This is a genomic window from Cellulomonas iranensis NBRC 101100 = JCM 18110 (genome assembly GCF_001552375.1).
GTDB lineage: Bacteria > Actinomycetota > Actinomycetes > Actinomycetales > Cellulomonadaceae > Cellulomonas > Cellulomonas iranensis.
In genome coordinates, this window is record NZ_BCRB01000007.1 from 1 (window position 1) to 57,671 (window position 57,671).

Below are 57,671 nucleotides of genomic sequence, written 5' to 3' on the forward strand. Positions count from 1 at the left end.
CCGCCGCCGCGCGCGCCCGCGAGGCCGCGCAGCGCGCCCGGCTCACGCGCGCCGCCGAGCGCGCCCGCGTCGCGCGCGAGATGCACGACGTCGTCGCGCACTCCCTCACCGTCATGGTCGCTCTCGGCGGGGGCGCCGCCGCGGCACTCGACCGCTCGCCCGACCGCGCGCGCGCCGCGCTCGACGAGCTCGTCGAGACCGGGCGCACCGCGCTCGACGACGTCCGGCGCATCCTCGACGTGCTGCACGCCGAGGAGGACCCCGTGCCCGGGCAGGTCGTGGGGGCGACGCCGGGCGGCGGTGGCGCCCGGGACGACCGCGGCCGGGCGGCGGACGACGGCGACGGGAGGCGCGACGCGGCCGGCGGTGGCGACGTCGGGCGCGACGCGGCCGGCGGCGACGGGCGTCCAGGCGGGGAGGCCGGACCCGGCGGGGGTCGCGCCCCGATGGCGCCGCAGCCCGGCGCGGGCGACCTCGCGCGGCTCGTCGAGCGGTTCCGCACCGCAGGGCTGCCCGTGCGCACCAGCGGGCTCGCCGTCACGGGCCTCGACGCGCTCGGCGCGACCCGGCAGCTCGCCGTGTACCGCGTCGTGCAGGAGGCGCTCACCAACACGCTGCGGCACGCACCGGGCAGCCCGCGCGTCGACGTCGACGTGCGGCGCGACGGCGGCGCGCTCGCCGTCGTCGTCACCGACGCCGGGCCGGGCGACGGCGCCGCGCCCGCCGCACCGGGCACGCGCCGGGGCGTCGTCGGCATGACGGAACGGGTCGCCGCGTTCGGCGGCACGGTCGAGGCCGGGCCGCACGGCCCGGGGTGGCGGGTGCGCGCGCGCCTGCCGTGGCACGAGGGAGACGCATGATCCGGGTCCTGCTGGTCGACGACCAGCCGCTCATCCGCATGGGCTTCCGCCTGCTCGTCGAGAGCGCGGACGACCTCGAGGTGGTCGGCGAGGCGCAGGACGGGCAGGCGGCCATCGACCAGACGGCCGCGCTGCGCCCCGACGTCGTGCTCATGGACGTCCGCATGCCCGGCGTCAACGGCATCGACGCGACGCGCGCCGTCGTCGCCGCGCACCCCGACGTGCGCGTGCTGGTGCTCACGACGTTCGACCTCGACGAGTACGCGTTCGGCGCGCTGCGCGCCGGGGCCAGCGGGTTCCTGCTGAAGGACGCCGCACCCGCCGAGCTCGTCACGGCCGTGCGCACCGTCGCGTCGGGCGACGCGGTGGTCTCGCCGCGCGTCACACGCCGCATGCTCGAGCTGTTCGCACCGCACCTGCCCGAGGACGACGGCGCCGCGGCGCCGGGCGACGGCCCGCACCCACGCCTCGCCGCGCTCACCGCACGCGAGCTCGAGGTCGTGCGGCTCGTCGCCGAGGGGCTGTCGAACGCGGAGATCGGCGACCGGCTGTTCGTCACCGAGGCCACCGTCAAGACGCACATGGGCCGGCTGCTCGCCAAGCTCGGGCTGCGCGACCGCGTGCAGGTCGTGGTGCTCGCGTACGAGACCGGGCTCGTGCGGGCCGGAGGTGGGGGGTAGCACCCAGGCGGCGCTCGTCGCCGCGCGGGTCCCCTCAAGTCGTCGGCCCGCGACGTCGATGCTCCGGCACCGACGACGCCAGGGGGCGACATGACGCAGCGCTTCAACCCACCGCCCGGGTGGCCCATCCCGCCGAAGGGCTGGCAGCCGCCGGCCGACTGGTCGCCCGACCCGGCGTGGCCCGCCGCGCCCGACGACTGGGAGCTGTGGGTCGACGTCGAGCCGCGCACCGGGAGTCGGAGGTGGCTGACGCCCGCCGTCGGGGCCGGGGCGCTGGTGCTCGGGCTGATCCTCGGCGGCGTGGGCGCGGCGTCGTCCGCCAGCTCGCAGGCGCAGGAGGACCGCGCGGCCATCGCCGCGCTCACCGGCGAGAAGTCCGACCTCACGAAGGACCGCGACGAGCTCGACGCCGACCTCGCCGAGGCCCGCGACGACCTGACGGCCGCCAAGAAGCAGGTCGCCGACGCCGCCGCCCAGGTCGCCGCCCTCGACCAGCGTGCCGCCGACCTCGACGCGCGCGAGGCCGCGCTCAACGGCCGGCAGGGCGAGCTCGACACCCGCCAGGCCGACCTCGACGGGCGGCAGAGCCAGCTCGACGCGCGGTCCGCGGACCTCGACGCGCGCGAGGCGCGCGTGTCGTCGGCGCGGCCGTCGGGGACGTCGGGCTCGTCGGGCTCGTCCGGTGGGACGTCGGCCGCGGCGTCGGGAGGTGGGTCGGTGTACTACAAGAACTGCACCGAGGCCCGCGCCGCGGGCGCCGCACCCGTGCGGCGTGGCGAGCCCGGGTACGCGTCGCACCTGGACCGCGACAACGACGGCGTGGGCTGCGAGTAGGGCGGCCGGGTCGTGCAGGGGGCTGCAGGGGACGACGCCGGGCGCGGCGCCGAGGAGCAGGTGAGCCGGCGCGCGCGACGCGTCGCGGAGCTGCGGGCGGCCGCGGAGCGCGGCGAGGCGGTCGACACCGCCGCGCTCGAGCGGCTGCGCCGCGACCAGCGCGCGTGGGCCGCGGGCGCCGAGGGCGAGCGCCGCGTCGCCGACGTGCTCGCGCATCTCACGCGGTACGGCTGGACCGTGCTGCACGACGTGCGCTGGCCCGGCCGGCAGCGCGCCAACCTCGACCACGTGGCGATCGGGCCCGGCGGCGTGTTCGTCGTCGACGCGAAGAACTGGTCCGGCGACGTGCGGGTCTCGCCGGACGGCCTGCGGCAGAACGGGTACGGGCGGGACGCCGCCGTCGAGGGTGTGAGTCAGGCCGCGGCGGCCGTCACCACGCTGCTCGCACCGCAGCACCGGTCCGCCGTGCGCGGCGTCCTGTGCCTCACCGGGCAGGAGGACCAGCCGGTCGTCACGGTGCAGGGCGTGACCGTGTGCGGGCGGTGGCACCTGCCCGAGCACCTGCTCGCCCAGCCCGTCCGGCTGTCGGTGTACGACGTCGTCGACATCGCACGCCACCTGGACGCCGAGCTGGGGGCGGCCGCGCCTGCGACCGTCCCCGCGCCGCGGCGGGGTGGCGGGCGGACGGGCGGGCGAACGCCACGGGGGTCGGCGGGGCGGACGTCCGCGCGGGCTGCCGGGCGGTCGGCAGGACGGTCCTCCGGCGGGCGGCCCGGCGCCGTGGACAGGCGGCGACGACGGCGGGCCGCGCTCGGTGGGGCACTGACGCGGCTCGTCCTCTGGCTCGGGGCGGTCTTGTTCCTCGTCAACGTGGTGCTGCCGCGGATGGTAGGTGGCTGACGCGGGCGCGCCAGTCCGCTCCGTCCGCCGGCGCGGCGCGGGGAGAAGAAGCTCATCGCCGCGCGACCGACGCGAGGTCGGCGACCAGGGTCACCGGGTCCGCACGTCGCCCTCCTACCGATTCAGCTGCGGCTAGATCAAGCGCCAGGGCTCACCCCGCTTGTTCTGAGCCAGGCGCCCTTCCTTGCGGAGGTTCGTCGCTGCCCATCGAAGGTCGTACTGCCAGGTGTAGACGAGGTCCCCGGAGGCTTCGATGTCACGCTGGTGCGCCCGCCACACTTCTCGACTGACGTCGATAACCGTCGCCGATCCACCGAGCGCCCGCAGGGCCTCGACCAACCAGTCACGGAGGACGTCACGCGCAGCCATGCAGGGGAGCTTTGCGCAGGGGGTGCTGGGAAGCTACTCAGCCCCGCCCTGTTCACCCGCCTGCCCGCGCGATCAGCCGATATGCCACGTTCTCGACCGGCGCACGGCGGTCACTCCACCTGCCTCAGATGCGCCGATGCCACCAGGTCTGCCACGCGCCTCGAGACCCGGCTTGCGACAGCGGGATCATCAAGGAGCACGCCGGCCTCCAGATGGCGCTCGACAGCCGCGACAGAGAGATTGGCGCTCGTCACAAGCGTGAAACGTCCGTCGATGACGAGGATCTTCGAGTGCTGAAGGCCGACCTGACCTCGCACCTCGTGGTGATACCCGTAGACGGTCGCCCTCGGCACAGCGTGCGCGAGTGCACGCGCGGTCTCCGCACGCTCGACGACATCCACGACAAGAGTGATTGCCACCTTGCGCTGTGCCGCCCGCCGCAGAGCCTGGACGAAGGGCGCGCCCGATGATCCGGAGTACGTCGACGCTAGGACGCTCTCCTCAGCGTCGTCGATGAGGCGGACGATGGCCTCGGTCGTCCGGACCGAGTCTCCCTGCAGCTGCGGCCCGCTCCAGACGACGACCGGCGGCTCCGGTCGGTCCTCGGCGGCGTCAGCGATCACCCGCAACGCGGCAGCGAGCGCGGTCGCGTTCCCGAAGGAGCTCACCACCGCCGCGAGCGCGACACCGACCGCTGGCGCCCGGTCGGGCGCCACCTCGCGGGCAGCCCGCCGCGCGCGGCCGGTCGCCTCGAGACTCGCTGCGACACGACGGAGCTCGCTGGGTGTCAGCAGACCGACGAGCGCGGCGAGGTCCGCTCTCATCCCAGCACCACGGCGTCGAGGAGCCCGTCGACCCCCTGCCCCGCGTAGAGCGTTCGCAGGAGGCGCCGGTCGAGGAACCTGTTGGCGTTCTCGCACGACGTCTCCGAGTTGAAGACGCAGAAGTGGCACGCGGCCCCGTGGAGGAAGTCCTCGTCCGGGCCGGGCGTGCGGTGGGAGCAGACGGGGTCGGACGAGCAGCGGGACGCCTTGTGCAAGGCCCGCGTGACGAGGTCTCCGAGCCGGCGGGGGTCGGAGAGCTCGACGAGTCCGCCGAGCGTGCCCTCGCTGTCCGGGGACGTCGTGGAGATGAGGAAGCCGGCTGCGGCCTCGCGGTCCTCGTCCGACCGCCACGCGTAGATGCGCTCGGTCAGGGAGGCAGACCCGTACCCGGAGTCCATCGCCATCTGACGGATGAGGAGATGGGCGAGGGTGTGCACGGCCCAGAACCGCGGCGGCTCGAACCGCTCCGCCGCGTTCACCGGTGCGGACGCGCTCGTGCGTCGGGCGACGTTGAGTTCGTGCGCTCGGCGGTGCGCCTCCCAGAGCGACGTCGGGAGGACGCTCTCCTCCCAGAGCCCGACGACGTCCTCGCGGAGGCGGATGAACACCCCTTCGCCGTGGTCCTCGGTGGCCGGGACCCAGCGCGGGCGGCGACGCGAGATCGGAGCGAGCCGCGCGACGTCGTCGATGCGGTCGAACGAGTCGACTCGCGTGAAGCCCACGAAGGCGTTCACCTTCTTCAGCCGGTCGACCGCAGCCACGGTACCCACGACCGGCTCGAGGTTCGCGGGCAGAGCCACGTCCCGGATGCGGAAGTCGCTCTGCCGGGCGTGCTTGGCGAAGTCCTTGGGACGGACGAGGGTCCGCCATTCCGGGAGCCGGAGCTCGACGGCCGTGTAGGGGGTCGTCCTGCCGGTGTCCGGCGCACCGCCGTCGGCGAGCAGCGTGATCGCTTCCATCACGACGTCGTCCGGCACGTCCGCCAGGTCCAGACCCGCGCTCTGCTGCACGAAGGCCTTGAACATCGGGACAACAGCCACGGAGGTCACCATGGCCCGCTGCTCCGCGGGGACGCCCTGGAGCCGCGCAGCGACGTCGGCGACGGTGAGCTCGACGCTCTCTGGCACGACGAGCAGGCTGACGGTCGCGGGGAACCACTGGTTCGCGGCGCCGAGCAGCATGAACCGCGTCTCGGCCTGGCACTTCTCGAAGGTCCCGAGATGCGGGTGGCGGCCGCGGCACCGCGGCATGCGGTCGGCGCCCGCGGTCCCGGTGAGCTCGCGCATGGAGCGCCGAGCGTCGCACGTGACGCAGTGGATGTGGACCTCGGGCCCGAGGTTGCTGCGCCACTCGAGCATCCGCAGCTGTGTCCGGGGGTTCGGGATGCCCGCCATCTTCGAGCACGTCCACCCCGCGCCCTGGGCACCGTGCACGAACGCCCAGTAGGGGAACTCGTCGAGGTGCCCGGCGAGGCAGGCGACCAGGTACCGGGCGGGGACGGCCGGGCTGCGCCGCGGCTTGGCGGTGCCCTTGCGTCCGCGACAATTCTCGTGCTCGAACCGCGCCTTGTCCGGTCGGCGCTTGATCGTGTTGACGAAGGTGAAGGTGCCGCCCTGACCGTCGAACGGCGCGAGGATGTCGCAGCCGGTGCAGCGCAGCCACCGGGGGAAGACCGCCGCGGGCACGCCGATGGTGGAGTACCCGTCCGGTCCGGTCTCCTCACGCGGGGGCCGGCGCAGCTCGGTGACCTGGCGTCCGATCTGTGCCTTGACCGCCTCGACGAGACGCGGCTCGGAGACCTGGAAGACCTTGCCGAGCCGCTGGTAGGCCAGCTCCCACGCGTCGAGGCCCTGCGGCATGACGGCGACGTGCGGAAGGTCCACCGTCGCGCCGATACCCCCGGTGTAGAGCAGCGCCGTGGGACGCATGGAACCGATGCGCCCGTAGTTCTTGGGCGCTACGTCGTCGGTGTGCGCGTACGGGTCGAGGACCGCGTTCTCGGCGAGGTAGGTGGTCTCGGCGGGGTGAGTGGTCTCGGAGGGGACCTCGGGCGTCTCGTCGGTCACTACCCCACCTCCAGCGGGAACTCCCACGCCGGTGCATCGGCGGGTTCGACGTCGGTCACCTTGTCCTGCACGGAGCGGACGACGAGGTTGATCTCGGGCTGCACCTCGCGCATCGAGTTGGCGACGCGGAGGTAGACGTCATCGCCGAGGATCGTCTCGTCCTCGGGGCTCTTCAGCAGGCCAGGCGCGCTGCCTCGCTTGTCGTAGACGGTGCCGGGGTTCGCGGTGGCCCGCGCGTACCAGACGTCGAGGCGGCGCTGGAGCTTCTCCCGGATCTCGCCGACGAGCTCGTCGGCTCCGGCTGCCGCCGCCCGCTGCGCGATGACGTCGATGAGGTGTTTGACCGTGGCGTAGCGGGTGGCGACGGCGCTGGCCCCGACCTGGGGCGACAGCGACGGCGAGGCCGTCACGTCGAGAACCCGTGCGACGGAGACGAGGACGCTCGTGAGCCCTCGTTCGAGCGAGGAATCCGAGAACGGTGTGACGGAGAGCGCCTCCACGTGGGCGTAGAACGTCCGGTGGTCGTGCTCGAACTGTTCGTAGTGCGCCATGTCGCGCGGGCGTGCCCGGTTCGCGAGCGTGACGACCAGCCCGGGGCGGGAGGCGACGCGTCCGACGCGTGACGACGCCTGGATGTACTCCGCCGTGTTCTTCGGCTGCCCGACGATGAGCATGAGACCGAGGCGTCCGACGTCGACGCCGACCTGCAGCATCGACGTCGCGAGGACCACGTCGTACGGCCGGTCGCCCGGCCGGCCCGGCTCCTTCTTCCCGTCGCGCGCGGCCTGGGCCATGCGGGTGTGCGCGCTCGTGCTGTCGAAGTGAGGGTCGAACGCCACGGCGAGCCGGTCGAGCGTCGCGGTGATCTCCGTCGAGGAGATCCGGGACGTGAGCTCGCCGACCTCGAGCCCGAACCGTCCGCGGGGGGCGTACCCGCTCGTCCGGTCCGGATTGGTGATCCGGGTGGTGACGTCGTCGTCGAGGTAGCGCCGCATGCCCGCGAGCTCGCGGGTGGCCGAGAAGTAGCCGACGAGGGTCATGTACGGGTCGGCCGCCTCGCCGTGCTCGTCGAGCAGACGTTGCCCCGCGAGGAGGAGGATCTCCGCTACCCGGATCTCGGCCAGCGTCAGCCGCGCGCCGTGCGCGCACACGCCGACGTAGCGCCGCCCCGGGTTCTTCTCGCTGATCGGGACCTCGGCGGAGAAGTAGGTGTCGCGCACGTCGAGCACCTGGGGCGGGAATATCTCGACCCCACGCCCGTAGAGGCGACGCACCTGCCCGAGTGCGTTACGGCTGGTCGCCGTGGACGCGACGACCAGGGGCCGGATGGCGGCCGCGGTCGCGGCGTCCGGTCCGAGCTGCCAGCTGCAGAGCGTGTCGACGGCGACCTCAAACAGCCCGACAGCCGTGCCGAGCGCGCCCGTGATGAGGTGCAGCTCGTCCTGGACGATGAGGTCCGGTGGTCGCAGGCGTCCCACCGGGGTCACGGTGACCTTGGGGGCAGAGCCCTTACGGTTGTGGGCCGTGCGGTTGCACACCTCGTCCAGGGTGTCCGGGTGGACGTAGCCGTGACGCGGGCACCGCTGCGCGACGTGACCGAAGAGGTGCGCCGTCTGCCCCTCGCGCGCGATGCGCGCGAACTTGTCGACCGTCGCGAGCAGGTAGGTCGGTGGGTGCCGGTAGATCTCCTCGTCGGTGGTGAGCACTGGGAGACCGTCCTCGACGGACCCGCCCTCGGCGAACGGGCACTCGGTGCCCAGCTTCGCCCCGCAGTGGACGAGGACGCGTCTGCGCACGTCGTCGTAGCGGATGTGCTGCTTGGGGCTGATGCGCGAGCCGCACCAGGGGCAGCGCTGGAGCTGGAGGACGGTGACGCCGTACGCCTTCCCCTCTACGCCGCGGGCGTCCTCCACCTGCGCGCGCGCCTCGGTGACGGACTTGGGGCTCACGCTGGTGCCCACCCACAAGCCGATGCGGAAGGGCTCGGTGCCCCAGGTGTCCGGGTCCCGACGTCGCTCGAGCTCTGCTGCACAGACCAAGGCGGTGGCCCGCTGGAACTGCTGGGTCGTGAGCAACCGCAGCGTGTAGCGCATGAGGACCGCGACGCCGTCCCGCCCGTCGAGCGGGCCGTCCGGGGACGGGATATCGCCCTGAAGCCGGCGGATCGCGAAGGTGAACGCCGCGAGCCCGAGGTAAGCCTCGGTCTTGCCGCCACCGGTGGGGAAGAAGAGGAGCTCGGCCTGGGCGGCGTCCCCGCTGCGGAGGGGTGATGCCGGGTCCGCGAGACTGCCGAGCTGCATAAGGATGAAGCCGAGCTGGAACGGCCGCCACGAGGCCCGGGCGAGCTCGTCCTTCGCCATGACCTGCTCCGTCGCCTCGGCGATGGTCACGTCGGCACTCTCGGAACGGAGCTGCGCGACCTGGCTGTGGACGCGCTGGTCCGCCATGACGCGGTTCATGAACTGGAAGGCGCGGAACACGTCGGGGTGGGCCAGGCGCGCGAGGCCGGCCTCCAAGCGGTCGGCCACCCCCTCGGCATCCTCGACCGCTTCGTCCGCGATGTCCTGCAGGTGGGGCGGGAGGTGGGCGACCTCGGCGCGCCGATCGACCAACCACGCGCGGTAATCGTCGACCATCGGACGGAGGCCGGCCACGACGTCCTTGAGCGGGGCGCTGCCGAGCCGATCCATGGAGACGACCGCGCCGGGCACGGCTGGCGCCATCGTCTGCGGCACCTCGGCGGTCGGCAACCAGGTCGTGCGCACCCGGTACGCGCGGCGCGCGTCTTCCACGAGGTCACGGACCCACTCGCCGCCCGTCGTGTCGGGGTCTGCGCACGTCCACGTGGCCGAGCACGTGCGGCCCACCGCGAACTCGAGTCGGTCACGGTAGAGCAGCTCGAGGCGCTGCTCCTCGCTGTCGAGCCCGGGTGCGAGCGCGTCCAGCGGATCGTGGATCGGTAGGAACACCGCCGAGCCGTCCTCTGCCAGGGCCTCGAGCTCGGCCTGGAAGAGCCAGAGCCTGGGCGGCAGGGTGCCGTCGGTGATGCGGCGGTTCTGCAGGGCGACCTCGACGACGAGCGTCGCCCCCTCTCCCGCGCGGACGTCCACGCTCACCGACACCTGCACCACGCCGTTGTCGACGAGCACGGGCTCGTCGATCACCGCACCGGCGGTGAGGCGGTCAGGCGTCAGGACGACGCGGTGCTCGTGGGGTGTGCGGTCGTACAGCGTACGCACGCGACCGTTGTCGTCCGCCTCGCGGCGCGGCGCGTACGTGCCCCACCGGGCGATGAGCACGAGAGCAGGGCCCTCCGTGCTCACACGGAAGCGCAGACCCATCGACGACGGCGCGATCAGCTGGGACGCGGGTCCTCGGTCCTCCGACTCCTCCGAGGTGCCGCTGTCGGAGATGTCCCCGTCATCGACCTCGGGTACGCCGTCGACGTCTCGTCCGACGGAAACGGGGATAGCGTTCTCGCCTAATCGAAGGTCTTCGATCTCATCCGTCACAGGCACCCGATCCTGTGCTCCGGTGAGCCCGGCGCCTTGAACCTTTACGGGCGCCAGAGCTCCGGCCAGATAGCGTCCACGCGGATTCCCAAGGACGACCTCTTCCCTTCCGCCCCACGGGCCGAGCAAGTCGGCAACAAGCAGGCGTTGCACCCTATCCCTAACCCTTGCCGAATTCACTTCAGGCCCCATTCCCCAGTTCCAAGTCACCAATTGTGGGGGACTCTTTCGAGTCCCGGCGGAGCGCAGTGCGCCTGTTGTTCTCCTCCAACAATCTGTCCATGACCTCGGACTGGGAATCCGGATCGAGCGTCCACCTCAAGACTTGCTTATAGGAGTACACGCCGTGCTCGGCGCGGACGTCCGACCATCCGTAGGTCGCGAGCAGCGACATGTCGAGCTCGCGATGCAGATCGCGAACTCTCACTACATCACCATCGTTGACAATTGAAGGATCGTTGACGCGACCGTAGATGCCGGTGAGACTCAAATTTCGTCGCGTCATCACCTCCGTTCGCACTTCGTATAGGGCTGTCGCAACCTCAACGGCAGCGGATATATCCGCGAGGGGCCGAGGGAATGTGTCGGAGACCGCTCGCGGCGTGAATGTCGGATCGCTACGCATCGAAGTTCCATACCTAATCGCCCACGTCGACATCAGAGAGGAGGATGCAACTGCGAGATCCTCGAGCACTTCACCGGTGAAGACCACCACCTTGTCCGTGAATACCGCGTCGGCGGGTGCAATAGTCGGCATCAGAGTCCGACTCACCCGAGCAATGACGGCGACCCGATCGCGAGAACGCATCCGCGAATACAAACGCGGCCGAGCGTTCCAGTGCTTCCACCACTCGTACACCATGCGCGGGTACTTACTAGGGTCCTGACGAGAGCGCTCCGGTCGCACGCAGGTCTCCACATGGCGCCACGGAGCGGGATACGCTCGAGCCTGATCCTCGGACATCTCTCCGAAATCGATAACCCAGCGCTGCGGAACCAAGACGGCGAGCGAGTTCAGGTCCTGCCCGGTAAAGAGTGGCCGGATTACCTCTCTGTTCCGGTCGTCCTCGGCGAGCATCACGTCTGCGCTGCCCTTCGAAAGTACAAACCCGGCACCATGCAGATATGACCCCAGGCTCGCCCAGCCATCGTTCTGCGCGAGGCGCACTGGGGCTATCGAAATAGCCCCCTTAGGCTCCAGGAGCGTGCTTATCTCACGAACCGATACCCCATCCGCAACTGGCCGCACCCCCTGGCTCGGCGTGACCCTTGAAGACCACACTGCAGCGAACTCTACATTAGCGGAGGACGCCGGCCATTTTTTGCTCTGAATCGATCTATAGATGTGGAAGCCTTCATGCTCAAGGCGGTCCAGTCCGAGCTCTCGGGTCTCCCCTTGTGCGATCGAGTTGCTCCCGATGAGTCCGAGCGTGCCCGATCTCTTCACCACTAGGGATGCCCGAACAAGAAAGAATGAGACCAGGTCCGCCCGGCCGAGGCGCCGACCGAGGCCCAAGGTCGCCAGGAGGTAGTCGCGATATCTTGAACCCGCGGCCGACGGTATCTTGGTACCACCGAGGAATGGTGGGTTGCCGACGACGGAATCAAATCCTCCGTGCTGGAGCATTACGTCAGGCGCCTGCAGAACCCAATGGAGTGGTCTCCATCGCCGACCGCTAGGTTCTAGCTCCATCGCGAGGCCGGCCACGATGACGGCGTTGAGTAGGTCGGTGTCGCCTAGCGCAGAACGCATCAACGCGAGCGACAGGTGCTCGTAGGCGGCCTCGAGGGGCTTGCCGGGCTTGCCGCCGACCGCCAGCCCGGCGGCCACGATGCCGTCGGCGACGGTGCGGAGCTCCGCCAGCTGCTCGTCGAGCTGTCTCATGAGCTGGCGCTTCGCGTGCGTCGTCCGCATCGCGTTGCCGTCGGACACCGTCGTCGCGAGCTGGCCGCGGATCTCGGTCGCTCGCTGGATGGCGAGGTCGACATCCAGGGTGAAGCCCGGGTTCCGCAGACGGGCGGGTGACGGGTCGATGTGGAGCCCACGCAGCTGTCGGAGCTCCGTCAGGCCGAGCAGCGAGTTGCCGCAGAAGATCTTGTCGTCGACGAACGAGAAGGGCTTGTCCCGGTCGAGCGACACCAGCCACAGGGAGAGCTTGCACATCTCGACAGCCATCGGGTTGATGTCCGCCCCGTACAGGCAGTGCGCGACGATCTCCCGACGCGCCTCGATCTCCCGTCGCCGGCGCTGCTCGGCGCTGACGTCCTCGCGGGTGATGCCCTCGGCGTCCCACGCCTCCAGCAGCTTGCCACCGAGGTAGCGTGCCGCGGCCACGAGGAATGCCCCGGATCCGACTGCGATGTCCGCGACCTTGAGGTCGAGGATCCGTGACGAGGAGATGAGATTCCACGCGCTCGTGTCGGCGGTCTGCAGCGGACCCGGCTGGTACACGAGCGGTTCGAGGGCGTGCAGGACGACCTCTTCGGCCAGGGCACGCGGCGTGTAGTGCGTCCCCGAGTTGGCGCGGGACCGGGTCTCGACGACCACGAGCCCACCACCGAGCACGACGTACGGCAGTCCGCGCAGGTCGCGGCGGATCAGGTGGATGTACCCGATGAGCTCGTCGAGCAGACCTGCGTCCCGCACCACGGGGCGCAGCAGCCGCCGGGCCTCGTCCTGCGCCTCGACGGTGCCGCTGGTCTCGTATGCCTTCGCTACCTGCCTGACCGTGCTCGCACGCGCCCCGGGCTGATCGTCCTTCAGCCACGCGACCAGCGCCGCGGCGAAGGTCGCAGGGTCCTCGCCCGCGTCGTCGGAGAGCTTGTGCAGGACGTCGAGCCTGATCTCCGGTTCCGCACCGTCCTGCGGCCCCGACAGGCCGACGATCGTCTCTCCCGGGTCGGTGAACCTCGCGGAGTAGCCGAGCAGACCCTCGTAGACGTAGCCGATCTGCTCGACGTCCAGGTCGCGGAAGGACACCGCACGTGCCTCGTTCCCGATGCGAACCTGCTGGACGGCACGCAGCACGTGCAGCATGACGCGATCGTCGACCACGACGCGGAGGCGGCCGGTCGTCGGGTCGGTGGCGAGCAGCCACTCGAAGCGGTCGGGGTCGAAGAGCGATCCGCCGTAGGCCGGCATACGCAGGTCCTCGAACGTCGCCCCTTCGTAGAGCGCACTGCTCGTGGCGAGCAACCGGTGCCAGGTGTCGAACGACCCCTCGAGGAGCTCCTCACCGTCGGCAGCGACGGCAGCGCGTCGGCGGGCATCGAGACGCTCGGCAGCGTCGGAGATCGCGTAGGCGTCGCGGTACAGGACGCTGTCAGGGAGGAGCTCGTTCGCCTCCGCGAAGAGCAGGAACACCACGCGCATCATGACCGTCACGGCCGCGTCGTACACGGTGTGCCCGTCGTCCGGGAGCGGTGACGCCTCCCCGGCGGCGATCGCATGCAGGTGCAACTCCGAGAACGACTGCACCAGCAGCTCGACGGCCGCGCGCACCTGCCGACCGAGCTGATCGGTGATCTCCTCCGTGCTCGCGACGGAGTCGCGCAGCAGCGCGGGAAGTCGACGCGCGGGCGTCCCACCCGCCAGCGAGGTGAGTCGCGCCAGAGCCCAGAACGCGGCCCTGAGATCCGGCTCCTCGCGGAAGAGCGCGCCGTCGAACGCGCCGGAGCCGACCGCGCCCTGGTCACTCACCCACACGAGCGCCCACCAGCGACCGTCGGTCACGACGGCCACGGGGATGCCGCTGTCTCCGCTGGAGCGACTCGCCCGCAGGAGCGCTGCGCCCCTGTCGATCGCGGTCGCCGTCCACCCGTCGGAACCCGGTGCTGCGAGGTCGTCGGTCGGGTCGACGACCAGCAGCAGCGCCTCTGCGTCCTCGCCGGTCCGCAGGACGGCGGTCGGCCTGACGGAGTGCTCACCGTCGAGCGACACCGCCCGCAGGTCCGGCGGAGCCTCGGCTACGTACCCGTCCCACTCGAGCACCTGGTGGGTCATCGTCGTCACCCAGGCGTCGCGCTCGGCGAGATACGCCGACGTCGCCGAGTCATCACGGGCCGAGCGCACCCACGTGGTCCACGCGCGCTCCCACAGGCGGAAGCCCTCCGAGAACGACTCACCGACCTGGTCGACAGCAGCGTCCGGACGGGGCAGGCCGTCGCGGAACTGCGCCTTGAGAGCTGGACGCGCGAGGAACGGCCCGTCGACGACGACGAGGTCGAGCCACGCGAAGGGGTCGTCCGGTCGCTTCGGCCGGTACCCCGGTCGCGGGCTCATGCGAGGCTCCCCTCAGCGTCGGCGGGCGTCAGTGCGAACACGAGCGCGCCAGTCAGTGCGTGGTGCTGCGACTCCTGGTACCTGGCCTCGACCGCGCGTCGTTCCCGGTCCAGCTCGTCGTCGAGAACGTCCAGGCGCCGGCGCACCTCGTCGATGTCGCGACGGCGTTGCCGGGCGGACCCCTCCAGCTCGAAGAGCGCCTCCTCGGCCTGCCTCGCCGCCTGCTCCATCGCTGCGACGGACCTCTGGAGCGTCTGACGGAAACGCGAGAACGTGCCGTCGACGCGTGCGAGGTCAGCCTCCCGGCGACCCCGGAGCGACTCCTCGAGCTCCTCGAGCCGCCGGTCGGCCCTGACCTGCACCGCTCGCTCCACGCGGGCGCGCAGCGCCTCGTCACCGTCCTCGTTCCAGCGGGCTGCGAGCGCGCGCAGCACGTCCGGACCCGGCGACCGCAGGTCCTGCCCGTCGAGCGTCGTGGCCAGCAGGTCCTCGGAGAGCTCCTCGCCGAGGTCCTGGCGACGCCGCAACCGGGTGCCGGCGAGGAAGACCTCCTCGTGCAGACGGACGCCGCTACCGCCGACGAGCACCAGGCGCGCGACCGCTGCGGCGAACGAGTCACGCAGCCCTGGTACGACGACCGCGGTCACACGCTGGACGGAAGGGTGCGGTGACCAGAGCTCCTGGCGCAGCGCGCGAGTCGCCAACCGGACCAGCGGGTGGCCGAGGTGGGCGTGCACGAGATCCGTTCGTCCGCGTGCCGCCTCCTCGTCGAAGGTCAGCCGACGGCGCTCCGACGTGAGCGGGTCGTCCAGGTCCTGCACCGCCAGCGCCCACGTGCGCGCCATCGCCGTCGGCGCAGCGAAGACGGGAGCGTCGGTGTCGACGTCCCCGACCGGCTGGAGGGTCGGCTGCCCGGCGAGCTGCAGAGCCGTGTCGACCACGCGGTGGACGTTCGCCGGATGCAGGTGAAGCCGTCGGCGGACGTCATCGAGCCCTTCGGTGATACGCGTGAGCTCGGCGGACATGCGCCGATCGCCCGCCAGCATGTCGGTCACTGCCCGCGTCGAGTCGTCGCGGGCGGGCCGGGAAGCCCGCGGCCGGCGGCCGAGCAGCTCCTCCTCGAGGTCCGGTGCGAGGACGTCGTTCGCGGAACCGAGGTCGTTGCGGACCCGCTGCATCTTGTCCAGGAGTCGACGCAGCAGGTCGACGTCGCGGTCCAGCGCGGACCGCCCGCTGACCGGTGCGAAGTGCCACGCCACCGGGGTCTGCGTCTGCCCGTAACGGTCGATGCGGCCGATGCGCTGCTCGAGGCGGTTGGGGTTGAACGGCACGTCGAAGTTCACGAGCCGGTGGCAGTACCGCTGCAGGTCGATCCCCTCGCCGGCGGCGTCGGTGGCGAGCAGGACCCGCACCGGGTGCTCCGACGGATCGGCGTTGAAGCGCAGCCGGATGTCCTCGCGCTCGTCCGGTGGCGTCTGCCCGTGGATCACAGCAAGCCTGTCGGAGTCGTAGCCAGCGGTGCGCAGGACGCGCTCGATCCACTCGAGGGTGTCCACGTACTCCGTGAAGACGACCACACGCTCGTTCGACCACGTGCCCGTCGAGCGGATCTCGCCGTCGAGGAACCGGACGAGCTGGGTCAGGCGGGTGTCCGGCCGCGCCTCGTAGCTGCGTCCCCACGCGACGAGGTCCTCGAGGTCCTTCTCGTCCTGGGGCGAGAGGTCCTCGAGGACCCGACGGCTGTCGGTGAGCGCGCCGAGCTCAGGCTGCGCGGCGCGGCCCTCCTCCTCGTCCGGCGCGGCGTCACCCCACAGGTCGTCGAACTCCGGCAGGTCGGGCTCCCGGCCATCACGGCGCGCCTCGAGGTAGGCCGCAGCCGTCCGGGCGAAGGCCCAGGGGGACGACAGGAACCGCTTCTTGAGCAGCAGCGCCGAGATGTCCGCCGCGCGTGCCGGTCGACCGGCGGCTGCGCGGCGTCGCCGGTCGAGCAGCGCGGTGAGACGGTCGTACATCTCGGCCTCGTCGTCCGCGGCCTCGACGGGCAGCGGCCGGATCTGGCGCTCGCGGAAGCGGTCGCCCGGCACGTCGGACTTCAACCGCCGCACGGCCACCTCGGCCAGCGCGGTGCGGTCGATCTGGGCGCCACGCGCGAACCGGTGCTCGTCGATCATCTCGAGCAGCGCGGTGAACGACTCCTCGTACCCGTTGTGGGGCGTCGCGGACAGGAAGAGGCGGTGCTCGCAGCGTCGGGCGAGGTCGCGCACCGCCGCCGTCCGCTGCGAGTCGACCGCGTAGCCGCGGCGTCCGGACGCCTGGTGCGGCGCAGACGGTGCCACGTGATGCGCTTCGTCGACCACGAGCACGTCGAAGACCCGGCCGTCGCGGCCGGTCCGGCGGGCGGCGTCGAACGCCGACTGCAGCATGCGCTGGGCGCGCGGGCCGGGCAGCCACGACATCGAGACGATGACGCGCGGGAACAGCACGAACGGGTTGGCGTGCACGCCGTAGCGACGGCGCACGTCCTTCATCGTCTGCGAGCTGATGACCTCGAACGACAACCCGAACTTCTCGAGCATCTCGTCGTGCCACTTCTGCACGAGACCCGCGGGGCAGACGACGACCACGGACCGAGCCCGGTGACGCAGCAGCAGCTCCTGGATGACCAGCCCGGCCTCGATCGTCTTGCCGAGGCCGACGTCATCGGCGAGGAGGAGGTTCGTCCGGGGCGCGGAGAGCGCCCTGCGCAGCGGTTCGAGCTGATACGGCTCGACCGCGGCACCTGACCGGAAGGGCGCCTGGTAGGTCCCCGGATCGGCCGAGGTCACCGCGCCCCAGCGCAGCGCGTCGACGAACGCGGCCAGGGTCCCCGGGTCGTCGAACTGCTCGGGGTCGACCTGCCGCGGCAGGCCGCGCTCCGTGACCGTCGCGCGCCCGGGCTCGATCTCCCAGACCACCCGCAGCTCGTCTCCTGTGGCGTCCTCACCCATCGCCTGGAGCGTGACGGCGTGCTGGATCTCGGTGACGTCGTCGTCCGCCGAGGATCGCGGGAGGGCCTGCGTGGCGACGTCCGTCACCACCCACCGAGCGCCTCGGACGTGGACCATCTGGCCGACCTCAGGGAGATGGGTTTGCACATCAGTCCTTCCTCGCACTCCCTGAAGACCCTAGCGACGTGGGATGACGTACGCGGCGGACAACACGGACATCGATCACGCGAGCGAACGCGCCCGAATCGGGTCAGTCTGGTCCCGTGCAGCCGTCACCCCCCGGACCTCACCCCGGCTCGTCTAGCGCAGACGCCTCTCGGCGCATGAGCACGCTACGTCGGCGAGACAACCGACCCGAGACGGCCGTGCGACAGCGGCTCCACGCGATGGGACTCCGGTATCGCGTGACCTGGCCCGTGCCCGGACAGCGACGCCGGACCATCGACATCGCCTTCACGCGGGCTCGCGTGGCCGTGTACATCGACGGGTGCTTCTGGCACGGATGTCCGCTCCACGGCACCATGCCGCGGTCCAACACCGCGTGGTGGGAGGCGAAGCTCTCAGCGAACCAAGCCCGCGACGCCTCCGTCAACAGCCAGCTCAACGCCCTCGGGTGGACGGTCCTACGGTTCTGGGAGCACGAGGCACCGGACTCTGTCGCAGAGCGGATCTACTCGGTTGTACGTGCAGCAGCCATGTGATCGACGTGCGCGTCCAGCGCCGCCATGAAGTCTGCTCTGTAGCGCAGACTGCTCGCGCGCAGGCGATCCCGGAAGCCTTTCGTTGCACGCCACGACAGCGGCTCCGAGCCGTAGCGGGTCAGGAGGCCGCCGAGGTCTTGGACCTGCTCCAGGACAGGACCGCACGGGAACTCGGAGACGTCGACCGCCCAGCGTTTCCCGTCCGACGTCCCACGGGCAGCCGCGGGCCACCCGGCACCCTCGGCGAGGAGCACCCCATCCTCGAACGCCTCCCGCAGCTCCGAACGCCTGGCCAGCCGCCCACCGATCCACCGGGCCACCGGCACGCTCACCGCGTTACCCACGAGCTTCCAGCGGTCACGCTCAGGAGCGGGAGAGGTCCAGCCCGGCTCGAGTCCCTGGAGCGACTCGGCCGCCTCGATCGACGGGCGCACGATCTGACGCCCCACCCGCTCACCGGGGAGCCAGATCGCCGGCGGGCTCGCCACCCGCACGGTCGTCCCACCCTTCAGGGTGGGGGTGGCACCGACGGCCCAACCCACACCTCGGTTGCCCTCGGTCCACGAGAATCCGAACGCCGTCGCCTGCTGGTCCGGTTCAGGTTCCCCATGATCTTCCCCCAGGAGGATCCGGGCAGGGTCCATCACTCGCGACGCGAGGAGGAAGACACGTCGCCGGCGCTGCGCTAGCCCGGCGAACCGGCTGTCGACCACGCGGTACGCCCATGCGTACCCTGCGTTCTCCAGGTCGCTCACGATGCGGTTCATCGCAGCGCCGCGGCCGAGGTGGAGCATGTTGGGCACGTTCTCGAGGAGGACCCAGTCCGGCCGGTAGGCCGCGATCTTCTCCAGGACCCCGATCACCAGGCCTGAGTTCACGCCCGCCAAGCCCTGGGTGAGCCCCGCCTGCGAGAGATCGGTACAAGGGAAACCCGCGGTGACGAGCGCGGCCCCGTCGAAGTCCTTGATCGCGGTGACGTCGTCCTTCACCTCGACGTCGGCGTAGCGTGCAGCGAGGACGGCCCTTGCGGCGTCCCACCTCTCGCAGAACCATGCGACGTCGGACACGCCAGCGGCAGCCAGACCCTGCTCGATCCCTGCGACACCGCTGAACAGCGAGACGGTGGCGAGTGGTCTGGAACCCGAGGCCGTCACGAGCGTCGGAGCTCAGGGAACGCGGTCTCGATGATCACGATGAGTTCACGCGCCGCGTCGACATCGAGCTGGAGGCTCTGGCTCGACTTCGCCCTGCTCGCACGGTCGTCGGAGCCAAACGTCGTGAGGTGCAGCAGACGCCGGTCGGCATCGACGACGACTCGGTGCTCGCAGTCCACCTCAGTCGGGTGCGGCTTGATGTCCTGCGTGGACGGCGAGAACGACCTCACACGCGCCATGCCTTCCACCTCCTCCGAGGATCTTGCACGTCTCGCGAGCAACTCAGCGCTCGTGACCAAGCCCGAGACCGAACTTTATCCCCGCGGTGCGGGGCGTCCGAGTGCTCGCGCCGACAGGACGTCGCCGGCCCCCACTTCACCCCGCGTTCCACCGTCGGGGCCTCCCGCCGCTGCTTGACTGTCGCCCATGTCGGCCACCCGTATCCCGTACCCGACCGCCCGCCCGGTGTACACGGCCGCGGCACGCTGGCGCGACGAGTGCCTCGTCGACGACCGGTCCCTGTTCAGCGGCGGTCCGGGCTCGACCTTGGACCAGGCCGCGGAGCTGGTGCGGGACTTCGTCGAGCGCCCGGACACCGGCAGCGGGTCGTTCGTCTCCAAGCTGTCGACCCAGCTGGCGACGTCGTCCCGCGGCGCGGTGCAGCTCGCCGCCGAGCTGATGTTCGTCCATCTGCTGATCGCTCGCTCCGACGTGATCGGCGGCAGCAAGAAGCGTGCGATCGTCGGCGAGATCCTCGGCTTCGCCGACGGGACCACCCCGCCGCCGAGCGAGCTGGCCCAGGCGTTGGACGCCGGGCTCGTGCGCACGGGCACCGCCTACGGCACGTACCGCTGGAAGCTCTTCGGCTTCCTGGTCGAGGTCGTGGCGATGGTCAAGAGTCTCCCCCTCGACGAGCGCCGCGCACTCCTCGACGACCCTCACCGGTTCAGCGCCGCGCTGGGGAACCTCGACCTCACCCAGGGCGCCGGGATCCAGCGCGCCGCACTAGAGCACCTACTCTTCCCCGACACCTTCCCACCCGTCGTCGGCACCAGCGGTCGCAGCCGGATCGTCGCCACGTGGCCCGACCTCGCCGGGCCGGCGGACCTGCCGCAGTCGGTCCGGCTCGGCAACGTCTACCGCGGTCTCGCCGAGCGCGCGGGAGCACCCGATCGGTTCGTGAACCTCTGGCGCGCGCCGCACTACTGGGAGTGGGACTCACCGCCCTCCCCGGCGTGGACGCGCGCGGGACGCTGGCTCGAGTGGACGTCTGAGCGCATCGACCTCGAGGCCGACGAGCGCGCCTACAAGACGGAGGCGACGCAGCGCCTCGTCGCCGTGCGGGACCTGGTCGAACGCGACGACCCGTCGTGGGCCGCCGACCTGGCCAAGGCCTTCCGCGGGACGAACCTCGTCAACTACCGCGCCTACGACGAGCTGCTGGCGTGGGTCCAGGCCGACCAGACCGCAGCCCGCCGGGCGTTGCTCGCCCTGTGGACCGACCCCAGCGCCGCAGCGCTCGACGACTTCCGGCGAGCGCTGCCGAGCGACGTCCTGGCGGAGCAAGGGTCACGCCTCAGCGTGTCGTCCATGCTCCGGATGGTCCACGGTGCGGACGTCCAGCCGCCGTGGCGGTCACGCTACGTCGGCCGCTTCGCCAACATCGTCGCGTACCGGCGCAGCGAGCCGACCGCACCGGACAGCGAGGTCTACGACGGCTTCCTGGCGCTCCTCGACCTCGTCCTCGACCTCATGCACCGACGCGGCACCCCGCTGCGCGACCGGCTCGACGCGCAGGGTCTGATCTGGACCGCCGTCGACGCCGCCGAGGTGCCCGGGAGCACGCCGGCCGAGCTCGACGCGCTGCTCGCGTGGCGCAAGGGCAAGCACGTCGACCCGCCGTCAGCCCCGACCGCGCCTGACGGCCCCGAGACGACCGACCCCACGGCCACTGACGCTCCCGTGACGGACGAGAGCCTGGCGGACCTCGCACACCGGCTCCACCTCGACGAGTCATTCCTCCAGACCGTCGACGAGCTGCTCCAGGACCGCAACCAGGTGATCTTCACCGGCAGCCCCGGCACGGGGAAGACGTACGTCGCGCGCGAGTACGCCCAGTGGCTCGCGGGCAGCCCCGACCGCTGCCAGATCGTCCAGCTGCACCCGTCCTACGGCTACGAGGAGTTCGTCGAGGGCTACCGCCCGCAGCAGGACGGGTACGTGCTGCGCGAGGGTCCGCTCAAGACGATCGCACGCGCCGCCGCAGCCGACCCCGCGCACAGCTACGTCCTCGTGGTGGACGAGCTGAATCGCGGCAACGCCGCCCGTGTGTTCGGCGAGCTGTACCTGCTGCTCGAGTACCGCGGCGACGACGCCCGGCTCATGTACTCGGACGAACCCTTCCACCTGCCGGCCAACCTGTACCTGATCGGCACCATGAACAGCGCCGACCGGTCGATCGCCCTCCTCGACTCCGCCCTGCGGCGACGCTTCTCGTTCGTCGAGTTCGACCCGCAGCAGCCGCCGTTGTCCGAGGTCCTGCCGACGTTCCTCGCGACCCACGCGCCCACGCTCGCCTGGGTCGCCGACGTCCTGCGCGAGGCCAACCGCCTCATCGACGACCCCGCCGCCTCGATCGGCCCCAGCCACTTCCTCCGGAAGGACCTCACCGCCGCGCACGTCGAGCGGATCTGGACCTTCGACGTGCTGCCCACGCTGCGCGAGCATCTGTGGGGACGGACGGCCCTGCTCGACTCCCTGACGCTCGACGCGCTGCGAGGCACGGGGGCACCCACGGCGGCGGCAGATGTCGACGACGCTGACGCTGACTGAGTGGCGCACGACCCGCGGCCTGGCCCTCACCCCCGCGCAGGTCCGGCTGCTCCAGCAGACCTTCCGGGCAAAGGTCGAGGCCGAGTCCTGGACGCCGGACGGCACCGTGCGGTGGTCGGTGACTCCGACGAGCATCGTCGGTGCGGCCTCTGCGGACGGCGCCGACGTCGTCGTCCGACCGAAGACGCCGGTCGGCAACGTGCTCTTCCTGCTCGGGGTGGCCGCCGGCCGCAAGGCTGACACCGTCCTCGACGACGTCGTCCAGCTCGCGCAGGCGCCCGACCTCACCACCGCGGTGGCGGCACTGTTCGCCCGCGTCACCGAGCGGGTGCTCCAGGACGGCGTGCTGCGCGGATACCGACCGGTGTCAGAGACACGTCACACCGTCCGCGGACGGGTCGACGTCGCCGAGCAGCTGCGCCGACGCCCCGGACGAGGGGCGCCCGTCGCCGTCCGGTACGACGAGCACGACGAGGACGTCCTCGAGAACCGCCTCCTGCTCACCGCAGCCCGCGCACTGACCCGTCTCCGGCCGCACCCCGACGTCCGGCGCAGCCTTCACCGCATCGTCGCGGCACTCGACGACGTCACGCCGCTGCGCATCGACGGGCCGGTGCCCGACGTCGCCTGGACGCGTCTGAACGTCCGCTACCAGCCCGCCGTCGACCTCGCCCGCCTCGTGCTCAGCGGGTCCGGCCTCGACCTGGCGCTCGGCGACACCGCAGCCGTGGGCCTCGCGGTCGACATGAACTCCGTCTTCGAGCGGTTCGTCTGCAGCGCGCTCGCAGACGTCCTGTCGGGGCGCGGCGGTCGACCGGCCCCGCAGGACACCACGTGGCGCCTCGACGAACGTGGCACGGTCCACCTCCGACCGGACCTCGTCGTGTACGACGCCCGCGGGGTGCCGTCAGTCGTTCTCGACACCAAGTACAAGGTCACCGACGGCACGTCCGTCCCTTCGTCGGACATCTACCAGATGCTCGCGTACTGCACGGCGCTCGGGCTGGACCGCGGCCACCTCGTCTACGCCCGCGCCGAGGGCGTCCCCGCGCTCGTGGTACGGCATGGCGGGCCGACCATCGTGGTGCACTCGATCGACCTCTCGACGCCACCGCGCGAGCTGCTTCAGCAGGTCCGCGACCTCGGCTCACGCATGGCGTGACACGGCCGGCAGCTCACGAGCCCAGCGCCGCGTACGGCACGAACTCCACCGCCCGCTGGACCCGGTGCCGCAGCAGCGACGGGGCCATCCGGCGCTCAGCGTCGAGCGGGACCACCCGCACGCGCTCGTCGTCGGACCCGAGCGTGAAGACGCCGTCGCCGTCGTCCTCGACACCCGAGACCACGCACGCACCGCGCGGCACGTCGACCAGGAGCGATCCGTCCTCGACGAAGTCCTTCACCACCCCGACGAGTACCCGCGCGCCCCGCACGGCGACGAAGCCGTCGCGCGCACCGACCGAGCGGAGCGCGGCACGTGCGACGTCGATGCCGCCGACGTCGGACATGCGCGGGATCGCGACGCCCGCGAGCAGCAGCAGCGCACCGTCGTCGAGACGCCAGCGCAGCTCCTGGAGGAGTCGCTCGCGCTGCTCGTCACGAAGGCCCAGGAGGTCGGCGGGCTCCGGCACGGGCGGCTCGACGGTCGGGATCGCGGTCGCGACCGCCTCGGCGAGCTGACGCGCGAGCTCGCGGACGGTGCGCTTGGTGCGCGGGTTGAACCCCTTGCCGGGTGCGGCGTCGATGCGTCGGAGCCGCTGCTGCAGCACGGCGATCTGCTCGGCTGCGCGCTGCCGCCACTCGTCGGTCCGCTCGGCGGCGTCGGCGGCGATCTGCGCGGCGTACACCGGCGAGGACGCCGTCACCGCGGACGCACGCAGCAGCTCGTAGCCCAGCCAGCAGTCGGCGGCGGCGTGCAGGTTCACGACGTCACGGGCGATCTGTCCCGCCTCCTGCTGCAGCGCATCCTGCCTGCTGGCGGCCTTGCCGCGCCCGAGCCCGTCGACCCGCTGCGCGAGCAGCCGCACGGTGCTGCGGCAGTACGCCTCGAGCGCGTGCCCGTCGCCGCGCAGCTCGTCGATCATCGTCGGCGGGACGTGACCGAGCTCCAGCGCCCACCGCGACTCGCGGATCACACGGTCGATTCGTGTCTCGATCTCCGCCGACCGGATCTCGCGCGTCTCACCGAGCAGCACCTCGACGCGCGCGGCGACATGCTCGACCGCCTGCTGGATGCGGATCAACTGCAGCTGGATCGCCGCCAGCGCGATGCTCGTGCCCATCGTGGCCGCCATCGCCGCCATCGACGTGCCGGCGCCCACGGCCGTGAAGGCCGCGTTGGCGACGATCTGACCGTTCTGGCCGACGAGCGTGCCGAGGGCCCAGCCGCCCGAGGTCATCAGTCGGGCCCCGGCGTGCAGCTGCGCGAGGGTGTGCGGGGCGAGCTGCACCACCCCGTGCAGCTGCGCGATCCCCTGCACACCGGACCCGAGGGCCGAGGCGGCGGCGCCCGTCATGCCCACGGCCGCAGGCCCCTGCCCCGCCGGCTCGGACGCGTGTGGTTGCGCCAGCGCCGCCACCACCGCACGCGCACGCTCGATGTCCGCGGCGAAGACGGCCACACGTCCCCCGTCGTCGAGCGGGACCAGCGTCACGTCGGACCGCTGCAGCTCGTCGCCCACCTGGCGCCTCCTTCGGCGCGACGACCGTTCGGACCGATGGCCCCCGCCAGACGGACGTCGACAGCGGGATCGTGCCACGCACGCGCCCGCAGCGTCCGGGACCTGCGGGTGATCCTGAGGGCGCGGCGGTCACGGCGCGTCAGACGCTTCGACGGCCCCTCACCCCACCCCCGCCCGGTCCACCAGCACCGCGAGCTGCACCCGGCTCCCGACGCCGACCTTGTCCATCGCCCGGGCGAGGTGCGTCTTCACGGTCGCCTCCGACACGAACACGCGCCGCGCGATCTCGGCGTTCGACAGTCCTTCCGCGACGGCGTGCGCGATCTCGAGCTCGCGCTCGGTGAGGGTCCGCACCTTCTCCCGGGCGTCGCGCCGCCCGGACGCGGCGGGGTCGGCGCTGACCTGCGTCATCACGGTGCGCGCGGCCCGCGCGGAGAGCCAGCCGTCCCCGGCGGCGACGGCTCGGACGGCGGCGACGATGTCCTCGGGTGAGGAGTCCTTGGCGAGGAAGCCCGCGGCACCGGCGTGCACGGCGTCGAGGATCGCGCTCTCGGTGTCGAACGACGTCATGGCGACGACGCCGGGCGGGTCGGGCAGCGCGGCGAGGGCCGCGGTCGCGCGGATGCCGTCGACGCGGGGCATGCGCAGGTCCATGAGGACGACGTCGGGGTGGTGCGCGTGCACCGCCGTGACGGCCTCGTCACCGTCGGCGGCCTCGGCGACGACCTCGACGTCGTCGGGTCGCAGGATGGTGCGCAGCAGGCGCCGCACCATCGGGTCGTCGTCCACCACGAGCACCCGGATCATGCGGCGACCGTACCGACCCCGGCGGACACGGTGGGCCGGTCCGCGGGACGGTCAGGCGCCGGCCGCCCACGGCAGGTGCGCCCGCACGACGTACTCGCCGCGCTCGACGCCGGCGGTCAGCCGCCCGCCGAGCGCCTGCGCGCGTTCGCTCATGCCGACGAGTCCCGCGCCCGCCGACGGCGGCACGCGCCCCGCGTCGGCGGGTGCGAGCGCGTTGCGCACGGTGACGTCGACGCCGTCGCCGGGCCGTGCCCGCAGGTCCACGTGCACGCGCGCGCCGGGGGCGTGCTTCATCGCGTTGGTCAGCGCCTCCTGCACGACGCGGTACACGGCACGGGTGAGCGCGGGTGGCGCGGCGTCGCCGCCGTCGACGAACACGGTAGCCCCGATGTCGACACCGGCGCCCCGCGCGTCGTCGAGCAGGACCGGCAGGTCGGCGAGCCGCGGCGCGGGCCCGGCGTACTGCTCGGCGAGCGTGTCCCCGGCAGTGCGCAGGGTCGTGATGAGGGACCGCATCTCCTCGAGCGCGCGGTGCGCCGACGACCGCATCGACCGGGCGGCCTCGGGCACGTCGATGCCGGGGTCGTCGGCGGTGACCTCCAAGGCAGCGGCGTGCAGCGAGACGAGCGACAGGTGGTGCGCGACGGTGTCGTGCATCTCGCGCGCGATGAGCTCGCGCTCGTCCTGCCGCGTGAGCTCGGTGCGCAGGTGGTCGGCCTGCGTGCGCAGCTGCGCCGAGCGTCGCGCCTCGTCGGCCGCGACCTCGCGGGCCGCACGCGCGGCGGCACCGGACCGGCGCACGAGCCCGGCCGCGACCGCGAGGCCGAGCGCGACGACGCCGAACGCGACGTACCCACCCGCCGGCAGGTAGGACCGCCGACCCGTGGCCTCGTCGACCACGGACCACATGACGTCGGCACCGTCGCGCGCCCGGTCCCGGGCGAGGGACGCGACGACGGCCGCCCCCGTCGCCACCGTGCACCCCACCGCCGTGCGCGTGCGCTCCGACGCGAGCACCCACGGCAGCGCGAGCAGCGCCGCGCACCCGCTGACGGGCAGCACCACGGCGACCCCCGCGGCCGCGAGGCAGATCGCCACCGCGTGCTGGCGCCGCCACACGAGGGCCACCGCCGCGGCGACGGCCGCCACCATGCCGAGGACCGACAACAGGTACCGCAGGCCGGAGATGCCGTGCACGCCGCCGGCGAACGCCGCGTCCACCATCCCGAAGAACAGCGCGACCACGACCGCGACCACCGTCCCCGCGTGCGCGAGCGCGGTCCGCCACCAGGGCGCCCCACCACGGGGCGTCGTCCGGGTCACGGGGGCGTCGGCCATGGTCCGGAGCGTAGAGGCCCGCACCGACGACGACGTCGGCCGAACGGCTCGACGACGCGCCCGCTCGTCATCCGTCCGGCTGCGCACGTCGAGCCCGTCGGGCGACCCGCGCGCCACCCCTGCGGCCGAAGGATCGGTGCCGACCGACAGCACCCACCCGAGGAGCCCCGTGATGAGCCAGCCCGTCCCCGACCCGAGCCCCGCCGCGCAGCCCCGCCGGTCGTGGTTCGCGCGGCACAAGATCCTGACGACGCTCGGCGCCGTGGTCGTCGTGGTGGCCGTGGCGAGCGCGCTGGGCGGTGGTGGCGACGACGCTCCGCCGGCATCGTCCGCCGCGTCGGCCCCCGCCGGTGACGCTCCGGCGGACGAGAGCCCGGCGAGCACCGCCGCGGGCATCGGGACACCGGTCCGCGACGGCAAGTTCGAGTTCACGGTCACCGGGGTCGAGCCGGGCGTGACGCGCGTCGGCGACGACGTGTTCGGCCAGGACGCGCAGGGGCTGTTCCTGCTGGTCCACGTCGCCGTGACCAACATCGGGGACGAGGCGCAGTACTTCGACGGCAGCAGCCAGAAGCTCACGGACACGCAGGGCCGCACGCACTCCGCCGACACGGGCGCCGCGATCTACCTGGGCGACGCGCAGTCGTTCCTCAACCAGATCAACCCGGGCAACAGCGTGCAGGGCACGGTCGTGTTCGACGTCCCGGCGGACGCCGCTCCCGCGACCGTCGAGCTGCACGACTCGCCGTTCTCGGGCGGTGTCGAGGTCACGCTGGGCTGAGCGGCGACGAGCGGGAGGGCGCGTCGGCCGCGGCGGCGCCCTCCCGCCGCTGGGGTGTCACGACGTCGGATCCGGCAGTCCCGGCACCACGACGTACCCCTCGCCCACCGTCCCCAGCACGACCATCCGCTCGCGCTGCGTCCCCCACAGGCACGCGAGGTACGCGCACACGATCGCGTCGACCTCGTCCTCGACCCGCTCCAGCGCGGCGGCCCGCGCGGCACCGCCGACCTCGGCGCGGATGGATGCCCAGCGCGCGTCGTCACCGAGCCCGAGCGCGTCGCCCATGACGTCCTCGACGTGGTCGAGCAGCTGCGCCCACGCGGTCTGCCGCACCTGGAGCGGCCGCCCTTGCTTGGCCTTGTACGGCAGCACGCGCGGCAGCCCGAACAGCACGACCATCGCCGGGTGCGGGTACACCTCGATCGCCACCGACACCCCGGGCGCGGGCCGGACGTCGGGGTCGACGCACCAGCCGTGCCGCTGCGCGAGCGTCTCGGCGCGCGGCGGGTCCATGTGCGGACGGCCCCGGTTCGACGGGTGCGCACCGGCGTGGAACCTCCCGAAGTGCCGCGTCACCAGCGCCTCCCCCAGCCGCCGCCCCGTGAGGTTCGGCACGACGAGCGGCGCGTCGACCGCGACGACGACGTCCCGTCCCGACGTGTGCCGGTCGAGGACCGCGTCGATCTCGTCGTCCGTGCGCACGGACGACGAGTGCACCAGCCGCCCGGCGCCGTCGAGCACCGCGACGCCCGTGCGGGCCGTACGTCCCCACGCGAGGTCGAGCCCGACGTACCTGCGCGGCTCGTCGCGCACGGTTCCTGCTCTGCTCACCGGGTCAGTGAACACCGCCGCGCCGACACGAGCCCGGGCGGGTAGGGGCCGTCCACAGATCGGCTGAACCCTCACCGCCGCACCCTCGCGAACCGGTACCTTCCCGGCATGCGGATGCAGGGGCGAACGACGCGCGCGGCGGTGGTGACGGGGATGGTCGTGCTCGTGGCCGGTGGGTGCACGGGGTCACCGGAACCGGGGCCCGCGACGTCTGCGACCACAGACACGACGTTCTCGCCGACCGCGACGCCATCAAGTTCACCAACACTGGACGCGATGATGCCGCCTGAGCGGCCAGCCGAGATGTCGGACCAGAGTGCCACCGGGGCGTCCGCCGCCGCCTCCTACTTCTTCGCGCTGTACCCCTACGTCTTTGCGAGCGGCGACCTGACGGAGTGGTCGGCGCTGTCGTCGGAGACGTGCGAGTACTGCCAGAACGTCAGGAGGAGCGTCGAAGACCAGACAGCACGCGGAGTCGTGGGAGAAGGCGCCGAGATCACGATCGAGTCCGCTGAAGGCATCGAAGTGGCACCCGGGGAGACGTATGCGGCCGATCTCGTCGTCGTTCAGGCACCGTCATTCGAAGTGACGAAGGACGGGGAACGAGTCCCCGACGGCGACGGAGGGCGGTTCCAGATTCACGTTGCCCTCGGGTGGGAGTCGGGTTGGGTCGTCCGAGCGATCGACGCGGCCCGTGCGTAGTGCAGGGCTCCACAGGCTCGGGCCAGCTCTGCTCGTCGCGGCCGTTCTCGCGGCCAGCACCTCCCCTGCCGCACGGGCTGACGACCTCGACGCTGCGGTCTCCGACGACCAGAAGGCCTACCTGATCACCGTCGGCGCCGTTGAGCGTCGGGCAGAGCAGAACGCCGCGATTCCTCTCGAGCAGCGGCTCGTGGACTACCAGCGCGCCCCGAACTGCCAGAACCCCGACGGCACCTGGATCCGCGGCTCGGGCGACGGCACCTGCCCCCACGGCGAGGGCACCCCCAACGCACCCGTCCTGTGCGCCGGCCCCGGCCAGAGCGTCGTGTGGCCCATGTGGCGACGCGAACGCACCACCCCCGCCACACCCTGGGGCCCCTGGACCCGCCTGGACTTCGGCGGCTGCAGCACCGACCTGCTGCCCACCCTCACCGAAGCCGACTTCCGCCGCCTGCCCCTGCCCGCACCCACCCTCACCCTGCAACCCGACCGCGGCTGGGTCCTGATCAACATCGCCACCATCGTCACCACCGACCCCGACCCCGTCACCCTGCGCACCGACCTGCTCGGCCACGGCATCACCGTCGAAGCCACCCCCACCACCTGGACCTACGACTTCGGCGACGGCCACACCCTGACCACACGAAGCCCCGGGCACCCCTACCCCCACCACGACGTCTTCCACGAGTACGAACACCCCGGCACCACCACCATCACCCTCACCGCCACCTGGACCGGCCGCTACCTCATCGACGGCACCACCACCTGGCACACCATCAACGGCACCGCCACCACAACCACCACCAGCACCCCCCTCACCATCGAAGAACTCACCTCCCGCCTCGTCGCCACCCACTGCAACACCCAGCCCAAGCCCGCCGACTGCTGAGCCCTGACGCCCCACGGACGCACGGCGGCGCTCGCCGTGCCCGTGTGCGCGGGCAGCGCCCACCTCTGTGACGCATCGCGTGCGGGTGCCCGTGCGGCTCCGGCGCGAACCGCGCGTGTCTCCGTTGCGCCAGGTGGCGGGATCGCACCCCTTCCGCCTCACAGGCACCGAGCCGTCCACACCGTCGACGCGCATCACCGTCGTCCACAGATGCCCCGCATCCCGTCCACGGCCCGGCCCGGCACCGCGAGGATCGGGACATGCCGAGACTTCCCCTCCGCGCCCGGCGGACCGCCGCCGCAGCCGCCCTGCTCACCGCGCTCATGACCACGTTGCTCGCCTGCACCGCCCCATCCCCGTCGCCCACCGGCAACTCACCTTCCCGGGCCCGGGCGGCCGAGTCGACGACACCGCCCACGACCGCCGCGCCGAGCGCCGCCGCGACCCCGACATCCGTCGCGGTCAGCGAGGAGCCGGACGTGCAGGCAGCCGTCGCAGCCGGCGCCGAGTTCTTCGACGTGTTCGCGACGGCCCTCAACGACGGTGACAGCACCGCCCTGCGCCGTTGGGCGGGGCCGGGCTGCGGCTGGTGCGAGAGCATCGCGCAGCAGGTCGACGCCGAGCTGCAGACCGACGGCTCCACGGGGGCGGAGGCTGCGGCGATGGTCCGTCACAGGTTCGACGCCGTCACCACACGTGGCGGGCGCGAAGCGCCGGGTGAGTACGTCGTCGAGGTCGGCGCGGACCACGTCGTCACCACGACCTGGGAGGAGGCTCCGGAGATGTGGCAGATCCACATCGGGGAGCCCGAGCGCCTCGTCCTGGCGCTGGCGCTCACCCCGCGCGACGACGGCTGGCAGGTCGATGGCGTACGTGTCGTCGAGGGTGGTTGAGGCACGAGGCCGCGGCGTCGTCGCGTACCTGACCCACGGGCTGCTGAGCGGATCCCGCAGACCCGGCTCAACCGGACGCCCCGAGGCGCCGATGCAGCGGCATGCCTGCCGACCGCGCACCCTCGGACCGGCACCCCGCGTTCGCCGAACACGCACCTTCGGACCGGCGCCCCGCGTTCGGCGACCGCACCCCGCCGACGGCGCGGCACCCGCGGACGGCCCCGACACGGCGCCCACGCCCCCGACGACGACGCTCGGTCAACCCCACCCGCGGCCTCACCGCGCTGGCGACCGTGCTCGTCGTCGCGTGGATCGGCCTCGGACGCCCCAACACCGTGGACGCTCTGACGGCTGCGCTCCCCTGGCAGCAGGTCACCACCACGACCACGGCACCGCCAGCACAAGCACCGGCGTCGGCACCGGCGGCGGCACCCGTCGACACGACCGACCTGACCACCCCACCCGCGGACGTCGAGGGGCCGTTCCGCGTGGTCCGCGTCGTCGACGGCGACACGTTGATCGTCGCCAAGCCCGACCGCGAGACGCGGGTGCGGCTCATCGGCATCGACACCCCGGAGTCCGTCGCACCCGACCGGCCCGTCGAGTGCTTCGGGCCCGAGGCGTCGGCGCGCACCACCGAGCTGCTGGCCGGGCAGACCGTCACGCTGCGCGGCGACCCGACGCAGGACGGGGTCGACCAGTACGGGCGCGAGCTCGACTACGTGTGGCTGCCTGACGGCCGGCTGCTCAACCACGTGCTGGTCGCCGAGGGGTACGCGGTCGAGCACACCTACGCCGCGCCGTACGCGTACCAGCAGCACCTGCGCGCCGCGCAGCAGCAGGCGCAGGACGCCGGCGCGGGTCTGTGGTCAGCGACCACCTGCGGCGGCGTCACCGGCTGACGGCAGCGGCCCCGGCTCCGCGCCCGACCTACCCGCCGCACTCGGCCCACCCACCGCACCCACAGCACCCGCCCGACCCGTCACATCCGGCCCACCCGACCCCAGCAGCCGGTGCGCGAGCATCGTCGACCCGGCGATCGCGGCGGGCATCGTCGCGACCGCACCGCCGGGTACGAGGAAGCACAGCTGCGTCGCCGCGCCGAACCCGAGAGCGACCGTGCGCTGCGCACGCAGCAGCCGGTTGCGCTCGGCACGCGACAGGCCGCGGGCGACGAGCGCGCGCGACGTGAGCTCGTGGGCCAGCACCCAACCCGTGAGCAGGACGCCGGCGACCCACCCGGTCACCGTGCCGATCACGGGGACCAGGCCGAGAGCGCCGGCCAGCACCGCAACCACGAGCCCCCGCGCCATGAGGGCGAACCCGTCGACGGCGCCCCGCCAGAAGCCCGTGTCACCGTCGGGCACGGCACCCGTCTCGTCCTGCTCGACGGCTCGCCAAATGCGGTCGTAGAACGGCTCACCGACCGTCAGCGTCAACGCCGTGAACGTCACGACCACCAGCACGACGGCGGCAGCGAGCACCACGGCCTGCGCGACGAGCTCCGCCACGCGCTCCCAGAACGGGGTCCAGTCGTCGGCGAACGGCGTCAACCAGTCGCCGACGCGCCCCAGGTTCAGCACGAGCACGCCGATCGCGACGACCATCACGACGCCGACCAGCGCCGCGGGCACGAGCCCGAGCGCCATCGTCGACGTCCGTCGCCGCCAGAACCCCCACCCGCGCAGCAGCAGCCGGGCACCGTCGAGGAAGTCACTCATGGTGGCGGCAGCGTACGACGCCCCGGACGACGCGGCCCGACAGGGACGGAACGCGCCGCCCGCGCCCCCACCGGCCCCACCCACACGGTGACCCCGCCATCGGTCGCACGACGACCGACGCGAGCACCACCGATGACGGGGTCGCCGGACGCGGCACCGCTCGACGCCCTCCCCGTCGCACGCGGGACCGCTCGTCACCGTCATCCGTCGCGAGCCGGACCGTCCGAGACCGTCATCCGTCGCGCGGGTGCACCGCGACGAGCGACCGATGACGGGGTCGGTGAGGTCGCTCGTGCGGAGGCCGCGCCGGTGGCTCGTCAGCGCGGCCAGCTCCGTCAGGGGGTCGGGTCGTCGCCCGTCGGGTCGGACGGGTAGACCCGCCGGATGCCGGTGTCCTGCGTGTCTCCGGGCTCGGGGTCGCCGTCCGGGCCGTGCGCACCGGGCAGCGGCTGGTTCTCGGGGTCGTCCGTCTCGGGACGCTGGCTCGCCGGGTGGACGGTGTCCTCGCTCATGCCCCCACGCTCACGCCGCGGCCGGCGGCACGCCAGCCGACGGGACGAACCCGCCGGTGGCGAGCCAGCCCACCGGGTCCGCCCCCGCTGGACAGCCGACCGAGAATGCCCAGACGGACAATCGCCCAACAAAGCGTCGAACAATGAACGCCGCGAAACGCGGGTGAATTCGCACGGAAACGCCCGTCGGTCCTGGTGAGCGGAGCATCATGGCCCCACCGGTGCCGCGACGGCGCAGCACCGGGGACGCGGCGCAGCGCGTCGCGTCATCCGGCGATCCAGGGGGCGGATCCGCATGACCACATCGACGACCCGACTGCCAGACGACTTCGCACGACCTCGCGGCACGCGACGCGAGGGCGACACGTACCTCGGGGGCGACACCCGACCCGACGGGGACGCCCGACCCGCCGGCGACACGTGCCCCCGGGGCGACACCCGACCCGACAGCGACACCCGACCCGACACCCGGCCCGGAGAGCGCACCCGTCCCTACGACGGCGCACCGCTCGACCCGGGCGTGCGGCGCTGGCTCGAGGACGCGTACCGCGCGGACCTGGGCGCCGTGCGCGTCCGCACGGGTGCCCGGGCGGCGCGCGCCGCGACCGCCGCCGGCGGGGCCGCGGCCTCGCGCGGCACCGACGTCTTCCTGCCCGACACGCTCCGGCCGTTCACGCGCGCGTGGGAGCACGTGCTCGCGCACGAGGTCGCGCACACGCTGCAGGACCCGCACCGGCGGCGGGCGAACGACGAGCACGAGGCCGAGACGTGGGCGCGGCTCGCGCTCGCGGGCGGCCGGCTGCCGCACGACGCGACGGTGCGCACGCCGACCGGCCCGGGCAGCTCTCCGCACCCCACCCGGCGCCCCGCCCTGCGGGCCTTCAACGCGTGGGAGCACCGCCTGCTGGGCGACCTGGGGACGGACGCCCTGGTGACGGTCGCGACGCGGGGTCCGGGGTGGCGTGAGGTGGTGGAGCGGCAGGTGCGGTACCTGCTGCTGTGGCAGGGCGGCGCGCACACCGCGACGGCGGCGCAGATCGCGGCGGTGGATCCGTCGTTGACGGTGGTGACGCTGCGCAGCGGCCTGCTGGCGACGCTCGGCGAGCTGAACGCGGTGGGCGGGGACTTCGCGGCGGACCCGACGGCGATCGACGGGCTGCCGGACGGCACGACCGGTGGGTTCCTGCAGCAGGTGCGGCAGGAGAGCGCGAACCGGCTGCTGCACCTGCTGGGCGACGGTCACGTGGTGCAGTTCCAGGGGGCGATCGCACCGTACGCGGGCGACTCGACGCTCGAGCTGCTGAAGGAGTCGCGCGCGATCGACGAGTTCACGGCGGGTCTGGGGGTGGACCACTACTTCGGGCTGCTGGCGCGCAACGCGTGCCACTTCGCACCGTTCTCGTGGCACCGGTGGCGGGCGTTCCACGCGCAGGCGCGCGACCTCGCGGAGCAGGCGTTCGCGGCGGGCGACCCGGCGCGCAAGCACGACCTGAGCAACCGCGCGTGGGTCGCGCAGGCGTACGCGGACCACTTCGTGGAGGACTCGTTCGCGGCCGGCCACCTGACCAACAAGACGTTGATCATGCAGTGGTTCTCGCGGTGGGCGGCGGACCAGATCGTGCTGCCGGTGCCGGACTGGGACATGGTGCGCCGCGTGACGGCGGACCTGCAGCCGGCGCTGCGGGGCGCGGAGCTGTACGACGTGCTGGCGGACCTGACGTCGCACGACCCGCAGACCGTCGAGGAGCAGCCCGACTACCGGGCCCGGGTCGTCGCGAGCCGCGTCGCGCCGGCGGGCGTGCCGGTGGAGGTCGCGTACCGGCAGTACCTGTCGTTCCTCGACGCGGCCGTGGTGCAGCTGTCGTCGAACGTCGTGCACAACCACTACAACGAGGCGTCGTTGACGGTCACGAGCCTGGACGGCGGCCGGTTCCGCGTCTTCGGCGACGAGAAGCTGCTGGACTTCGGCGACGCGGTCGCGCACCCCTCGGCCGCCGTGCACCTGTCGCAGAGCGCGATCCGCGACCTGCTGGAGCGCGGCACCACCACGACCACGCCCGACGACGTGCTGCGCCGCCTGCCCACCGGCGTCGCGACCCCTGCCGGGGACCGCACGCTCGAGGCGTGGCACGACGACGCGCTGCGGCGCACGGTCGAGCGCGACATGTTCGACTCGCTGTGGTCGCGGCTCAAGGAGTTCGTCACGATCGTCAGCCCGCGCATGGGCCTGATCTCGCGCGACCAGCGCACGTCGGGCCTGGTGACGGCGTGGCAGACGAGCCTGCCGGGCAGCGGGTACACCGACGTGCAGCCGCTGTTCGACGGGACGCGCGCGTTCGCGGCGTCGAACGGTCACGTGTACCGGCTGGACCCGGGCGACGGGCACGTGCTCGCGCACAACTCGCTGCCGGGCCGCGGCAACCACGAGACGCGGATCGCGTCCGACGGGGCACGCGTGTACGCGGGCATCGACGGGTACGTCGTCGGCATGGAGGCCGACGGGCTGGGCACGCGGTGGCAGACGTCGCTGCCGGGCTCGGGGTACGCGGTGACGAGCGTGATGGTCGCGCAGGACGGCGCGGTGTACGCGGCGTCGAACGGGCACGTGTACCGCCTCGAACCGGGCACCGGGCACGTGCTGGCCCACAACCCGCTGCCGGGCCGCGGGCGCGAGGAGGTGCGCCTGACGCTCACGCGCGGCACGCTCGCGGCCGGCACCAACGGGTACGTCGTGGGCCTGGCGCCGGGCGACCTGGCGACGCGCTGGCAGACGAGCCTGCCCGGTGCGGGGTGGGACGTCGTCGACGTCGCGGGCGTGGAGGCGGGCGTGCTCGTCGGGTCCAACGGGCACGTGTACGTGCTGGACCCGGGTGACGGGCGCGTGCTGGCACACAACGGCCTGTCGGGGCTCGGGTACCACCGGGTCGACGTCGCGTCCGCGGGCGGGACGGCGTTCGTGGGGACGACGGGCCGTGCGCTCGGGCTCGCGCTCGACGGCCTGGCGCGGCGGTGGGACCGCGACCTGTCGATCGCGACGGGCAAGGTGGTGCGGGTGCTCGCGCAGAACGGCTGGGTGTTCGCGGCCGTCAACGGGTACCTGTACCAGCTCGACCCCGCGTCGGGGGCGGTGCTGTACACGAACGACCTGTCGGGCCGCGGGTTCCACGACGTGCAGCTCGCGTCCGACGGGGTCACCGTCTACTGCGGCATCGACGGGTACGTCGTCGGGGTGCGGCCCGACCCGCGCTGACGCGTCCGTCCCCGTCGTCGTGCGCGGCGGCGGGGACGGGCCCCGTCAGGCCGAGCCGACCCCGGCCCGTGCGCGGCGGCGCGCCGTCACGGCGTAGATCCCGACGACGACGGCCACGAGCCCGGCCGTCGCGGCGAGCTGCGCCCGCGCGGCGGCGTCGGTGAGCATGAGCACGACGACGCCCGCGAGCGCGGCGAGCGTCGCCCACGTGAGCCACGGGTACCCCCACATGCGCAGCGGCAGCCCCGCGGGGCCTGCGGCGGCGGCCAGGCGCGGGCGGAGCCGCAGCTGCGACACCACGACGAACACCCACACGACCAGCAGCGACGCGCCGACGGCGTTGAGCAGGATGCCGAGCAGCGCGTCGGGCAGCAGCCAGTTCAGCGCGACGGCGACGAGCCCGAGCGCGACCGACACGAGCACGGCGACCCACGGCACGTCGCGCCGCGACACGCGCCGCAGCACCGCGGGACCGTCGCCGCGGCCCGCGAGCGAGAACGCCATGCGCGACGTCGCGTAGATGTTCGCGTTGAACGCGGACAGCAGCGCGAGCACGACGACGACCTCCATGAGCCGCGCGGCGCCCGGCAGGCCCGCGAGGTCGAGGACGGCGACGAACGGCCCGTCGGCGAGCTGCGGCGCGTCCCACGGCAGCACGAGCACCATGACGGCGACGGAGCCGACGTAGAACGCGAGGATGCGCCACACGATGGAGCGCGTGGCGCGTGCGACGGCGCGCTGCGGGTCGGCGGCCTCGGCCGACGCGATGGTGACGATCTCGATGCCGCCGAACGCGAACAGCACGACGAGAAGCCCGGCCGCGACCCCCGCGACGCCGGTGGGCGCGAACCCGCCGTGGCCCAGCAGGTTCGACGTGCCGACGGGCGACGTGCCGGGCAGCACGCCGAGCACGAGCAGCACGCCGACCACGAGGAACCCGACGATCGCGGCGACCTTGAGCGCGGCGAACCAGAACTCGAACTCGCCGAACTGCCGCACGCCCGCGAGGTTGACCACGGCGAACACGGCGACGACGACGAGCGCGACGCCCCACTGCGGGACGTCGGGGAACCAGCCGGTGACGATGCGCGCGACGCCCGTGATCTCGGCGCCCAGCACCATGACGATCGTGAACCAGTAGACCCACCCGAGCGTGAACCCGGCCCACCGGCCGAGCGCCTGCTCGGCGTACACCGAGAACGAGCCGGACGCGGGCGACGCGGCGGCCATCTCGGCGAGCATCCGCATGATCATGACGACGAGCACGCCCGCGACGGCGTACGACACGAGCACGGCGGGCCCGGCGGTCGCGATGCCGACGCCGCTGCCGAGGAACAGCCCGGCGCCGATGGCCGAGCCGAGGCCCATCATCGTGAGGTGCCGCGTGCGCAGCCCGTGCCCGAGCGCGCGGTCGGCGGCGGCACCGGGGGCGGGGGCGTCCGCTGCGGCGGGTGCGTCCGCGGCGGCGGGGCCGGCGGCTGACGCGGCAGCGGGGTCGGTGCCGGGCACGCCGGTGCTGCCGGACGGGGAGGGGGTCATCGCGCGGGGCCTTCGGTGGTGCGGTCGGTGCGACCGGCCGGCCGCACCGGCGCCCACGGTAGCCCCGCGGTCAGCGCTCCGCGGCGCGCGCGACCGCCCGGGTCGCGGCGGCGAGCGTGCCCGCGAGCACCAGCAGCAGCGCGACGAACAGCAGCGGCCACCACACGGGGCGCGCCTGCGGCGTGAACCACTCGGCGGGCAGGCCGGAGTACCCCGCGTCGAGCGCGCGACGGGCTGCCAGCAGCGGGGCGGTGGCGTGCACGGCCCACGCGACGAGCACGACACCGGCAGACACGGCCGCCTGCCGCGCCGTCGTGAACGACAACCCGTGGCCCCGCAGGACCGCGCGCGCCACCGGCAGGGCGGTCAGCAGCAGCGCGGCGACGACGAGCCAGGACACCCACACGCCCACGCCGGCGAGCGCGGCCGTGAGGCCGTCGGGACGGTCGAGCCACAGGTCGACGGCATGGGGCCCGACCGGCTGCACGGGCGACGGGAACCCCTGCCGCGCCGGCGTGTCCCACGCGGAGGTCGGCATCGCGCCGGTGGGCCACACGGGCACGGCGACCATCCACCCCGCCGAGGACCGCACGAGCTCCCGGGCACGCATCGCCGCGACGACGACCGCCCCCAGCGCGCCGAACACCGTCCCGACCGCGACCACGGTCTCGACGACGAGGGCGGGCGGACGCCGGGCACCGGTCGGGGCGGGCAGGTCGAGGACGGCCACAGCAGCTCCTGACGTCAGAGGACGGTCCCGGCGTCATCGTCACCCGCCGCGTCAGTCATGACCGACGCACCGGCACCTCACCCGTCCGGGTCAGGCCTGACCGACACCCGTCACCCGTCCGCCGCCCCCTCCGCCGCCCCGCGTCGCCGACGGACAGGGGTACGGCACGACGGACACGCGCACGCGGCTGTCCGTCGTCCGTGGCACTGTCCGTCGGCGAGGGGCGAGCCGTCAGCGAGGGGTGCGGGCCTTCGGCGAGGGCGCTGTCCGTCGGCGGCCGGCCCGCGCGTCAGCGCAGCGCGGACGTCGCGGCGTCGAACTGCACCATCGCGGCGTCGGTGAGCGGCTCGGCGAACATCGCGTGGGCCACGTCGGTGCCGACGGTGACGGCCTCGAGGCCGTCGGCGGCGAGCTCGGGGACCACCGCGGCGTCGCGGACGCTCGCGACCAGCACGCCGGTGCCCGTGCCGGCGAGCGCGCGGGCCATGGTGCGCAGGTCGGCGCGGCCGTCGCGGCCGGCCTCGGTCATGCGGCCCAGGTACGGCGCGATGAGGCGCGCGCCGGCGGCGGCGGCCAGCACGGCCTGGTTGGGGTGGTAGACGACCGTGAGCAGCACGGGCACCCCGGCGGCCGACAGGCGCCGCGTCGCGACGAGCCCCGGCCCGGTGGCGGGCACCTTGACGACGAGCCGGTCGGACAGGTCGCGCAGCGCGTGGCCCTCGCGCTCGATCGCGTCGGCGTCGGCGGCCGTGGTCTGCACGAACACCTCGTCGGCCCCGGAGGCCAGCAGCCAGGACACGAGCGAGGGCACCTCGGACAGCCGCACGCCCGCGCGCTGCAGGATCAGCGGGTTGGTGGTGACGCCGCGGAACAGGCCCGTGGCCAGCAGGGGCGCCAGCGCGTCACGGTCGGCGCTGTCGAGGTACAGGTCCACGTCATTCCTCCACGCCCGCGGCGCGGGCGGTCTCGTCGGGCTGGGGCAGGTCGGCGAGCGCGGCGTACCGCGCGCGGACCTGCGGGTCGAGGGGGGTGCCGGGCTCGACGACGTCGACGACGCGGGGTGTCCACGCGTCGCGGACGTCGCGCACGTCGGCGCCCGCGAGCACGGCGGCGGCCTGCGCGGCGGCGCCGCGCGCGGTGGCCTCGGGCGCGTCGCGGGTCTCGACGGGGGTGCCGAGCGCGTCGGCGAGCACCTGCCGGTACGCGCGCGACCGCGCGCCGCCGCCGGTGACGACGACGGTCCCGTCGGCGGGTGCACCCGCGGCGCGGATCGCGTCGTGGCCGCGCACGAGGCCCAGCACGACGCCCTCGTAGGCGGCGAGCGCAAGCTCCTCGCGCGTGGTGTCGGAGCGCAGGCCGCCGAGCAGGCCGCGCGCGTGCGGGCGGCTGGGGCTGCGCTCGCCGTCCAGGTACGCGGCGAGCACGGCGCGGTCGGCGCGGCGCGGGGCCGCGAGCGCGAGGCGCGTGAGCTCGTCGTGGTCGACGCCCAGCAGGCGCGCGACCGTGTCGGTGACCTTGGCGCTGTTGAGCGTGCACACCAGCGGCAACCAGCCGCCGGTCGCGTCGGCGACGCCGTCGACCCAGCCGCTCGCGTCGTGCACGGGCTGCGCGGACGTCGTCATGACGACGCCGGACGTGCCGAGGCTGTAGAGCACCTGCCCGGGCCCGAGCCCGATGCCCAGGGCACCCGCGTGCTGGTCCCCCGCGCCGGCGCCGACCACGACGTCGGGCCGCAGGCCCAGCTCGGCGGCCGCGGGCGTGACGGCCCACCCGGCGGTGTGCGACGGGCCCAGCACCTCGGGCAGCACGTCGGCCCACGGCACGCCGGGGCGCACCCACCGGTCGAGGTGGTCGACGAGGTACCGCCCGGTGTGCGCGGCGTAGTACCCGGTGCCGGACGCCTCCGACCGGTCCGTGACGGCGCGGCCGGTGAGCCGGTACGTCAGCCAGTCGTGCGGCAGCAGCACGTGCGCCGCACGGTCCAGCAGGTCGGGCTCGTGCGCGGCGACCCACGCGAGCTTGGTGATCGTGAACGCCGCGGTCGGCACCGAGCCGACGGCGTCCGCCCACGCGGCCAGGCCGAGGTCGGCGACCATCGCGTCGGCCTGCGGGCTCGACGTCGTGTCGTTCCACAGCTTCACGGGCCGCAGCACGACGTCGTCGCGGTCGAGCAGCACGAGGCCGTGGCACTGCGCGGCGACGCTCACGGCGTCGACGTCGGACGCGCGCAGCCCGGCTGCGGCGAGCGCCACCGCGAGGGCCCCGGCGAACGCGTGCCACCAGTCGTTGGGGTGCTGCTCGCTGACCGGCGGCGACGTCGGCGGGTGCGGCGCCCTCCCCGCGCCGAGCAGGCGGCCGTCGGCGGCGTCGCGCAGCTCGACCGTGCAGGACTGCGTCGAGGAGTCGACGCCCGCGACGACCCCCATCAGACCCCCTGGACGCCGGGCACGGCGGGTGCGTCGGGCACGTGCTCGATCTTGCCGACGGCGCCGGCCGGGTGCGTGAACAGCACCTCGTCCCAGCCGTACCCGCGGCGCTGCATGAGGACGGCCGCGAGCGCGTCGCCCCACGCCGCGACCGCGAGGGTCGAGCCCATGGCGATGACGCCGCCCGGGTCGACCTCGGGGCCCGCGTCGACGACGACCGTGAGGTCCGCGACCTGCGCGAGCGTGGACGTGGGCGTCGCGGTGAGCGCGACCACCGGCACGCCGCGCTGCTGGACGCGCCGGGACAGGTCGTTGAGCTCGTCCGACTCGCCGCCGCGGGAGATCGTGATGAGCAGGTCGCCGTGCACCACGGACCCCATCGTGCCGTGCAGCGCGTCCATGCCCGGCAGGAACACGGCGGGCGTGCCGCACACCGACAGCAGGTGCGCCATGCGCCGCGCGACCGCGCCGGACGTGCCCGACCCGGTGACGAACACCTTGCCGGTGCAGCCGCCGACGAGGTCGACCGCCGCGACGAACGTGTCGTCGAGCTGGTCGGCGACCTCGGTGACCCCGCGGCCCTCGCGGCGCACGAGCTCGCGCGCGGCCTCCAGGGTCGTGGCCCGTCCGTCCATGGTGGTGCTCGCTTCCTCGTGGTGCTGGGTGGGGGTCGGGGCCGCGTCGACGGACGCAGCGGCGGGATCGCCGGCGGGCGCGCTCACGCGGCGGCCCACGCGGCCGTGCGCAGCGCGTGCGGCGTGCGGTGGTCGGGCGGCACCTGCTCGCCGGTGCTGCGGCCGTGCGACACGACGACGATGTCGTCGGCGACGTCGCAGATCTCCTCCTCCTCGGAGGACACGAGCACGACCGTGAGGCCGCCCTCGTGGGCCAGCGCCCGCACGATGCGGTGGATCTCGGCCTTGACGCCGAGGTCGACGCCCTTGGTGGGCTCGTCGAGCAGCAGGACCCGCGGGTGCTGCGCGATCGCGCGGGCCAGCAGCACCTTCTGCTGGTTGCCGCCCGAGAGGCTGACGACGGGCCCGTGCCGGTCGCCGCGCACGCGCAGCTCGCCGAGCAGCGCGTCGGCCTCGCGCAGCATGCGTGGCTTGTCAAGCAGGCCCGCGCGCCGGTACCGGCGCAGCACGGGCAGCGCGACGTTCATGGGCGAGTCCAGCGCGGGCACGATGCCGTCGGACTTGCGCTCCTCGGTGAGGTAGACGACCCCGGCGCGCTGGGCGCGGGCGGGCGTCGTCGGCCGGTAGGGCCGGCCGTCGAGCGTGACGGTGCCGGACGTGACGGGTGCGAGCCCGACGAGCGCGCGCAGCACCTCGGTGCGTCCGGCGCCGACCAGGCCGTAGAGGCCGAGCACGCGGCCCGGCTCGGCGGTGAGGCTCACGCCGTGCACGCCGGGTGCCACCAGGTCGCGGACCTCGAGCCGGGGCCCGGTCACGCCCTGCGGCACCCAGCGGTGCACGTCGGCCACGACGGGGGCGGCGGCGGCCGCCCCCGTCGTGCCTGCCTCGGCCGGCACGTCACCGTCAGGGGAGCGGCGACGTGCCTCGTCGGCCTCGGCAGCCTCGTCGCCCGCGATCGCGGCGACCACGTCGTGGCGGCTGACCTCGTCGACGCGTGCGTCGATGCGCACGCGTCCGTCGACCAGCGCGACCACGCGGTTGCACACGGCGTACAGCTCGTCGAGCTTGTGGTCGACGAACACGACGCCCATGCCGCCCGCCGCGAGCGAGCGCACCATCTCGAGCAGCCGCTCGACCTGACCGCCTTCGAGGGAGGTGGTCGGCTCGTCGAGCAGCAGGTAGCGGGCCTTGCGGTGGGTGGCGACGGCGATCTCGAGCATCTGCCGGGTCGCGACGGGGTAGTCGCCCAGGCGCCGGTCGACGTCGACGTCGATGCCGAACTGCTCGACGAGCCGCCGCGCGTCGTCCCGCATGGCCTCGCGGCGCAGCAGGCCGGCGCGCGAGCGCTCGGCGCCCAGGTGCACGTTCTGCGCCACCGTGAGGTTGGGCAGCAGCGCGAGCTCCTGGTAGACGGTCGCGATGCCGGCGCCGATCGCCGCGGCGGGCGAGTCGATCGCGCGGTCGGCGCCGTCGACGACGATCCGCCCGTCCTCGGGCGTGGTGGCGCCGGAGATCACGCGCAGCAGCGTGGACTTCCCGGCGCCGTTGTGACCCACGAGCCCGACGACGTCGCCGGGCCGCACGTCGACCGAGACGCCGTGCAGGACCGGCACTCCGGAGTACCGCTTGACGATGCCGCGGACGCCGAGCCCTGCCGTGCCGTGCGTCCCGGTCGACGTGGTGGTCATGTCAGCCGACCTCGCCCGGGCCGGGGGTCTCGCCGACCGTGAACATCTTCAGCGGCTTGAGGATCTCCTTCTCGGGGGTGCCGCCGTCGACCCACGCGCGGATCTGCTCGACGACGTCGGCGCCGTAGACCGCGGGCTCCTGCGCGACGCAGCCGGGGTACTGCTCGGTGAGCGTGGTCTCGGCGGCGCAGAACCCGTAGACCTTGACCTGGCTGTTGGCTCCGAGCGCCTGCAGCGCGCCGTAGGACGCGGGGCCGGTCGACGCGAAGATCACGTTGATGTCGGGGTTGCCGGACAGCATCTCGGTGGTGGCGCGCAGCGAGTCGTCGGGCTTGACGTTGCCGTCGACCTTGGCGACGACCTCGGCGTTCGCGTTCGCCTTGATGGCGTCCTCGAAGCCCTGGTCGCGCATCTGCGTGGGCGTCTCGTCGGGCTCGGTGACGAACCCGATCTTCAGCGCCGCGTCGGCGCCGAGGTCCTTGAGCACCTGCTCGGCGGTCTGCCGGCCGCCCGCGACGTTGTCGGCGCCGAGGTACTGCACGATCGACGCGCCCTGCGACTGCAGCGCGTCGGGGTCGATGCCGACGTTGACGGTGAACACGGGCACGCCCGCGTCGTTCGCGGCCTTGACGATCGCGGCGCCCGGCTCGGACTTGACGGCGTTGAGGGCCAGCGCGCAGGGCTTCTTCTGCAGCATGGACTGCGCCTGCGCGAGCTGGTTCGCGTCGTCGTCGTCGGCGATCTGGACCTCGACCTTGAAGCCGTTCTCGGCGCCCGCGTCCTCGAAGCCCTTCTTCATGGCGACGTAGTACGGGTTGGTGAGGTTGGGCAGCGCGACCGCGACGTAGGGGGTGTCGTCGTCGCAGGACGCCGGGCGCGGGATGCCGCCGGCCTCGGCGGACGAGCCGCTCGTGGCGCCGCCGCCGGACGAGCCGCCGCCGGTGCCGGTGTCGACGGCGCCGCACGCGCCGAGCGCGAGGGTGAGGGCGCACAGGCCGGTGGCCAGCGCAGGGATCCGAAGCTTCATCGCTCTCTCTCCTGGGTGTGGTGGGACGGTCGTGCGGCGGGTCGCCGGGACGTCGCGTCGCACGGGACGTGGGTACGTGGGGGTGGGCCGTGGGTGCGGGTGTGGGGCGGCTCAGCCGGTGCGTGCGCCGTCGGCGGCGCGCGCGGGCTGCGGTGCGTCGCTCGTGGCGACGGGGTCCGCGGGCGGGGTGGGTCCGCCGCGGTGCAGGACGCGTCCGAGCAGGTCGCTCAGGGACGACTGCCGGCGGTAGGTGTCGATGATGACGCCGCCGAGGATGATGAGGCCGATGACCAGGGGCTGCCAGTAGCTCTGCACGCCGACGACGTTCATGCCGTTGGAGACCGTGCCGATGAGCACGGCGCCGAGCAGCGCGCCGGGCAGCGAGCCGATGCCGCCGAAGAGGCTGACGCCGCCGACGACGGCCGCGGCGATCGAGTAGAAGAGCTCGTTGCCGGAGCCGGCCGACGGGTAGCCGACCATGAGTCGCGAGGTGACGATGAGGCCGCCCATGCCGGCGCACAGGCCGGACAGCGCGTAGACGAGCATGGTGACGCGGCCGATCGGGATGCCGGACAGGCGCGAGGTCTCGCGGTTGCCGCCGACGGCGTAGATGTGGACGCCCGTGGGGGTGAGCCGCAGCAGGACCGTGAGGACGATCGCGAAGACGACGACGAGCACGACCGGCATGGGCACGCCGAACAGCGAGCCGCGGCCGATGATCGCGAACATCGGGTCGGCGACGTTGACGGAGCTGGCGCCGGTGAGGATGAGGGGGATGCTCGCGGCGACGCCGAAGGCGGCGAACGTGACGATGAACGGCGGCAGCCTGAGGTAGTGGATGAGCGCGCCGTTGACGGTGCCGACGAGCGCGCCGACGGCGAGCGCCGCGAGGGCCGCGACCCACCAGGGTGCGCCGCTGCGCATCGTGAGCGCCGCGATCATGCCGGTGAGCGCGACGTTCGACCCCGTGGACAGGTCGATGCCGCCCGTGAGGAGCACGAACGCCTGGCCCATCGCGAGGAACGCGATGACCGCTCCGTTGAGCAGCAGCAGGTTCGCGTTGTCGAACGTGCGGAACGTCGGGGACATCAGCCCGAAGATCGCCGCCACCAGCACGATGACGGCGAAGATGCCGAGCTCTTCGGGGATCCGGCGTCGTCTCGCCATCGGTCCTGCCTCCTTGCAGATCGCTCATCTGAGCACCGCTCTATGCTCATCTGCCACCGACAGTACGTCCGGCGCCCAGCCTTGTCCACCGGCCCGAAGGTCACGGTTCAGAAACGTTCGAGCGCGCTACAGTGCTCACATGAGCGACACAGACGTGCGCGGCGCCACCGTCGACGACCGCGCCCTGATGGTCCTGGCCGCCCGCCGCTACTACGTCGACGACGCCTCCAAGGTGCAGATCGCCGACGAGCTCGGCGTCTCCCGCTTCAAGGTCGCGCGCCTGCTCGAGCAGGCCCGCGCGACCGGCGTCGTCACCATCACCATCCACGCCGACGGCCTCCAGCACCCCGCGCTCGCCGCACGCGTGCGCGACCACCTCGGCCTCACCGACGTCACGGTCGTCGAGGCCGGCGACGACCCCGACGCCGTGCGCCGCCACGTCGGCGAGGCCGCCGCCGAGATCCTCGGGTCCACGCTGCGCGCGGGCGAGGTGCTCGGCCTCGCGTGGGGCCGCACGCTCACCGCCATGAGCGCCGCCATGCCGCCGCTGCCACGCGTCGACGTCGTGCAGCTCACCGGCGCCATCGGCACCGACCTCGACGAGTCCCCCGTCGAGGTCGTGCGGCGCGTCGCGCTGCGCTCGGGCGGCACCGCGCGCCCGCTGTTCGCGCCGCTCGTCGTCGACGACCCCCGCACCGCGCAGGCCCTGCGCCGCCAGCCCGACGTCGCCGCGGCCCTGCGCATGTACGACGACGTCACCACGGCCGTCGTGTCCGTCGGCTCGTGGGCCCCGCCGGACTCGCAGCTGCTGCGCACCATCGGCGACGACGAGCGCGACGCGCTGCTCGCCGCGGGCGTGCGCGCCGAGGTCGCGTCGCTGCTCGTCTCCGACGACGGCCACCTCGTCGCACCGCACTTCCAGGACCGCTGCCTGACCATCGGGTTCGAGCAGATGCGCGCGATCCCCCGCATCGTCGCCGCTGCGGGCGGCGCGCAGAAGGCCCTCGCGGTCGCCGCGATCGTCCGCGCCGGGCTGTGCACCGAGCTCGTCACCGACCGCGCGCTCGCCGAGGCGCTGCTCGAGCTGCCGTCCCCCGCGACCGACCGCCCGCGCGCGTGACCCCGGACGGGGCGGGTGCGGGAGCCTTCGACGTCGCCGCCTCGCTGTGGTCGACGCCGCCCGCCGACCTCGACGCCGAGGCCGCGCGCCTGACCGCGGCCGGGCTGCGCCGCTGGCACTGGGACGTCTCCGACGGCGCGTTCGCGGCCCCCGGCGGGTTCGACCCCGCGACCGTCGCGCGCCTGACCGCCGCGACCGGCCTGCCGGGCGAGGCGCACCTCATGGTCACCGACCCGCGCCCCGTGCTCGACGCGTGGGCCGACGTGTGCGGCACGGTGATCGTGCACGCCGAGGCCACCGGCTGGCGCGAGGCGGTCGAGCACGTCCGCGCACGGGGTGCGCGCGGGGGCGTCGCGCTCTCCCCCGGCACGCCGCTCGACGTGCTCGCCGACCTGCCGCCCGACGTCGTCGTGCTGGTCATGGCGATCACGCCCGGGCAGGCGGGCAGCACGTTCCTGCCCGGCACGCCCGCGCGGCTCGACGCGCTCGCCGGCCGGCACCCGGGCCTCGGCGTCGACGGCGGCGTCACGCTCGACCACGCGCGCACGTGCGCGCGGCACGGCGCCACCTGGGTCGTCAGCGGCTCCGCGCTGTGCGCGGCCCCCGACCCCGCCGCGTGGCTCGCGCGCGCTCGCACGTCCTGACACGCCCACCCTCGACGGCACCACCGGAGAGCGGCGCCGGGCGCGCCGGGCTCCAGCGCGGTGCACGGGTCCGGCACGCGCCGCATGCATGACGTCATCTACGCATGCAGAATGCTGCGAGCCGGCCTACCCTGAGGGCATGAGCGTCTCCCTGACGGTGCGCGACGTGCCCGACGACGTGCGGGACGAGCTCGCTGCTCGGGCTGCCCGCAGCGGTCGGTCGCTGCAGGAGTACCTGCGTGCGACCCTCACCGAGCTCGCGTCGCACCCGTCCGCGGCCGACGCCCTCGCGACCGCGCGAGGGCGTGCCCGGTCGTACCCCGACCTCACCGCGCAGGACGTGCTGGACGACCTCGACGCCGGCCGACGGTGAGCCGGCTGCTCGTCGTCGACGCCTCCGCCGTGCTCGCCGTGCTGCTCGACCCCGGCGCACGTGGCGAGCAGGCCGCCCGGCACGCGCACGGCGCGCGGCTGGTCGCCCCCGACGTCCTGGGGTACGAGGTGCTGAACGTGCTGCGCCGTCGCCGCGCCTCCGGCCACCTCACCACCAACCAGGCCGACCTCGCGGTCCGCACGTGGGACGAGCTGCCCGTCGAGCTGTGGGCCCTCGCGCCTCTCCAGGACCGCGTGTGGCGGCTCACCCACAACCTGTCGGCGTACGACGCCGCGTACGTCGCGCTCGCCGAGCACCTCGACGCACCGCTGCTCACCGGCGACCACCGGCTGGCGGACGCGCCCGGCGTCGGATGCACCGTGGTCACGGTCTGAGCGGCTCCGCGGGCCGAGCACGCACGCCTCGACCGTGACCTCCCGGCAACACGCGTGACACACCGCGCTCGTACCGTCGCGGGACCGGCCGGGCGGGAGCCCGGGACCGGCGCACGGCACGTGCACGCACGGCTCCGTCCGCACCCGTGGACACGGCGGTCCCGACGCGTCACGCTGGGCCCGGACCCGACCCCTCGGGCCGCACCCGCAGGTCGAGTCAGGGCGCACGTCGCGAGGAGGGCCGCATGTTCGACCACGTCGACCCCTTCATCGGCACGGACGCGACCGACCTGCCCGAGCCGTCGGGCCTCGCGGCGACGTGGTGGTGGCCCAAGCCGCAGGTCGGCAACACGCACCCGGGCGCGACGTACCCGTTCGGCATGGTCTCGGCGTGCGCGTACTCGGGCGCGTACCCCACCGGGTACGGGCGGTACGACCTGTCGACCGAGGGCCGACCGCCCGTCCTGCACGACCGGCTCGTGGCCAGCGGGTTCACGCACTTCCAGCAGTCCGGCACGGGTGCGATCCGCAAGTACTACAACTACTTCCGTGTGACGCCCATGCTGTCCCCCCTGGACGACCTCGGGCAGGCGTGGGAGATCGTCGACGAGGTCGCGCAGCCCGGGTACTACGCGGCGACGCTCGCGTCGGGCATCCGCGCCGAGATCACCGTCGGGCCCAAGTCGGCCGTGCACCGGTACACGTTCCCCGCGCACCACGACGCGCGGCTCGTCATCGACTTCTCGCTCGGCGGGCTCGACATCCCGTACGGCCGGACCATCCCGCTGCGCGCGCACCTCGGGTCCGTCGCACCCGGGTGCGCCGAAGGCGAGGTCGTCGTCGAGGGCGCGCCGCTCGCGGTGCGGGTCGAGTGCGACGCCCCGCACTGGCGGCAGATGCTCTGGTACGACCGGCGGCTCATGCCCGGCGGCACGCGCCTCGACTTCGACCGCATCCGCCCCACGACGCTGCGCCCGTTCGGGCTCATGTGGGCCGGGCCGACCGAGCCGGGGCAGGTCGTCGAGCTGCGGTTCGGGTTCTCGCTGCGGGGCGTCGAGCAGGCCGCGCGCACGCTCGAGCACGAGTGCGGGCCGGGGCCGTCGTCGTTCGACCGCCGACGCGCGACCACGCAGGCCGTGTGGCGCGAGCACCTCGGCAAGGTGCAGGTCGACACGCCGTCGTCGGACCGCGCGACCGTGCTCGGCACCGCGCTGTACCACTCGCTGATCAAGCCGTGCCTCGCGGTCGACGAGTCCCCGTTCTGGCCGACGCCCGGCCCGTTCGCGTTCGACCTGTCGACCATGTGGGACATCTACCGCACGCACCTGCCGCTCATGACGACGCTCGCGCCGGACCGCGCGGTCGAGCTCGCGAACGCGCTGCTGCACATCGCCGAGGAGGAGGGCAACCTGCCCATCGGCTACCGCATGGCGCGCGGCGCGGACCGGTTCAGCCGGCAGGGGTCGGCGCTCGCGCACACGTTCCTCGCCGACCTGTGCGCGCTGGGGCTGCCGGGCGTCGACTGGGACTGGGCCCTGGTGCACATGCACGACGACCTGCGCCGCACGTACGGCGAGGAGTTCCTGCTGCACGGGCGCACGCACCCCATCAGCCACACGCTCGACATCGCGTTCGGGTACTGGTGCTCGGCGATCGTCGCGGGGCGCGTCGGGGACCTCACGCTCGTCGAGCAGTTCGGGCCGCTCGCGGCGCGGTGGGCCAACGCGTTCGACCCGGCGACGGGCCTGCTGCACGACTCGACGTACTACGAGGGTGGCCGGTGGAACTACTCGTTCCGGCTGCTGCACGACATGGCGTCGCGCATCGGGCTCGCGGGTGGCGACGACGCGTTCGTCGCGATGCTCGACCGGTTCTTCGGCTTCGGCGCCGACCCCGTCAAGCAGCCCGGCCTGCTGCCGGACGTCGACGAGATGGCCACCGGGTACGCGCTCGACCGGTTCGAGGGCCTCAACAACGAGCCCGACATGGAGGCCCCCTGGGCGTACATGTACGCGGGGCGCCCCGACCGCACGGCGCAGGTCGTGCACGACGTCGTGCACCAGCAGTTCGGCACGGGCCGCGGGGGCCTGCCCGGCAACGACGACTCCGGCGGCCTGTCGTCCTGGTACGTGTGGGCGACGCTCGGGCTGTTCCCCGTCGCCGGGCAGAACCTGTTCCTGCTGAACGCGCCCGCGTGGCGCGAGTCCCGGCTCGACGTGGGCGGGCGCGCGCTGACGATCGAGACGACGGGGTTCGTCGAGCCCGAGCCCGGCGGGCCGGTGCAGCACGTGCAGTCGGTGCACCTCGACGGCGTGCCGCTCGACCGGCCGTTCCTCACCGGCGGCGAGCTGCACGCGGGCGGCCGGCTGCTGGTCGGTCTGGGCCCGGAGCCGTCGGGCTGGGGCACGCAGCACCGACCACCCAGCGCGCGGGCGCCGCACGTCGACGTCCCGCTCCCCCGCCTGACCCGCCCGTAGCCCGGCCCCGCTCCTCCCGACCGCCCCCCTGACCGCCCCTCCCCTGACCGCGAGAGCGCGATCCAGTCACCACCACCGCCCGCACCCGACCACTCGTCACCGCGAGAGGTCGATCCAGTCACCCGACCCCGACCGCCCCTTCCACCGCGAGGGGTCGATCCGGTCACCACCACCCGCGACCCACCCCGAGAGGACGACGCCGATGACCCCCACCGCCGCCGCCCGGCCCGACCGCCGTCTCGTCATCGTCGTGCGCGCCGACCCGGTGATCTGCGGTCACTCGGGCGAGGCCCGCAACCTCGCCGAGGCCGCGCTGCACCGCGGGTTCGACGAGGTCCGCATCGTCACGTGGCCGGTCGACCGGCTGCAGGAGGCAGGCCTGCCGCTCAAGCCCCTCGACGGCGTGCTGCCGTACTCGCCGGGGATCGTCGTCGAGCGCCCCGCACCGGTGGGCGACTACAAGGTCCCCGACGGCCGGTACCTCGCGGGCCTCACCGGACGCCTGGTCGAGCTGTTCACCGACGGCGTCCCGACCGTCGCGATGTCGCTGTACCTGTCCCCGCACGCCACGGCCGTCGCCGACGCGGTCACGGTCGCGCGCCGCACGGGCCTGCCCGTCGACGTCGTCACCGTCGCCGAGGCCGTCGGGTCCGACGTGACGAACGTCGTGCGCGCGTGCGTGCAGGAGGACCGGTTCGGTGCCGCCGCGCACGTGCTCACGCAGTACCTGTCGCACGACGTCGTGCTCGCGGTGTCGCAGTACACCAAGGACCTCGTCGTCACCGAGGCCGCCGCGATCGACGCGCGCCACGGCACGCGGTTCGCCGACGAGTGCCGCGAGCGCGTCGCCGTGTCCTACCCCGCGATCGACGTCGGCACGTACCTCGCACGCGACGAGGACGCGACCGACCGCGCGCTCGCCGCCCGCGGCCTGACGCGCGACGGGTACGTGCTGTTCCTGTCCCGGCTCGCGCACGCCAAGGGCGTCGACGACCTCATCGACGGGTACGCCCGCTCGGGCGCCCCCGTGTCGGGGCGGCGCCTGGTGATCGCGGGCAACGGCCCGCAGGCCGACGAGCTGCGCGCGCACGCCGCCGCCACACCCGTCGCGGACCTCGTCACGTTCCTCGACGACGTGCCCGACGACGAGAAGGGCCACCTCATGGCCGGCTGCACCGCGTTCGTGCTGCCGTCCAAGCCGCGCCCCGAGTTCGTCGAGACGTTCGGCATCGCGCTGGTCGAGAAGATGCTGTCCGGCGGCGGGCCCGTCATCACCACCGACACCGGAGGCATCGGCGAGGCCGTCGGCGACACCGCCACGATCGTGCCCGTCGACGACCCCGACGCGATCGCCCGCGCCCTCGACGGCGTCCTCGCGATGGACCGCGCCGACCGCGCGGGTGCCGCCGAGCGTGCGCGGGAGTACGCGCTGCAGTTCGACCGCGGGGTCGTGCTCGACAAGATCCTCGACCGGGTCGACGGCGTGCGGGTGGTCGCGGCGGTGTGAGGGGGGCGGGCGGCGGACGTCCGCGCCGGTCAGCGAGCAGAACGGGACGAATGCCCGCGAGCGTGCGCAGTGCGGGACGCGCGCCGGCGCCCGCCACGCCAGCCCCTACGCTCACGTCCGTGACGACGCTCCCCGCCGAGACCGATGCCGCTCGCACCGACCCGCTCGCCCACGACGCACCCCTGCCCGGTGCCACCGTCCGCCAGGCCGTGCAGCGTGTGACCCGCCGGGCGACGGTCTTCACCGGCCGCGCGAGCCGCAGCGAGCTGTGGTGGGTCGTGCTGCTCAACGCGCTGGTGTGGCTGGGTGCGGGTGCGCTGACCGTGGTCGCGGCACGCATCGGCGACGCGATCCGCCCGTCGCGGTCCAGCGATCTCGGCCTGTCCCCCGGGCCGGTGCTCGGCGTGCTGATCGTCCTCGCGCTGCTGACGCTCTACGTGCTCGTCACGCTCGTGCCGCTCTTCGCGGTCTCGGCCCGCCGCCTGCACGACGCGAACCTGCCCGCGTGGTGGCTGCTGCTCGCCGTGGTCCCCGGGCTGGGTGCGCTCGCGCTGCTGGTGCTGCTGGCGCTGCCGAGCAACCCGGCGGGGGCGCGGTTCGACCGGGCGTCGACCGAGCGGGCCCCGGTGGAAGGGCCCGCGAGCACCTGACCTGCCCTCCGACGGTCGACCACCGTGCCGTCAGCGACGTGTCGGCCGGGTGCACAGCAGAGCCGCTCGCGGGGTTGCCGGCCCCGCTGCCGGGCCCGCGTCAGGGCGGCGACCGGGCCCGTCCCTTCGTGCGGAGACGAGCACCGGAGCTGAACACTTGTCCATCACTCTCACGTGCGGACAGATTGCCCTACGACCATGCCCCCGAACGAGCGAAACTGCGACGGATGACGCACTAGTACTCACAATTCGAGGCCATTCCCCCACCAACGGCGGCTCTCCACCGCTACGGTGCTGCACGTGACAACCACTCGCGCCCAGGGCATGACCTGCGCGGTCGCTGCCATCGGACTGGTGCTCACAGGGTGCGCCACACAACCTGACCGAGACACGTCCCTTCCTGGCGCACAGGAAACCGGGACTGGCATGCCTGACTGTTCTCTCGAGCCGACCGACCACGTCACGGCCGAACTCGCGTCGCACTGCGTCTACAAGGGTTGGCTCGCAAACGACGAGCGCCTGATCGAGGCGTACGGCGCCCCGGACGTCACAAGCAGCCTGCCTTTCGCTGGCGATGGAGCCAGTTTCGACTTCAAGGACTGCTCCCCGAGCGACGGACCGATCGACCCGGTCGTCTGCACTTGGACGACAGAAGCCGTCTCAGGCGATGGCACTGAGGGCATCTTTGTGATGCGAATGCACGTCGGCGTCGAGACTGAGGCAGATGGCTATCGCGTCAACAAGATCGAGCTCGAACCGCCCAGTTAATTTGTCGCCAGAACCCGTTCACTCTCAACGTCGGACATCGGTATGCCCATAATGTGTCTAGCTATGCGACGACACCACTAGCATCAGCTCGACGAATCGCTGCGACGACGGGGCGACATCCGGTACGGTTCCAGTACCGTGAACATCACAGCAAGGGGGCAGCGCGAATCGTAGGTGGACCGTGAGAATTGCTGGGCTCGTCGCCGCGGCGGCGATCCTCGCGGGAACTTCAACCGTGGCGAGCGGTGCACCGCTTGCTCCGACCGACCGCGACAGGGATGTCGTGATCGCCGCCAACGGAATCCGGCAAGGGGACGGTCGAGTGTTCTACCCAACCGGAGAGATCGATCCCGATACGCTCGTCATCATTCCGGACGAGGATGGTGTACTGCCCGGCGGCCTGAGTGTCGCTAAGGGCAGGCAGATCCTCGAAGCCGAGGGCGGAGACGGGTTGGCCGCAGCCATCGCAGAGGCGGACGCTGAGCGCGTGTCGCCCATGGCCGCCAGTAACACGTTCATCACAGGATTCCGCCCGGAGTGGAGCGAGTTTCGCCACTTCTCGGGACTCATCGGGACGAACGACAGCGTGGTCGCGAACTACCGCTTCGCTCCGCAGGTCGGAACGCAGCAGTGGGTGTGCGCCAAGGGCCTGGGCTACTACAAGGGATACAATGGCTCCGAGTTTGGGGTGTGGAGCAACTGGTATGACCTCGGCTGCAAGAAGGCGGGCGGGGTTCTCTGGAAGATCACTGCAGTTCCGTGGGGCAACGTCGCCGCCGTCCCGACTGCTCGATTCCAGTCCCAGCATTACCACATGATCGCGAACGGCGAGTGGGGGTTCTGAGCACCGGCTCCTGACGCAGACCCACCGGTAAGGGCGAGGTCCGTCCCACCGGCGACTGGGCACAGCGCCGATCCGGTGATACTCCAGCACCGCGAAGGCCCCGAGTCCCGTAAGGAGCTCGGGGCCTTTGCCGCCCTGGGAGGTCTCAGGCGGTCGCGGCCTGCTCGTCATGAGCGGTGACTGCGGCGGCTCATCCCCGCTCGCGCGGGGGTGAGCCCTCGCTGCTCCCGGTCGCTGAGGTCATGGGCGCGTCCCTTCCCCGCGTGCGGGGGTAACCACTCGTGATCGCGTGCCGGGCTGCAGCCGCCGGTCTCCTATCCGTGTACGGACGCCCTCAGCCCCGACGAGGTCGGCGTCAGGAAGGCGGGGCGACACGTGCGTCAGGCGGGCGGCGCCACGAACTGCCACCCGCGCTCGCGCATCAGCGGCACGAAGCGTGCGACGGCCGCGACGGTCTGGCTGCGGTCGCCGCCGCCGTCGTGCAGCAGGATGACGCCGCCGGGCGCGACGGCCTCCATGCGGCGCACGAGCTCGTCGACGCCGGGCGGCACCCAGTCCTCGACGGCGGTGTGCCAGCCCATCGAGCGCATGCCGAGGCTCGCGGCGACGTCGACGGTCGCGCCCCAGGAGCCGAACGGCGCGCGCCAGTACGGCACCGGCGCACCGGGCACGGCGGCACGGATCGCGTCGAGCGTGCGTGTCAGGTCGGCGTGCACGACGTCGGGTGACGCGTCGCCCAGGTCGTCGTGCTGCCACGAGTGGTTGCCGAGCACGTGGCCGTCGGCGGCGATGCGCGCCACCAGGTCCGGGTGCTCGACGACGCGTTCGCCGACCAGGAAGAACACCGCCGGCACGTCCTCGCGGGCCAGCAGGTCCAGCAGGTCGGCGGTGTCGGGTGGGTTCGGGCCGTCGTCGAACGTCAGGACGATCGTGCGCTCGCCGCCGCCCACGACCTCGATGACGCCGTCGGACCGGACGCCGTCCGCCGGCCGATCCCCGGCGGGAGCCCCGTCGGGGGGCGGCCCGTCGAACCCCTCGCCGTCGGCCGCCGCGCCGCCCACGCGCCCGGCCCCGCTCACAGCACGCGCGCGAGCTGCTCGAGGGCCGCGAGCGGGTCGGGGCCGCTGGGGAACAGCACGCACGTGGTCGCACCGGCCGCGCCGCGCGCCGCGATGCGCTCGCGCACCTGGTCTGCCGACCCCGCGAGCGACAGCTCGCGCACCCACGCGTCGGGCATGCGGGACGCGAACTCCTCGGGCGAGGCGGAGTCGGCGCGCAGGGCCGCGAGCTCGGCGGCGAACGGCTGCTGCGCGAGGTGCGGCGCCCAGTCGGGCTCGCCGATCCACGCGAGCGCGTGCCGGGCGACGTCGAGCGCACGCGCCTCGTCGTCGTCGACGCACGCCGCGTCGTAGGTGACGACGCGCGGCGGCGTCGGGGCCGCGACGTGCTCGACGGCCGCGCGCACGTACGCGGGCGGGCACGGCTCGGCGAGCACGACGCCCTCGGCGACGCGCCCGGCGGCGGCCAGCGACTTCGGCCCCCGGACCCCGAGGATCACGTCGGGCACGACCTCGGGCAGCGAGGACGGGTCGAGCGCGACGCCGTCGAGCACGACGGGCGCGTCCGGCGCGGTGGTCACGGTCTCGCCGCGCAGCAGCGCCCGCAGCGCGCGCGTGTACGCCTCGAGGAACGTCAGGGGACGCCCGGGCCACGCGCCGACCTGCCGCATCCAGTCGGGCATGCCGTGCCCGACGCCGATCGTCACGCGCCCGGGGAACAGGCGTGCGAGCGTCGCGGCGTCCATCGCGGCGAACCCGACGTTGCGCGCCGCGGCGGGCAGGATACCGATGCCGACGTGGAGGCGCTCGGTCGCGGCGAGCACGGCCGCGGCCTGCGCGGCACCGCCGCGGAAGCCGAGGTCCTCGACGACCCACAGCTCGTCGAAGCCCAGGGCCTCGGCGCGGCGGGCGTGCTCCAGCACGAGGTGGGCGGGCAGGTCACGGGGCAGCAGCACCCCGATGTGCGGCGTCGTCATGGACCCATCCTGGCGCACCGCCGACGCCTCGCCGACCTCTCGCCAGCCGGCCGTCGCGCCCCGCGAGACCGGGCTCTCGTCGTTCACCGGTGACATGAGCGACACGCAACCCGGTCTCGCGGAGGGCAGTGTCCGGGGTATGAGAACCGACCGACGACCTCGGCCCGGCCGCTAGGACGGCCCGGACTCGCGGACTTCACCGTCGGCATCTCACCGACCGGACGTCGCATCCCGCGAGACCGGGCTCACGTCGCTCACGCGTGACATGAGCGACCCCAGCCCGGCCTGACGGACCGCGGGGTCCGGGTCGCGAGACCCGGAACCGACCAGCAGCCCCGACCTCAGCCCAGCGCGGCCGACGTCAGCACGACGCGCTCGGCGCCGTCCTGCGTCGCACGGACCTCGAACGACCCGTCGGCGGCGTCGAACGCGAGCGTCGCGCGCTCGTCGCCCGCGGTCCACGCGAACGTGCCGCGCGACCCGTCGACGTCCCACGCGAACTCGCCCGCGAACGCCGCGTGCGAGGAGCGCAGCCGCAGCCCGGTCAGCTGCGCGGCCACGGCGGGGTGCGTGAGCGCCGCCTCGACCTCGGCGGGCGTGTAGTGGTGGCGGTTGACGTCGCGGCCGACGCCCGTGCGGGCCAGCAGGTCCATGTCGTTGACGCCCGCGAGCAGGCCCACGTAGTAGACCTGCGGGATCCCGGGCACGAACAGCTGCAGCAGCCGTGCGAGCACGTAGCGGCGGTCGTCGCGGGCCAGCGCGTCGTAGAACGTGCAGTTGACCTGGTAGAGGTCGAGGTTGGACGCGGCCGCGCCCGTGGCCTGGCGGGACGTGCCGCCGCTGTTGTCGTGGATGCGCTCGACGAGCGCGTCGATCTTCTCGGGCGCCAGCAGGCCCGGCTCGCCGGGGCGCAGGTCGGACGTGCCGACGTCGACGATCCCGATGCCGTCGTGCGTGTCGAGGACCGTCACCGAGTTCGCGGGGCGGATGCGCAGCCAGCCCGCGAGCGGCTCGAGCTCGCCCGTGGTCAGCGCGTGCAGCACGAGCGGCGGCAGCGCGAAGTCGTAGACCAGGTCGACCTTGCGCGCGATGTCGATCTGCTGGGTGTGGTGCCCGTGCACCTCGACGAGCACCTGCGCGCCGCGCGCGTGCGCCTGCTCGACGATCCGCTCGGTGTACGCGTCGGTCGCGGGCGTCATGAAGCAGTCGGTGCCCGCCTCCTTGCCGGTGTACCCGA

General features: G+C 73.2%; 47 protein-coding genes (1 of these 47 running past the window's edge). 22 read left to right on the top strand and 25 right to left on the bottom strand.

The window, feature by feature from the left end; genetic code table 11:
- From CS2_RS02105 to CS2_RS02120, 4 genes are all read left to right on the top strand, one after another.
- Positions 1-860, top strand: an 860-nt coding sequence (locus CS2_RS02105; RefSeq protein ID WP_233421036.1) for a sensor histidine kinase, incomplete at its 5' end; no start/stop codon positions are given.
- A complete protein-coding gene (locus CS2_RS02110; RefSeq protein ID WP_070318693.1) occupies positions 857-1,540 on the top strand; it encodes a response regulator in 684 nt (227 codons plus the stop codon). The genes CS2_RS02105 and CS2_RS02110, both read left to right, overlap by 4 nt.
- 90 nt (positions 1,541-1,630) lie before the next feature.
- The gene (locus tag CS2_RS19490) at positions 1,631-2,374 is read left to right on the top strand and encodes an excalibur calcium-binding domain-containing protein (protein WP_070318694.1); all 744 of its coding nucleotides are present in this window, start codon (positions 1,631-1,633) and stop codon (positions 2,372-2,374) included.
- A gap of 12 nt (positions 2,375-2,386) precedes the next feature.
- Positions 2,387-3,274, top strand: a complete 888-nt coding sequence (locus CS2_RS02120; RefSeq protein ID WP_070318695.1) for a nuclease-related domain-containing protein — start codon at positions 2,387-2,389, stop codon at positions 3,272-3,274.
- Between the two features lie 132 nt (positions 3,275-3,406).
- Here the strand turns inward: CS2_RS02120 and CS2_RS02125 are convergent, their stop codons facing one another.
- The 6 genes from CS2_RS02125 to drmD all read right to left on the bottom strand — a co-directional run bounded on the left by CS2_RS02125 (position 3,407) and on the right by drmD (position 17,479).
- Positions 3,407-3,643 (bottom strand): hypothetical protein, encoded by a 237-nt coding sequence (locus CS2_RS02125; RefSeq protein WP_070318696.1) that lies wholly within the window; start codon positions 3,641-3,643, stop codon positions 3,407-3,409.
- 110 nt (positions 3,644-3,753) lie between these two features.
- Positions 3,754-4,467 (bottom strand): DISARM system phospholipase D-like protein DrmC, encoded by a 714-nt coding sequence (drmC, locus tag CS2_RS02130; protein ID WP_070318697.1) that lies wholly within the window; start codon positions 4,465-4,467, stop codon positions 3,754-3,756.
- Entirely contained in the window at positions 4,464-6,533 is a 2,070-nt protein-coding gene (gene drmB, locus CS2_RS02135; RefSeq protein WP_070318698.1) for a DUF1998 domain-containing protein, read from the bottom strand. Before drmB ends, drmC begins: the two co-directional genes overlap by 4 nt.
- Entirely contained in the window at positions 6,533-10,237 is a 3,705-nt protein-coding gene (gene drmA / locus CS2_RS02140) for a DISARM system helicase DrmA (RefSeq protein ID WP_070318699.1), read from the bottom strand. The genes drmB and drmA overlap by 1 nt, the downstream gene beginning before the upstream one ends.
- The gene (locus tag CS2_RS02145) at positions 10,227-14,327 is read right to left on the bottom strand and encodes an Eco57I restriction-modification methylase domain-containing protein (RefSeq protein WP_070318700.1); all 4,101 of its coding nucleotides are present in this window, start codon (positions 14,325-14,327) and stop codon (positions 10,227-10,229) included. The genes drmA and CS2_RS02145 overlap by 11 nt, the downstream gene beginning before the upstream one ends.
- Positions 14,324-17,479 carry a DISARM system SNF2-like helicase DrmD gene (gene drmD / locus CS2_RS02150; RefSeq protein ID WP_369691415.1) on the bottom strand — a complete coding sequence of 1,052 codons (3,156 nt, stop codon included), beginning with the start codon at positions 17,477-17,479 and terminating at the stop codon, positions 14,324-14,326. The genes CS2_RS02145 and drmD overlap by 4 nt, the downstream gene beginning before the upstream one ends.
- 98 nt (positions 17,480-17,577) lie before the next feature.
- Between drmD and CS2_RS18390 the strand changes: the two genes are divergently transcribed.
- Positions 17,578-18,015 (top strand): very short patch repair endonuclease, encoded by a 438-nt coding sequence (locus CS2_RS18390; RefSeq protein ID WP_267886470.1) that lies wholly within the window; start codon positions 17,578-17,580, stop codon positions 18,013-18,015.
- Here CS2_RS18390 and CS2_RS02155 read toward each other — a convergent pair.
- Both CS2_RS02155 and CS2_RS02160 read right to left on the bottom strand, forming a co-directional pair.
- Positions 17,985-19,169, bottom strand: a complete 1,185-nt coding sequence (locus CS2_RS02155) for a DNA cytosine methyltransferase (RefSeq protein ID WP_070318701.1) — start codon at positions 19,167-19,169, stop codon at positions 17,985-17,987. The two genes, CS2_RS18390 and CS2_RS02155, sit on opposite strands and share 31 nt — an antisense overlap.
- On the bottom strand, positions 19,166-19,408 hold the full coding sequence (locus CS2_RS02160; RefSeq protein ID WP_070318702.1) for a hypothetical protein: 243 nt from the start codon (positions 19,406-19,408) through the stop codon (positions 19,166-19,168). Before CS2_RS02160 ends, CS2_RS02155 begins: the two co-directional genes overlap by 4 nt.
- A gap of 187 nt (positions 19,409-19,595) precedes the next feature.
- Here CS2_RS02160 and CS2_RS02165 point away from each other — a divergent pair, with 187 nt between their 5' ends.
- Together CS2_RS02165 and CS2_RS02170 are read left to right on the top strand one after the other, a co-directional pair.
- Complete coding sequence (locus CS2_RS02165; protein ID WP_156441951.1) at positions 19,596-22,001, top strand: McrB family protein; 2,406 nt, start codon at positions 19,596-19,598, stop codon at positions 21,999-22,001.
- Positions 21,976-23,163, top strand: coding sequence for an McrC family protein (locus CS2_RS02170; protein ID WP_082739689.1), 1,188 nt, complete (start codon positions 21,976-21,978; stop codon positions 23,161-23,163). The genes CS2_RS02165 and CS2_RS02170 overlap by 26 nt, the downstream gene beginning before the upstream one ends.
- Positions 23,164-23,176: 13 nt before the next feature.
- On the opposite strand, the gene CS2_RS02175 is transcribed toward CS2_RS02170, so the two are convergent.
- The 3 genes from CS2_RS02175 to CS2_RS02185 form a co-directional block, all read right to left on the bottom strand.
- Positions 23,177-24,682: a hypothetical protein gene (locus tag CS2_RS02175; RefSeq protein ID WP_070318705.1), complete on the bottom strand. Its 1,506-nt coding sequence runs from the start codon at positions 24,680-24,682 to the stop codon at positions 23,177-23,179.
- 159 nt (positions 24,683-24,841) lie between these two features.
- Positions 24,842-25,489: a response regulator gene (locus tag CS2_RS02180; protein ID WP_070318706.1), complete on the bottom strand. Its 648-nt coding sequence runs from the start codon at positions 25,487-25,489 to the stop codon at positions 24,842-24,844.
- 51 nt (positions 25,490-25,540) lie between these two features.
- Positions 25,541-26,827, bottom strand: coding sequence for a sensor histidine kinase (locus CS2_RS02185; RefSeq protein WP_070318707.1), 1,287 nt, complete (start codon positions 26,825-26,827; stop codon positions 25,541-25,543).
- A 172-nt stretch (positions 26,828-26,999) separates the two neighbouring features.
- Here CS2_RS02185 and CS2_RS02190 point away from each other — a divergent pair, with 172 nt between their 5' ends.
- Positions 27,000-27,608 (top strand): DUF4352 domain-containing protein, encoded by a 609-nt coding sequence (locus CS2_RS02190; RefSeq protein ID WP_070318708.1) that lies wholly within the window; start codon positions 27,000-27,002, stop codon positions 27,606-27,608.
- 57 nt (positions 27,609-27,665) lie between these two features.
- Here the strand turns inward: CS2_RS02190 and CS2_RS02195 are convergent, their stop codons facing one another.
- A complete protein-coding gene (locus CS2_RS02195) occupies positions 27,666-28,442 on the bottom strand; it encodes a DUF429 domain-containing protein (protein ID WP_169798613.1) in 777 nt (258 codons plus the stop codon).
- 108 nt (positions 28,443-28,550) lie between these two features.
- Here CS2_RS02195 and CS2_RS02200 point away from each other — a divergent pair, with 108 nt between their 5' ends.
- The 4 genes from CS2_RS02200 to CS2_RS02215 all read left to right on the top strand — a co-directional run bounded on the left by CS2_RS02200 (position 28,551) and on the right by CS2_RS02215 (position 31,828).
- Entirely contained in the window at positions 28,551-29,144 is a 594-nt protein-coding gene (locus CS2_RS02200; RefSeq protein WP_156441952.1) for a DUF6318 family protein, read from the top strand.
- Positions 29,137-30,033 (top strand): hypothetical protein, encoded by an 897-nt coding sequence (locus tag CS2_RS02205; RefSeq protein WP_156441953.1) that lies wholly within the window; start codon positions 29,137-29,139, stop codon positions 30,031-30,033. The genes CS2_RS02200 and CS2_RS02205 overlap by 8 nt, the downstream gene beginning before the upstream one ends.
- 479 nt (positions 30,034-30,512) lie before the next feature.
- Positions 30,513-30,926 (top strand): hypothetical protein, encoded by a 414-nt coding sequence (locus CS2_RS02210; protein WP_134851506.1) that lies wholly within the window; start codon positions 30,513-30,515, stop codon positions 30,924-30,926.
- 293 nt (positions 30,927-31,219) lie between these two features.
- Complete coding sequence (locus CS2_RS02215) at positions 31,220-31,828, top strand: thermonuclease family protein (protein WP_167748875.1); 609 nt, start codon at positions 31,220-31,222, stop codon at positions 31,826-31,828.
- Here CS2_RS02215 and CS2_RS02220 read toward each other — a convergent pair.
- Both CS2_RS02220 and CS2_RS18705 read right to left on the bottom strand, forming a co-directional pair.
- Positions 31,796-32,647: an EI24 domain-containing protein gene (locus tag CS2_RS02220; protein ID WP_082739665.1), complete on the bottom strand. Its 852-nt coding sequence runs from the start codon at positions 32,645-32,647 to the stop codon at positions 31,796-31,798. The two genes, CS2_RS02215 and CS2_RS02220, sit on opposite strands and share 33 nt — an antisense overlap.
- A 335-nt stretch (positions 32,648-32,982) precedes the next feature.
- Positions 32,983-33,159, bottom strand: a complete 177-nt coding sequence (locus tag CS2_RS18705; RefSeq protein ID WP_156441954.1) for a hypothetical protein — start codon at positions 33,157-33,159, stop codon at positions 32,983-32,985.
- 295 nt (positions 33,160-33,454) lie between these two features.
- On the opposite strand from CS2_RS18705, the gene CS2_RS02225 reads away from it, so the two are divergent.
- Complete coding sequence (locus CS2_RS02225; RefSeq protein ID WP_156441955.1) at positions 33,455-36,409, top strand: eCIS core domain-containing protein; 2,955 nt, start codon at positions 33,455-33,457, stop codon at positions 36,407-36,409.
- Between the two features lie 45 nt (positions 36,410-36,454).
- On the opposite strand, the gene CS2_RS02230 is transcribed toward CS2_RS02225, so the two are convergent.
- The 8 genes from CS2_RS02230 to CS2_RS02265 form a co-directional block, all read right to left on the bottom strand.
- On the bottom strand, positions 36,455-37,948 hold the full coding sequence (locus tag CS2_RS02230; protein ID WP_082739667.1) for an amino acid permease: 1,494 nt from the start codon (positions 37,946-37,948) through the stop codon (positions 36,455-36,457).
- Positions 37,949-38,018: 70 nt separating this feature from the next.
- The gene (locus CS2_RS02235) at positions 38,019-38,678 is read right to left on the bottom strand and encodes a hypothetical protein (RefSeq protein WP_070318714.1); all 660 of its coding nucleotides are present in this window, start codon (positions 38,676-38,678) and stop codon (positions 38,019-38,021) included.
- Between the two features lie 289 nt (positions 38,679-38,967).
- Positions 38,968-39,612 carry a transaldolase family protein gene (locus CS2_RS02240; protein WP_070318715.1) on the bottom strand — a complete coding sequence of 215 codons (645 nt, stop codon included), beginning with the start codon at positions 39,610-39,612 and terminating at the stop codon, positions 38,968-38,970.
- A 1-nt stretch (position 39,613) separates the two neighbouring features.
- Positions 39,614-41,104 (bottom strand): xylulokinase, encoded by a 1,491-nt coding sequence (gene xylB, locus CS2_RS02245; RefSeq protein ID WP_070318716.1) that lies wholly within the window; start codon positions 41,102-41,104, stop codon positions 39,614-39,616.
- Positions 41,104-41,739 (bottom strand): KpsF/GutQ family sugar-phosphate isomerase, encoded by a 636-nt coding sequence (locus CS2_RS02250; RefSeq protein ID WP_062103239.1) that lies wholly within the window; start codon positions 41,737-41,739, stop codon positions 41,104-41,106. The genes xylB and CS2_RS02250 overlap by 1 nt, the downstream gene beginning before the upstream one ends.
- A gap of 83 nt (positions 41,740-41,822) precedes the next feature.
- Positions 41,823-43,427, bottom strand: coding sequence for a sugar ABC transporter ATP-binding protein (locus tag CS2_RS02255; protein WP_082739669.1), 1,605 nt, complete (start codon positions 43,425-43,427; stop codon positions 41,823-41,825).
- 1 nt (position 43,428) lies between these two features.
- Positions 43,429-44,454 carry a substrate-binding domain-containing protein gene (locus tag CS2_RS02260; RefSeq protein WP_070318717.1) on the bottom strand — a complete coding sequence of 342 codons (1,026 nt, stop codon included), beginning with the start codon at positions 44,452-44,454 and terminating at the stop codon, positions 43,429-43,431.
- A 111-nt stretch (positions 44,455-44,565) separates the two neighbouring features.
- Complete coding sequence (locus CS2_RS02265; RefSeq protein ID WP_082739671.1) at positions 44,566-45,621, bottom strand: ABC transporter permease; 1,056 nt, start codon at positions 45,619-45,621, stop codon at positions 44,566-44,568.
- Between the two features lie 139 nt (positions 45,622-45,760).
- Between CS2_RS02265 and CS2_RS02270 the strand changes: the two genes are divergently transcribed.
- The 9 genes from CS2_RS02270 to CS2_RS02310 all read left to right on the top strand — a co-directional run bounded on the left by CS2_RS02270 (position 45,761) and on the right by CS2_RS02310 (position 54,399).
- Positions 45,761-46,741 (top strand): sugar-binding transcriptional regulator, encoded by a 981-nt coding sequence (locus CS2_RS02270; RefSeq protein ID WP_046529508.1) that lies wholly within the window; start codon positions 45,761-45,763, stop codon positions 46,739-46,741.
- The gene (locus CS2_RS02275; protein ID WP_070318718.1) at positions 46,738-47,385 is read left to right on the top strand and encodes a ribulose-phosphate 3-epimerase; all 648 of its coding nucleotides are present in this window, start codon (positions 46,738-46,740) and stop codon (positions 47,383-47,385) included. Before CS2_RS02270 ends, CS2_RS02275 begins: the two co-directional genes overlap by 4 nt.
- A gap of 139 nt (positions 47,386-47,524) precedes the next feature.
- On the top strand, positions 47,525-47,758 hold the full coding sequence (locus CS2_RS02280) for a FitA-like ribbon-helix-helix domain-containing protein (RefSeq protein ID WP_070318719.1): 234 nt from the start codon (positions 47,525-47,527) through the stop codon (positions 47,756-47,758).
- Positions 47,755-48,153, top strand: coding sequence for a type II toxin-antitoxin system VapC family toxin (locus CS2_RS02285; RefSeq protein WP_082739676.1), 399 nt, complete (start codon positions 47,755-47,757; stop codon positions 48,151-48,153). The genes CS2_RS02280 and CS2_RS02285 overlap by 4 nt, the downstream gene beginning before the upstream one ends.
- 245 nt (positions 48,154-48,398) lie before the next feature.
- Positions 48,399-50,630, top strand: a complete 2,232-nt coding sequence (locus CS2_RS02290) for a glycoside hydrolase domain-containing protein (RefSeq protein WP_070318720.1) — start codon at positions 48,399-48,401, stop codon at positions 50,628-50,630.
- A 202-nt stretch (positions 50,631-50,832) separates the two neighbouring features.
- Positions 50,833-52,137: a glycosyltransferase gene (locus tag CS2_RS02295; RefSeq protein WP_070318721.1), complete on the top strand. Its 1,305-nt coding sequence runs from the start codon at positions 50,833-50,835 to the stop codon at positions 52,135-52,137.
- 119 nt (positions 52,138-52,256) lie between these two features.
- Positions 52,257-52,787: a DUF805 domain-containing protein gene (locus tag CS2_RS02300; RefSeq protein ID WP_070318722.1), complete on the top strand. Its 531-nt coding sequence runs from the start codon at positions 52,257-52,259 to the stop codon at positions 52,785-52,787.
- 300 nt (positions 52,788-53,087) lie between these two features.
- Positions 53,088-53,555, top strand: coding sequence for a hypothetical protein (locus tag CS2_RS02305; protein ID WP_156441956.1), 468 nt, complete (start codon positions 53,088-53,090; stop codon positions 53,553-53,555).
- 181 nt (positions 53,556-53,736) lie between these two features.
- A complete protein-coding gene (locus CS2_RS02310) occupies positions 53,737-54,399 on the top strand; it encodes a hypothetical protein (protein ID WP_156441957.1) in 663 nt (220 codons plus the stop codon).
- A gap of 380 nt (positions 54,400-54,779) precedes the next feature.
- Here the strand turns inward: CS2_RS02310 and CS2_RS02315 are convergent, their stop codons facing one another.
- The 3 genes from CS2_RS02315 to gtfA all read right to left on the bottom strand — a co-directional run.
- Positions 54,780-55,478 carry a polysaccharide deacetylase family protein gene (locus CS2_RS02315; protein ID WP_233421037.1) on the bottom strand — a complete coding sequence of 233 codons (699 nt, stop codon included), beginning with the start codon at positions 55,476-55,478 and terminating at the stop codon, positions 54,780-54,782.
- Positions 55,475-56,434: an LLM class flavin-dependent oxidoreductase gene (locus CS2_RS02320; RefSeq protein WP_070318741.1), complete on the bottom strand. Its 960-nt coding sequence runs from the start codon at positions 56,432-56,434 to the stop codon at positions 55,475-55,477. The genes CS2_RS02315 and CS2_RS02320 overlap by 4 nt, the downstream gene beginning before the upstream one ends.
- A gap of 341 nt (positions 56,435-56,775) precedes the next feature.
- A protein-coding gene (gtfA, locus tag CS2_RS02325) for a sucrose phosphorylase (protein WP_070318742.1) crosses the window boundary here: on the bottom strand, positions 56,776-57,671 show its 3' portion. The gene runs 580 nt beyond the window's last position; the window shows 896 of its 1,476 coding nt (coding positions 581-1,476); the start codon falls outside the window, past its right edge — the gene reads right to left on this strand; it ends in the stop codon at positions 56,776-56,778.

Bases quoted from the DNA above. Each gene is read 5' to 3' on its own strand.
- CS2_RS02110 (WP_070318693.1), top strand. From the start codon at position 857: ATGATCCGGGTCCTGCTGGTCGACGACCAGCCGCTCATCCGCATGGGC.
- CS2_RS19490 (WP_070318694.1), top strand. From the start codon at position 1,631: ATGACGCAGCGCTTCAACCCACCGCCCGGGTGGCCCATCCCGCCGAAG.
- CS2_RS02125 (WP_070318696.1), bottom strand. From the start codon at position 3,643: ATGGCTGCGCGTGACGTCCTCCGTGACTGGTTGGTCGAGGCCCTGCGG.
- drmC (WP_070318697.1), bottom strand. From the start codon at position 4,467: ATGAGAGCGGACCTCGCCGCGCTCGTCGGTCTGCTGACACCCAGCGAG.
- drmA (WP_070318699.1), bottom strand. From the start codon at position 10,237: ATGGGGCCTGAAGTGAATTCGGCAAGGGTTAGGGATAGGGTGCAACGC.
- CS2_RS02145 (WP_070318700.1), bottom strand. From the start codon at position 14,327: ATGAGCCCGCGACCGGGGTACCGGCCGAAGCGACCGGACGACCCCTTC.
- CS2_RS02160 (WP_070318702.1), bottom strand. From the start codon at position 19,408: ATGGCGCGTGTGAGGTCGTTCTCGCCGTCCACGCAGGACATCAAGCCG.
- CS2_RS02165 (WP_156441951.1), top strand. From the start codon at position 19,596: ATGTCGGCCACCCGTATCCCGTACCCGACCGCCCGCCCGGTGTACACG.
- CS2_RS02170 (WP_082739689.1), top strand. From the start codon at position 21,976: ATGTCGACGACGCTGACGCTGACTGAGTGGCGCACGACCCGCGGCCTG.
- CS2_RS02180 (WP_070318706.1), bottom strand. From the start codon at position 25,489: ATGATCCGGGTGCTCGTGGTGGACGACGACCCGATGGTGCGGCGCCTG.
- CS2_RS02185 (WP_070318707.1), bottom strand. From the start codon at position 26,827: ATGGCCGACGCCCCCGTGACCCGGACGACGCCCCGTGGTGGGGCGCCC.
- CS2_RS02190 (WP_070318708.1), top strand. From the start codon at position 27,000: ATGAGCCAGCCCGTCCCCGACCCGAGCCCCGCCGCGCAGCCCCGCCGG.
- CS2_RS02200 (WP_156441952.1), top strand. From the start codon at position 28,551: ATGCGGATGCAGGGGCGAACGACGCGCGCGGCGGTGGTGACGGGGATG.
- CS2_RS02220 (WP_082739665.1), bottom strand. From the start codon at position 32,647: ATGAGTGACTTCCTCGACGGTGCCCGGCTGCTGCTGCGCGGGTGGGGG.
- CS2_RS18705 (WP_156441954.1), bottom strand. From the start codon at position 33,159: ATGAGCGAGGACACCGTCCACCCGGCGAGCCAGCGTCCCGAGACGGAC.
- CS2_RS02225 (WP_156441955.1), top strand. From the start codon at position 33,455: ATGACCACATCGACGACCCGACTGCCAGACGACTTCGCACGACCTCGC.
- CS2_RS02230 (WP_082739667.1), bottom strand. From the start codon at position 37,948: ATGACCCCCTCCCCGTCCGGCAGCACCGGCGTGCCCGGCACCGACCCC.
- xylB (WP_070318716.1), bottom strand. From the start codon at position 41,104: ATGGGGGTCGTCGCGGGCGTCGACTCCTCGACGCAGTCCTGCACGGTC.
- CS2_RS02250 (WP_062103239.1), bottom strand. From the start codon at position 41,739: ATGGACGGACGGGCCACGACCCTGGAGGCCGCGCGCGAGCTCGTGCGC.
- CS2_RS02255 (WP_082739669.1), bottom strand. From the start codon at position 43,427: ATGACCACCACGTCGACCGGGACGCACGGCACGGCAGGGCTCGGCGTC.
- CS2_RS02260 (WP_070318717.1), bottom strand. From the start codon at position 44,454: ATGAAGCTTCGGATCCCTGCGCTGGCCACCGGCCTGTGCGCCCTCACC.
- CS2_RS02265 (WP_082739671.1), bottom strand. From the start codon at position 45,621: ATGGCGAGACGACGCCGGATCCCCGAAGAGCTCGGCATCTTCGCCGTC.
- CS2_RS02270 (WP_046529508.1), top strand. From the start codon at position 45,761: ATGAGCGACACAGACGTGCGCGGCGCCACCGTCGACGACCGCGCCCTG.
- CS2_RS02280 (WP_070318719.1), top strand. From the start codon at position 47,525: ATGAGCGTCTCCCTGACGGTGCGCGACGTGCCCGACGACGTGCGGGAC.
- CS2_RS02290 (WP_070318720.1), top strand. From the start codon at position 48,399: ATGTTCGACCACGTCGACCCCTTCATCGGCACGGACGCGACCGACCTG.
- CS2_RS02295 (WP_070318721.1), top strand. From the start codon at position 50,833: ATGACCCCCACCGCCGCCGCCCGGCCCGACCGCCGTCTCGTCATCGTC.
- CS2_RS02320 (WP_070318741.1), bottom strand. From the start codon at position 56,434: ATGACGACGCCGCACATCGGGGTGCTGCTGCCCCGTGACCTGCCCGCC.